Consider the following 57,671-nt stretch of genomic DNA (forward strand, 5'->3'; position numbering starts at 1 on the left):
TATGCGTGGAATTGTTCTGGCGGGCGGTACCGGGTCGCGTCTTCATCCGATCACGATGGGCATCAGCAAGCAGTTGGTGCCGGTGTACGACAAGCCGATGATCTACTACCCGCTCTCGACGCTGATCTTGGCCAATATCCGCGACATTCTGATCATCACCACCGAACAGGATTCGCAGCAGTTCCAACGTCTGCTCGGCGACGGCTCCCAGTTCGGCATCAACCTGACCTACAAGGTCCAGCACGAGCCGAACGGGCTCGCTCAAGCGTTCGTCCTCGGAGCGGAGCACATCGGCTCCGACAGTGCCGCTTTGGTGCTCGGCGACAACATCTTCTACGGCCCCGGACTGGGATCGCAACTCGGCCGATTCGGTGACATCGACGGCGCAGCAGTCTTCGCGTACGAGGTGAAAGATCCCAGCGCCTACGGCGTCATCGAATTCGACGCCGCAGGCAAAGCGATCTCGTTGGAAGAGAAGCCGAAGGTCCCGAAGTCGAACTTCTCCGTCCCCGGCCTGTACTTCTACGACAACGACGTGCTCGCCATCGCCCGCGATCTTCAGCCGTCGGCGCGCGGGGAATACGAGATCACCGACGTCAACCGGCACTACCTCGATGCCGGGCGTCTCGCCGTGGAAGTCCTGCCCCGAGGGACGGCATGGCTCGATACCGGCACCTTCGATTCGCTACTCGATGCTTCCAATTATGTGCGCACCATCGAGCAACGGCAGGGCCTGAAAATTGGTTCACCGGAAGAAGTATCGTGGCGTCGCGGATTCATCACCGACGATCAGCTGCGGGAACGGGCAACCAAGCTCGTCAAATCCGGGTACGGGCAATACCTGCTCGACCTCGTCGATCGCGGCAAGTAGAGGATCTGCAGATGAGCTTTCGTGAATTGAAAATCCCCGGTGCCTTCGAATTCACCCCACGCCAGTTCGGTGACGATCGCGGCGTGTTCTTCGAATGGTTCAAATCTTCGGACTTCGAACAGGCCGTCGGGCGGCCGTTGGAGTTGGCGCAGGCGAACTGCTCGGTCTCGGCCGCCGGGGTGCTGCGCGGTATCCACTTCACCGACACCCCTCCCGGCCAGGCGAAGTACGTCACCTGCACCAAGGGTGCGTTTCTGGATGTGATCGTCGATCTGCGGGTCGGGTCGCCGACATTCGGGACGTGGGACAGCGTGCTGATCGACGACGTCGACCGTCGTGCGGTGTATCTCCCGGAAGGCCTCGGGCATGCGATCTTGTCGCTCGAAGACGGTTCGACGGTGATGTACCTGTGCTCGATCGAGTACACCCCGGCTTTGGATCGCGACATGAATCCGCTCGATACCGATCTGGCGATCGACTGGCCCACCCTTGCTCGCGACGGTTCACCGCTCGAGTACCAGCTCTCCGACAAAGACAAAGCTGCACCCTCACTCGCGCAGGCCATCGACGCCGCATACCTGCCGACCTACACGAACTGAGCGCAGACGATCAGCGGATCTTGAAGATCACGGTGCGCTGAACGATGAAGTTGATGACCGTCGCGGTTCCCTGAGCGATGACGAACGCCGCGGCGCTGTACAAGATCGTCTCCGGCCAAATATGCCCGAAGACGGTGTACAGGGCGTTCTGCACCCCGAAGGTGGCGGCGTAGAGCGCGACCACCGCAATGAATCGAGCGCGAGAAGGTGCAGCGCGGAACGTCCAACGCCGATTGATCAGGTAAGCCACCGTCGTACCCACGATGAATCCGACGGCTTTGGCGATCGACAGTTGGAAGTCGAGGCCGTACTGCAAAGCGATGGTGATGGAGAAGTCGAAGATCGCCGACAGCACCCCCGTCGCCAAGAAGCGGATGACCTGGGTCTTCAGGTCCAGGGCCTCGTCGGCGATGTTCTCGGTCAGCGGCAGCTCGACGGGAAGAGGAACGTGATGCTGGAGTTCTTCGTCTTCGGCTGACCAGTCGTCGGGTGCGGGCACGATCATTGACACTAGCTGTCTCATTGACAAGAGCGCAGCCTGCGAAGCGACCCAGATGACCGAGTACCCTCTAGACCGATGTCCACGACAGCCGACGACGCACTCTTCCCCCTGGAGCCACAGGCCGGGAACACTGCGCCGCTACCCACGCAGACCCGCACACTTTCCGGATGGGGCCGCACGTCGCCGTCCACCGGTGAGGTGCTCTCGACTTCCGACCTGGAGCTCATCGCGAGCGCAGTAAAACAAGTCGCAGAGCAAAACGACAGCAAGCCCTCTCACCTGCGCCGCGGCGTCATTGCGCGTGGTTTGGGCCGCTCGTACGGCGACAATGCGCAGAACTCGGGCGGCCTCGTCATCGACATGACGGCGCTCAACGGCATCCACAGCATCGACGCTGGAACTCGCATCGTCGACGTGGACGGCGGCGTCAGTCTCGACCAGCTGATGCGCGCAGCACTGCCATTCGGCCTGTGGGTTCCGGTGTTGCCCGGGACGCGTCAGGTCACCATCGGTGGCGCCATCGGCACCGATATCCACGGTAAGAACCATCACAGTGCCGGTAGCTTCGGCAACCATGTGCGCTCGATGGAGCTCCTCACCGCTGACGGCGAGATCCGGCACCTGACCCCGTCCGGCAAGAACGCCAAGCTGTTCTGGGCCACTGTCGGCGGCAACGGCCTCACCGGAATCATCCTGCGTGCGACCATCGAGATGACGCCGACGGAGACGGCATACTTCATCGCCGACGGTGACGTCACCCGGAACCTCGACGAAACCATCGCCCTGCACAGCGATGGCAGTGAGAACAATTACGACTACTCGAGCGCATGGTTCGACGCCATCGCCGCCCCGCCGAAGCTCGGTCGTGCCGCCGTGTCGCGCGGGTCCTTGGCGAGGCTCGATCAGCTGCCCGAGAAATTGCAGAAGGATCCGCTTCGATTCAACGCGAAGCCGCTACTGACGTTCCCCGACGTGTTCCCCAACGGGCTGGCCAACAAGTTCACGCTCGGCGCGGTCGGCCAGGCCTGGTACCTCAAGGCAGGCAACTACCGGAACAAGGTTCAGAACCTCACGGCGTTCTACCACCCACTCGACATGTTCGGCGAGTGGAATCGTGCTTATGGTTCGAACGGGTTCCTGCAGTACCAGTTCGTGGTGCCGCCGGAGGCTGTCGATGAATTCAAGAAGATCATCGTCGACATCCAGAAGTCGGGGCACTACTCCTTCCTGAACGTCTTCAAGCTGTTCGGCCCGGGAAACAAAGCGCCACTGAGCTTCCCGATACCAGGCTGGAACATCTGCGTCGATTTCCCGATCAAGGCAGGCTTGGGCGAGTTCGTTCGAGAACTCGACAAGCGCGTCCTCGAATTCGGCGGACGCCTCTACACAGCGAAGGACTCACGCACTAGTGCCGAGACCTTCCATGCGATGTACCCCCGGATCGACGAGTGGATCAAGGTCCGCCGATCCGTCGACCCCACAGGCGTTTTCGCCTCCGATATGGCCAGAAGGTTGGAATTGTTGTGACGATCGACGCTGTGGGTAACCCGCAGACCATTCTCGTGCTCGGCGGAACAAGCGAGATCGGCCTCGCGATCACCGAGGAGTACCTGTCGAAGTCACCGGCGCGCGTCATTCTCGCCGCATTGCCGAACGACCCCCTTCGTGACAGTGCCGTAGCGCAGCTGACCGCCAAGGGCGCAAAGTCCGTGGACGTCATCGATTTCGATGCGCTCGACACTGCGTCACACCCGAAGGTCATCGACGAAGCCTGGTCCAAGGGCGATGTCGACGTCGCAATCGTCGCATTCGCGGTGGATTTCGACGCCGAGGAACTGTGGCAGGACCAGCGCAAGGCAGTGCTCGCCGCGAACATCAACTACACGGCATCGGTTTCGGTCGGTGTACTGCTGGGCGAGAAGATGAAAGCACAGGCGTACGGCCGCATCATCGTCATGTCCTCGGTGGCGGGTGAGCGGGTTCGCCGGTCCAACTTCGTCTACGGCTCCACCAAGGCCGGACTCGACGGCTTCTACCTCGGACTCGGAGAAGCGTTGCGCGAGTTCGGTCCTCGCGTCACGGTCGTTCGGCCGGGAATGGTGCGCACCAAGTTCAGCGCGCACGTCAAGGAAGCGCCGATGACCGTCGACAAGGAGGTCATCGCCAAGCTCGCGGTGAACGCTTCGCAGAAGGGCAAGGAAATCATCTGGACGCCGGCGCCGTGGCGTCTGGTGATGATGGTTCTGCGGCACGTCCCGCGGCCGATCTTCCGCAAGCTCCCCATCTAGATGAGACGAGCGCTCGGCACGGCCTTCGAAGGCGTACTGGCCGCTCTCGTTGCAGCAATTGTTGCAACGGTCGGGTTGTATGCCTTCTCACTCGTCGAGTGGCCGGCATTCAACTCGTCCAACGTCACTCGCGCCGTGACGACCCTCGGCCAGGTCGCCTGCGCCATCGCGTTCGCAGTGGCCATCGTGCTCTACCGTCGAGGAAAACTCGAATGGTTGGCGAAGTCGCTGACATGGGTCGGGCTGTCCGGATTCGTGACGATCACTCTCGGAATGCCGCTGGCCGCAACCAAGCTGTACTTGTTCGGCGTCTCCGTCGACCAGGAGTTCCGGACCGAATACCTGACGCGGCTCACCGACTCGGCCGCACTCCGCGACATGACGTACGCGGACATCCCGCCCTTCTACCCCGCGGGATGGTTCTGGCTGGGCGGACGCGTCGGAAACCTGCTCGGCATGGATGGCTGGGAAGTGTTCAAGCCGTTCGCAATCGGATTCCTCGCCGTCACTGCGGTGCTGGCATTCACGTTATGGAAAGCACTCGTGCGGGTCGACTGGGCCGTGGCCGTCAGCGCAGTGACAACTGCACTGGTCGTCGCCTATGCATCTCCCGAGGCATACAGCGCGGTCATCGCCCTGCTGATCGCGCCGGCACTCCTGTTGGCCTGGGGTGCGCTGAACAGACCGGTGGCTTCCGGTGTCAGCGGGCGCTTGAATGGCGCGCTCAAGCCATCTGATCGTATGAATGGACCATTGAAGCGGTCGGAGGGTGCGACCGAACCCCAGCGGTCGGAGGGTGCGACCGAGCCCCAGCGGTCGGAGGGTGCGACCGAGCCCCAGCGGTCGGAGGGTGCGACCGAACCCCAGCGGTCGGGGGGTACGGGCTCCTGGGGATGGGGAGCGGTCGTGGGCACGGGCCTGTTCCTCGGCCTGGCCGCCACTTTCTACACCCTCTATCTGGGTCTGGCTGCGTTCGCGGTCACGCTGATGGCCGTCGTATCGACGATCTTGGGTATCCGGGCCCAGAAGAGCTGGCGCGCGGCGATTCCTGTTGCCGTCCGGCTCTTCGCCATCGCGGCTATCTCCGGTCTCGTTGCGCTGACCGTGTGGCTCCCGTATTTGGTGGACGCTCTGACCGGGACTCCGTCGACGTCGGGAACCGCTTTGCACTACCTCCCGGAGGCCGGCGCGACCCTGCCGTTTCCGATGTTGCAGTTCTCGTTGGTCGGCGCACTGTGTCTCACGGGGACGGTGTGGCTCGCCGTGCGGGCGGCGTCTTCGCGTCGCGCCCAGGCGTTGGGCATCGGCGTCGTCGCGGTCTATCTGTGGACGCTTCTGTCGATGGCTGCCACTGTCGCGGGCACGACGCTACTGTCGTTCCGGCTCGAAGCCGTTCTGATCGTATTACTGGGCGCAGCAGGCGTTTTTGGCTTCCTCGAAGGAACCAAAGCGATCTACCAGGCGATCAACGAACCGTCACGGTTCAAGATTGCCGCTGTCGTGATCGCGGCCGTCGGGGCAATGGCATTCGCACAGAGCATTCCGCAGATCCTGCAGACCGAGATCACCGTCGCCTACTCCGATACCGACGGTGACGGCGTGCGCGCCGACAAGCGTCCGCCGAGCGCGGTGTCGTACTACAGCGACATCGACGCCGCCATCCGCGAGCAGATCGGCAGGCCCCGGGACGAGACCATCGTGTTGACCGCCGACACGTCGTTCCTGAGCTACTACTCGTACTTCGGGTTCCAAGGCCTGACCTCGCACTATGCGAATCCGCTCGCCCAGTTCGACGAGCGCGCTGCAGCTATCGCCGACTGGGCGACGCTCGAGACTCCGGACGAACTGCTCGCGGCCATGGACGGAAGTGCATGGGCCGCGCCGGATGCGTTCCTGTTCCGACGCGGGGCAGAGGGTTACACCCTGCGATTGGCCGAGGACGTGTACCCGAACGATCCGAACGTGCGCCGCTACACCGTCACTTTCGACGAATCGTTGTTCGAGGATCAACGATTCACCGTCACCGACATCGGTCCGTTTGCCCTGGTCACCCGCAACACCTAGAAGAATCACATAACGTTCACGTAACGTGCAGCGCGATGACAAACACCGATCGGACCGTGCTCGAGCAGCCGCAGACTGCCCCCGCGTCGAAACGCGGGTCGATCTCGACGCGTGTGCGCACTGTGCTGATCTCGCGCGTGGACCGCGCCGACGTGGCTTCTGCCTCGTTGTTCGCGGTCCTCGCACTGTTCGTCATGCAGGGGCAATGGCGCAACCTCAGCAATGGATACCTCTACAACAGTGGCCAGGATCAGGCCATGTGGGAGTGGTTCCTCTCCGTCGCCGCGCACTCGGTCGCCCATCTCGACAACCCGCTGTGGAGTGATCTGCAGAATTACCCCGCGGGCGTCAACATGATGGCGAACACCGCGATGTTCGGTTTGTCGATCCCATTGGCGCCGATCACTTTGTTGTTCGGCCCGACGGTGACCTGGACGATCGGGCTCACCGTCGGTCTCGCCGGTACGGCCTATGCCTGGTATTGGTTGTTTGCGCGCAGATTGGGCGCATCGCGCGGCGCATCCGCCTTGGGCGGTGCACTCTGCGGCTTCGCCCCTGCCATGGTCTCGCACGCCAACGGTCATCCGAACTTCGTCGTCCTGTTCCTGCTGCCGGTGATTGCCTCGATGGTCATCCGCATCGCGCACGACGGCCCGACGGCAAAGCGGACGATCGCCCTCGGACTCGTCGTTGCGCTGCAGATCTTGCTCGGCGAAGAACCATTGCTGATCTTCGCGATCTCGTTCGGAATCTTCGTCGCCGTTTTCTACCTCGGCAACCCTCGAAGCATCGTGTCGGCGGTCGCCAACGCGGCCAAGAGCCTGCCGGTCGCAGCCGTCATCGCCGTCGCACTCGTTGCTGTTCCGCTGTGGTGGCAGTTCTTCGGTCCGCAAAGTTACTCGTTCATCGAGCACGGCAACATGGGCAACGACGCCAAAGCCCTCTTCCAGTTCCCGACGCAGTCCATCGGCGGAAAGGTGACGCCAGGCCAGGACGTGCGCATCAATGCCACCGAGGAGAACGCCTATCTCGGTTGGCCGTTGCTCGTACTGTGTCTCGGCGCGACGGTGTGGATGTGGCGCGACGCCCGAGTGCGAGCAGCTGCCGCGACCACGATCGTCATGGGCGTCCTTTCACTCGGAACCTCGCTGTACATCGGCAAGAACGACACCGGAATCGAACTTCCGTGGAAGTGGTTCGCGGAGGCCCCGCTCGTCGAATCCGTGTTGGAAACTCGATTCGTCCTCGGCGCGGTGCCCGCACTCGCGCTGATCCTGGTATTGGCCACCGACAAGGCATTCGGACGCGGACTTCGCCCCCTACCGGGCCTGTGGTCGATCGCGTTGGCGCTCGCTCTCGTCCCGTTGTTCCCGATGCCGTTGCAGGCGGTGGAGAGAACCCCGACGCCGGCATTCTTCGCCGACGGCGAATGGCGGGACTACCTCGACGGCGGTTCGATCGTCACCGTCCCGCTACCTCGACCCGAGGACGCCCGTCCGCTGCTGTGGCAGATCGACGCCGGGATGGGCTTCCCGCTGGCCGCGGGCTACTTCGTCGGACCGAGCGAGCACGTGGACAAGAAGGCGAAATACGGTGCCGTCGACCGAAGGACCGCACTTCTGCTGGGTTCGGTACAGAACTCCGGCACGGTCCCTGACATCACCGCCGAGCAGAAGAAACAGGCCATCGAAGATCTGGACTACTGGAACGCCGACGTAGTCGTGCTTCCGCCGGGAAAGAACAACAGGGCATTGCGTGCGACCGTCGATACTCTCCTGAGCACCCAAGCCCAGTTCCACGGTGGGGTGTGGGTCTGGGACGTGCGTGCGCTCACACCCTGACCTGCACGAAACCAGTGGCGGTGTGATGGTGCAATAGCATGGGCAATCGTGTCCACCGCCGCAGCCACCGCACCGAACCCGACTTCTCGGAAATCGTCGCCACGCATCTCCGCCGGAGTCGTTGCCGTCGTCGCCGGCGTGATCGCCGTGCTCGCGGCGGTCCTGACACCGCTGTTGCCGGTCACCCAGGATTCGGCGTCGATCAGCTGGCCGCAGAACGGGACGCTGACCTCCGTCGAAGCACCGTTGATTTCCTACACACCGCTGTCTTTGGATGCGTCGATTCCATGCGCCGTGATCGAGAACGCACCGCCCGGCACACTCGTTCTCTCCACCACCGCGCCCAGCGCCCCAGACGCGCAAGGCGTCGGACTCGTCGTCACCCGCACCGAAGGCGGCATGCAGGCCGTGCTGCGCGAGCGCGTCCTGCTCACTCTCACCAACGCCCAGCTGGCGTCCTGCTCGTCGGTCGACATCAGCTCGACGAACACTGGGTCCACCGCGTCGGCACCGGGCACCGATGCAACAGGCGAGATCGACGGCGACGTGCGCCCGCAGACCGTCGGCGTCTTCACCGAATTGCAGGGGACTGCGCCTGCCGATTTGAGTGTCGATATCCAGATCGACTTGCGATTCTCCTCCACCCCAACGCTTCTCAAAAAACTCGCGATGGCCGCCGCAGTCGTCTTCACGATCATCTCGCTGATCGCGCTGCACCGACTGGACCTGCGGGACGGGCGCCGCGGACGCCGTTTCTTCCCCTCGCATTGGTTGCGCATCACGGTCGTCGACGGGGTGGTCGCCGGAGTGCTGCTGGTCTGGCATTTCATCGGCGCCAATACCTCGGACGACGGCTACCTGCTCACGATGGCGCGAGTGTCCGAACACGCCGGCTACATGGCCAACTACTATCGCTGGTTCGGTGTCCCAGAGGCTCCGTTCGGCATGCCGTACTACGACATGCTCGCTGCATTCGCCAAGGTGTCCACGGCCAGTCCGTGGATGCGACTGCCTGCGCTGATCGCCGGGCTGCTGTGTTGGGCAGTCATCAGCCGCGAGGTGATTCCGCGCCTCGGTCGCGCAGTGCGCTCCGACAAGGTCGCGATCTGGACCGCTGGTCTCGTTTTTCTGGCGTTCTGGCTCCCATACGACAACGGTCTTCGCCCCGAGCCCGTCATTGCCCTCGGCGCCCTGTTGACCTGGTGCTCGATCGAACGTGCCATCGCGACGGGCAGGTTGCTTCCCGCAGCCGTCGCCGTGCTCATCGCAGCGTTCTCGCTCGCTGCCGGACCCACTGGACTCATCTGCGTCGCGGCCCTGCTGGCCGGAGGCAGACCGCTCGTCCGCGTTCTCATCTCGCGTGCTCGTCAGGTCGGCTGGTTCCCGGTGCTGCTACCGATCCTCGCGTCGGGTGTAGTAATCGTCGCCGCGATCTTCGCCGACCAAACCCTCTCGACGGTCCTCGAAGCAACGCGGGCACGTGCCGCTGTGGGCCCGAACGTTCCGTGGTTCGAAGAGCGCACCCGCTGGGACTCGCTCATGGAGATCACACCGGACGGTTCACTCGCACGAAGATTCGCTGTCTTCGCGATGATCTTGTGCGTCATCACCACGATCGTGGTGATGCTGCGTCGAAACGGCCGCATTCCCGGTGTGGCACTAGGGCCCTCGCGTCGGATCGTCGGCATCGTGATCGGCGCGCTGGCTCTCATGATGTTCACCCCGACCAAGTGGACCCACCACTTCGGTGTGTACGCCGGTCTGGCCGCGTCACTCGCCGCCGTTGCAGCGATCGCCGTCGCATCGGCCACACGCGACAACCCACGAAACCGGACTCTGTTCACCGCAGCCGTGCTGTTTCTGACGGCCCTCGCGTTCACCGGTTCCAACGGCTGGTGGTACGTCTCGAGTTACGGCATCCCGTGGTTCGACAAGCCTCCGATGATCCTCGGAAAAGGCTTCTCGACCATTTTCCTCGGACTGACAGTTCTCGCACTGTTGTACGCCGGATGGCAGCATTTACGCGCGCCCTACCGTGCCACTGCCAGGTCCGCGCGCTTCGGAGTCTCCGCGCTGACGGTCATGTCCGCCTTCATCGTGCTGTTCGAACTCGCGTCGTTCGTCAAAGGTGCAGTCGCACAGTATCCGGCCTACTCGGTAGCGCGCTCGAACCTGAACGCACTGGCCGGAAATTCCTGCAGCCTGGCCAACGACGTACTGGTGGAACAGGATCCCAATGAGGCGATGCTGACGCCGATCGGATCCACCCTCGCAGATTCCCTCGCAGGTGAGGGCACCTCGGGCTTCGCACCCGACGGTGTCCCGACCGACCTCACCGCCGATGAAGAAGACGTATCGCAAGAGAGCACACGCGGGTTCAGCGACGACACGACAACCGATCAGCCGACGTCGAACTCCTCCGGATCGTCAGGCACCGAAGGCGGCACAACCGAGGGCACCGGCATCAACGGAAGCTCCGTCGCACTGCCTTTCGGTCTGGACCCCTCGCGCACTCCCATCCTCGGCAGCTACGGCGCGGACACATCGGAGCCCGCAACCCTCACCACCGAGTGGTTCTCACTCCCCGCGGTGCCCGACGGCGATTTCCTTGCCATCAGCGCAGCCGGCCGAATCAGATCCGTCGACTCCGACGGCATCGTCGCATCCGGCCAGCCTCTCGAAGTGGAGTATGCCGCCGGCGATCAGGTTCTCGGTCGAGTCACTCCGATCGACGTCGGACCGCAGCCGTCATGGCGCAATCTCCGCGTGCCCTTGTCCGAGATTCCCGAGAATGCCGATCGGGTCCGACTCGTCGCGACCGACTCCGACATCTCCTCCGACCAATGGCTCGCCGTGACACCCCCGCGCATACCGCGCACAGTCCCGCTCGTCGACGTCATCGGGTCCGAAACACCGGTGATGCTCGACTGGACCGTCGCACTCGGATTCCCGTGCCAACGCCCGTTCGACCACAAAGACGGCGTCGCAGAACTCCCCGAGTACCGGATACTGCCGGATCGCAGCGGTGCGGCCGCGCACAGTCCCGTCATGGACGCTTTCGGTGGAGGCCCGCTCGGCTGGCAACAACTCGTACTCTCCGCCGAAGTCGTCCCGACCTATCTGCGCGACGACCTCGACCGCGACTGGGGTTCACTCGAACGGTTCAACCCACTCGATCCGTCCGCCACGCCCGCAGAGCTGACTGTCGAGACCGTGACACGCAGCGGATGGGAGTCGGAGGGTCCGATCAGGGTCGAATGAAACGGGTATCTTCCCGGTTCTTTCACCATGCGAATGCGGTGAACCGATAGCGCTCGCATACCATCGTCAACCGTGCCCGACGCCGTGACAGATTCTTCCGCCGTGCCCTCCGCCTCACCGAGGAAGGGCTCTGCGGTCGATCTTCGATCCCAGGTGCGCACCACGCGCCTGGTTGCCATCATCACCGGGCTGCTCGGCGCATTTCTCGCGGTCCTGACCCCGTTTCTTCCGGTCGTGCAGACCACCTCGACGATCAACTGGCCCGAGGCCGGTTCTCTGCAGGACATCGACGCGCCGCTCGTGTCACAGGCTCCCATCGCCTTCACCGCGAGCATCCCGTGCAGCGCCGTCGCACAGCTACCGCCGTCGGGTGGCCTCCTGCTGGCTACCGCACCGCCGCAAGGTGAGGGGGCAGCGCTCAACAGCCTCTTCGTGCGTGTCAGCGAGACGTCCGTCGACGTCTTGGACCGCAACGTAGTCGTCGCCACAGCACCGCGTGCGGACGTCCAGGGCGCCGCATGTGGCTCCATCGAGATCACCTCGAACATCGACTCGACGACGGCCGAGTTCACCGGCCTGTCCGACAAGCAGGGCAATCCGCGCTCCGGACGTCTCGACGGCGACTTACGTCCCCAGGTCGTCGGAATCTTCACCGACCTCTCCGGCGCCGCCCCTGCAGGACTATCGGCGACAATCGACGTCGACTCGCGGTTCTCCTCCAGCCCGACGATTCTCAAACTGCTCGCGATGATCCTGGCGGTCGTCTGCACCATCCTCGCCGTGGGCGCGCTCGGGCGACTCGACGGCATCGACGGCCGCGGTCACCGCCGCTTCTTCCCGTCGAACTGGTGGAAGTTCACCGGCATCGACGTCACGGTCATCGGAGTCTTGATCGGCTGGCACTTCGTCGGAGCAAATACCTCCGACGACGGCTACCTGCTGACCATGGCCCGTGCGGCCGAGAAGTCCGGCTACATGGCCAACTACTTCCGGTGGTTCGGCGTCCCCGAGGCGCCGTTCGGCTGGTACTACGACGTCCTCGCACTGTTCGCCAAGGTGTCCACGGCCAGCCCCTGGATCCGCCTACCCGCATTGATCGCCGGAATCCTGTGCTGGATGGTCATCAGCCGCGAGGTCGTTCCGCGCCTGGGTCGCGCGGTACGCAAATCGAACGTCGCACTGTGGACCGGTGGTCTGGTGTTCCTCGCGTTCTGGTTGCCGTACAACAACGGACTGCGCCCGGAGCCGATCGTCGCCGTCGGTGCGCTGCTCACCTGGTGCTCGATCGAACGCTCCATCGCAACCGGACGACTGCTACCCGCGGCCGCCGCCTTCTTGATCGGCGCATTCACACTCGCTGCCGCACCTACCGGATTGATGTGTGTCGCTGCACTGTTGGCAGGCGCACGGCCCATGGCTCGCATCGTCGTTCGACGTCATCGCCAAGTCGGTACGTTGGCACTCGTCGCGCCACTTGCGGCAGCAGGATTCCTCGTTCTCGTCGTCGTCTTCGCCGACCAGACCTTCGCCACCGTCATCGAATCCACCCGAGTCCGCACAGCCATCGGCCCGAGCGAGGCGTGGTACCAGGACTTCCTGCGCTACTACTACCTGTTCGTTCAGACCGTGGACGGTTCCGTCGCACGCCGATTCGCGTTCCTGGTGATGCTGCTGTGCCTGTTCTCGACACTGTTCATCCTGCTGCGACGTCGACGCGTCCCCGGCATCGCCAATGGACCCGCATGGCGCCTCATCGGAGTCGTATTCGGAACCATCTTCTTCATGATGTTCAACCCGACCAAGTGGACACACCACTTCGGTTCCTACGCGGGCATCGCCGGTAGCCTCGCGGCGCTGACAGCCGTCGCAATCTCGGCAAGCGCACTCCGATCGCGAAGAAATCGCACGATCTTCCTCGCCGGGCTGATGTTCGTTCTCGCACTGGCATTCTCGGGCATCAACGGTTACTGGTACGTCTCGAGCTACGGCGTCCCATGGTTCGACAAGACCGTGTCCCTCGCCGGCAACGAATCCGGAACACTGTTCCTCGTCCTGTTCGCGCTCGCCTTGGCTCTCGCCGCCTGGCAGTACCTCAGGGAGGGATACGCGCCACCGCAACCACGAGCCACCAGCGAACGCGGCAGACGCATCAAGAAATTCGCCGCAGCGCCGCTCACCGTCGTCGCCGGACTCATGGTTCTCTTCGAAGTACTCTCCCTCGTCAAGGGAGCCGTATCGCAGTACCCCGCATACTCACTGGCGCGATCCAATATCGAATCACTGACCGGAAAAAGTTGCGGTTTGGCCACCGACGTTCTCGTCGAATCGGATCCCAACGCCGGAGTCCTCGACCCGATCCCCGCCGGCTTCGACCCCGAAACCGGCCCCCTCGGTGGCGAAGACCCCTCCAACTTCACTGCCAACGGCATTCCCACCGACCTCAGCGCCGACGCCGTGGAAGTCAAACCAGGACAAGGCAATACCGACCAGCAGAGCGTCGGACCGGCCTTCGAAGAGGGCCAGAGCTCCGGAACCGGAGGCGGCATCGGCGCCCGCGGCATCAACGGATCCACCGCCGCACTCCCCTTCGGACTCGACCCCGCCACCACCCCGGTCCTCGGCTCCTACCAACCCGGAATCCAGGAACCCGCGTCGGCGACGTCGAGCTGGTACGCACTCCCCGAAAGGTCCGACACCGCACCACTGATCGTCATCTCCGCCGCCGGACGCATCCTGTCGTTCGACGACACCGGCGCACTGACCTACGGGCAGTCCCTCCTCGTGGAGTACGGCGCGCGCCAACCCGACGGAACGATCGACGTCCAAGGCACCTACCTGCCCCGCGACATCGGACCCGCACCGTCGTGGCGCAACCTCCGCATCCCCATCGCGGACCTACCCGAAGGCGCCGACGCCGTACGCATCGTGGCCAACGACCCCAACCTCACCGGCGACCAATGGTTCGCGTTCACCCCGCCGCGAGTACCGCAGCTCGAAACGCTCAACAGCCTCATCGGCAGCGAACAACCCGTCCTCCTCGACTGGGCCGTCGGACTCCAATTCCCATGCCAGCGCCCCTTCGACCACCAATACGGCGTCGCCGAAGTACCGAACTACCGCATCCTCCCCGACCGCGCACTGGCCGTCAGCTCCACCGACACCTGGCAGTCCGGGGACAACGGCGGCCCCCTCGGCTGGGCCGAACTCCTCGCCAAGCCCGTCACCGTTCCCACCTACCTGGACCGCGACTGGGCCCGCGACTGGGGCTCCCTCGAACGCTACGACCAGTACTACCCACAGGCAGTCCCACCGACCATCGACACCTCCGAGGTCACCAGGTCGGGCCTCTGGACTCCCGGGAATCTGCGGGTGTTCGACAAGTAGGTTTCACCGTTGGGGTGGGTGGGGCTTCTCCCGCCCGCTTCAATGGTCCACTCATACGATCAGATAACTTCGGGGCACCATTCAAGCAATGCGCGACGGCTATTGGGCCGGTTCGAGTCGGGCCCCACCACCCGCTTCAATGGTCCACTCATACGATCAGATAGCTTCGGGGCGCCATTCAAGCAGTGCGCGACGGCTATTGCCCGAACATCAGGGCGGTGTCGCGCCGGCCCATATAGCGCATGGCACTGACATTCCGACGCCTAGCCTCGGCAATTTCGCAGAGTTGTCCACAGTCGAGCCCCGCGTCAACACGCTTCCGGCCTGCCCTGGTCGTAGGGCGTTCGACTGTCGCGAAGCCTGCAAGCTTCCCTCCATGAAACGCGGTAGCTGGGCAACGAACCGGTACATCCTGGACGGCGCATCACTCAATGGCGTCATCACCCGTCGGGCACTTCGACAATGCGGAGTGTCGGACGGGTCCATTACTCTGAGAACTTCCGACGGCGGCAAATGGCGTCGAATACTGCCGGGAATCATCCTGTTGCACAACGGCAGTCCCACGCTTCTACAACAACAATCTGCCGCCTTGCTGTACGGCGGCGAACAGAGCATGCTCACCGGCGGAACCGCCGTCATGCAGCACGGCTTCGACCGTGTCGGCGGCGACGTCCACATCCTCGTTCCGGCGACCATGCGTCGAGCATCGTCGTCGTTCGTACGTGTCGAGCGGACTCACCGACTACCGAAACCACTGCATCGTGGTCGCTTGGCCGTGGCGCCGCTACCGCGTGCGCTCGTCGACAGCGCGCGTGCACTGCGAAATACCGGCGCCTGCACTCGCCTGTTCGCGGAAGCTGTACAACGCGGTGCGGCCGATCTCGACGAGATAGTCCGCGAACTCAGGGAGGGCCCCCGACGTCACGGCGCTGTCGGTTGGGCAGCGGCGAGCGAGCTCGCCGACGATGCACATTCCGTTGCCGAGGTTCAGGCTCAGAGGCTCTACGTCACCTCTGGCCTTCCGAAAATGGTCCACAACCGCGACATCCTCGACGCCGACGGCAGATTCCTCGGACGACCCGACGGCTGGATAGATTCTGTCGGGTTCGGTTGGCAGATAGACTCGTTCGCCCATCATCTGAGCCCAGCCGACCATGCCAAGACTCTGAGACGTCGAGCGGACATGGAAAGAATCGGAATCATCGTGGTGGCGCACCTGCCGAAGCAGATCAGAGACGATCCGTCAGGGGTACTGGACGACCTTCGAGCCGGCTACGCCCGTGCACTTGCCCGCCCGCGCCCACCCGTGCACACCGCCCAAGCATGAATGGCGCACCCAAGCTAACTGATCGTATGAATGGACCATTCAAGCGAAAGTGCGGACACCACAACCGCACCCGCCCGCGCCCACCTGTGCACATCGCCCAAGTATGAATGGCGCACCCAAGCTAACTGATCGTATGAATGGACCATTCAAGCGAAAGTGCGGAGCGACCCAGCGAAAAAATTAGATAGGAAGCAGATGATGCTTCCGCGGATTCTTGAACACCTCTTTGTTCTCGAGCAACTTGAGTGCTTTGCGTAGTTCGAGGCGCGTCTGGGACGGTTCGATGACGGCATCGATGTAACCGCGTTCGGCTGCGACCCATGGCGTTGCGACGTGCTCGTTGTAGAAGTTGATGAGCTGCGCTCGCACTGCCGGGGCGTTGTCTCCTGCCGCGGCGAGTTGTTTGCGGCCGATGATGTTGACGGCACCCTCTGCGCCCATGACGGCGATACGGCCGGTGGGCCAGGCGAAGTTGATGTCCGCACCCAATTGCTTGCAGCCCATGACTGCGTAGCCACCACCGTAGGCTTTGCGAACCACGACGGTGACCTTGGGAACCGATGCTTCGATGTAGGAGAACAGGAATCGTCCGCCGCGCTTGATGACGCCGACTTTCTCCTGGTCGACGCCGGGCAGGAAGCCTGGGGTGTCGACGATGAAGACGAGCGGGATGTTGTATGCGTCGCAAATCCGGATGAAGCGTGCTGCTTTGTCCGAGCCGTCGGCGTCGAGTGCTCCGGACAGGAACATCGGCTGATTGGCGACGACGCCGACCGATTTGCCGTCGACGCGGGTGAGTCCGGTGATGACGTTCGGTGCGATGCCCGTGGACATCTCGTGGAATTCGCCGTCGTCGAACATGCGAAGGATGATGTCGTGCATGTCGTAGCCGGCGTTGTCGGCGTCGGGCATGACCTTGTCCAGTAACAGGTCCGACTCGGTGATCTCGGGCTCGATACCCGGATTGACTACGGGCGGGTCTTCCTGGCAGCTCGACGGCATGTAGCTCAGGTAGTTCCGTACCCAGGCGAAAGCTGCTTCTTCGTCCACGGCAACGTGGTGGACGTTGCCGTATTCGGCCTGCTTGCGTGCACTTCCGAGTTCGTCGAGGCTGACATCCTCTCCGGTGACGGACTTGATGACGTCCGGCCCGGTGACGAACATGTACGCCTCTTCGGTGGCGACGACGACATCGGTGTTGATGGGTGCGTAGACGGCGCCGCCTGCACACTTGCCGAGGATGATCGATACCTGCGGGCACATGCCGGACAACGGCTCGTGCCGACGGCCGAGCTCGGCGTACCACGCGAGAGAGGTGACGGCATCCTGCACGCGCGCGCCGCCGGAGTCGTTGATTCCGATGACCGGGCAACCGACCTTGATCGCGAAGTCCATGATGCCCGCAACCTTGCGGCCGAACATCTCGCCGACGGTGCCGCCGAAGACGGTCTGATCGTGGGAGAACACGGCAACCGGTCGCCCGTCGATGGTGCCGTGCCCGGTGACCACGCCGTCGCTGTACAGCGCGGTGGGATCGTTCGGAGCCTTGACCAGTGCACCGATCTCGATGAAGCTGCCCGGGTCCAGTAGCGAGTCCACGCGTTGTCGAGCGCTCGGGATGCCCTTCTTTGCCCGCTTGGCGATACCTATCTCACCTGCCGGCTCCTTGGCGAGTTCGAGGTTGGCACGCAGATCGGCCAACTTTTCGGCGGTGGTACCACTCAAGGCTTAGCTCCTGACTCGATTTCTTCGAGCTTCTTCGTCATGTGTGCCGCAATTCTGCCAATGTACGGCTCGTCGACGATCGCAAGGTGATCGCCTCCGATCTCGACGATCTCGAGGTTCTTCACAACCGTCGGCCCCCACCCACCGTGGGCTTCACGGGTGGCGTAGGCGGGCTCCAACGCAATGGCATCGTCGTGGTACTTGTCGGCCATGTACAGCGTCACGGGTCCGCTGTACGGCTTCAGTTCTGCTGTCTGGATGGCACGGTTGTCCAGCCAGGAAGTGCGTTGATGCTCGATGATGCCACCGGGGATCTTCGCACCGCTGAGCTTGACGAGATCGGTGATGATGCGGATCTGGCCTTCGTCGTCGGCCTCTACCAGCTTGTCGTACGGGATCGGGTAGTCGACGTCGTAGGTCTTCTTGGCGAATGCCGCGTACCGCTCCCAGCGCTTGCGCACCTCGGCGCGAGTGTCCGGAATTTCCGATCCTGGCATCACCGTGTCGAGCAGACCGACGTAGGCCACCTCGATGCCCTGTTCTTCCATTTGCCTGGCAACTTCGTACGCAAGGATGCCGCCGAGCGACCATCCGACGAATACGTAGGGACCTTCCGGCTGGATTGCACGGATGAGCGGCACATATTCTGCGGCACGCACGGAGATCGGGCCTTCGACGCGTTCGAGTCCGTACATCGGGGTACCCGCGGGAAGCTTCCGGAGCAGCGGCTCGTAGGCGACCGTGGAGCTGCCCGCCGAGTGGAATGCGAACACCGGTGTGGCCGTGGAACCTTCGGGGCGGGCGCGCAAATTGCGTACCACTCCGTCGATTTCGCCGCCCTCGAGGTGTGGGCGCACCTTCTCGGCCAGCTGCTCGATGGTCTCCGAGTCGAGGACGTCGTCGAAGGTGACTTCGCCGCCGGCCCGCTCGGTCAATCGGGCCGCCAGCTTTTCGGCCACCTCGTCGTCGAGGATCGGCAACGTGTTGAAGATGCCCTTGGCGGACTCCTTCGTCACCACTGCCCACGTCGCGAACGTCATCCGCTCGGCGTTGTCGCGGGGCGGAACGTCGGAGCCTGCAGCCTCGGCGAACCCTTCTTTGCCGCCCAGGTCCGACATCGAATCGGTCTGCGCTACAGCAGGGATCGTGTCGGGAGCAGATTCGACGGGCGCGGCCGGGGAGACCGAGTCACGAGCCTCGGCCTCCTTCTCCGCGGCCTGTTGCTCGGCGAGCGCCGCGACCTCTTCACGATTCTCCAGCGCGTAACGCAGGTACTTCTCGACCTCGAGCAGGTTGGCATCGCGCACAGCCTGCAATTGCACCGTGGGTATGTCGAATTCGTATTCGACGCGGTTCTTGATACGCACCGCACTCAGCGAGTCGAGCCCGAGTTCGATCAGCGGCACCTCCGGTGGAAGGTCCTCGGGGGCATAACCCATCGACTCGGCGACGATGATCGCCAACCGGTCTTCGAGCTTCTGGCTACCGTTCGCGTCCCAGCGATCACCGAACGTCTCGACGACCTCCGGCAACTCTTCCATCGGCGAGGTAGACGACTGCGCCACAGTCACAACGGGTTCCGGCAACGGATCCCCGGAAGTGACGACGGCCTCGTGCAGCAGAGTGAACGCAGATCCCTGATGGGCGTGCACCTGAACGGACGCGCCACCGAGGTGTGAGGTCACTGTCGTGACGACGGTTCCGGCTTTGGGGACTGCCGCGTGTGACACCGAGTATCCGAGTTCGACGCTCGAAAGAACTTGCGAGGCTGCTGCCTTCACCAGTTCGTCGAAACTTCCGAGAGCCGAGGCCTGCACCTCCCATACGTGCCGACCGTCCGGCAGCGCAACCCGGGAACCGGGAACATGGGAGTTGCCGCTCGAGTTGACACGCGAGTCGAGCCAGAACTCTTTACGCAGGTAGGACGTACGCGGGATGGCCGCGTAGTCGCCATCGTCGAACAGCGTTGTCAAGTCGAGGGCGTGACCGTGGACGTACAGTTGTGCGAGCGCTGCGAGCAACGTCTCCGACTCGTCTTCCTTGCGCTTGAGCGTCGGGATCAACGTCGAATCGGCAACTCCGGCAGCCCATGCCGTCGCCGCGATCGACATCAGCGCGACAGGATTGGGAGCCAACTCGACGAACGTGGTGTGACCGTCGCCGACAGCGACGTTGACTGCCTGCGTGAAGTAGACCGGGTTTCGCATGCCCTTGGTCCAGTACTCCACACCGTGAATCGGCTCGTGGCCGGCGCGATAGTGCGCCTGCTTGTCGACCGAGGAGTAGACACCGGCACGAAGTTTTCCGGGCTCGATGCCTGCCAACTCTGCGGCCAGTTCACCGAGGAGAGGGTCGACCGCAGCGGTGTGGCCTGCACCCTTCACATCGAGTATGCGGGCCATCTTGCCAGCGGCCTCGGCCATCTCGACGAGTGCCTCGACCTGTCCGCGTGGTCCGCCGACCGTCGTATGTGTCGGAGCCGCATAGACGCATGGCTCGACGTCGGGGAACTGGTCGGTGAGCGCAGTGACCTCTTCCGGCGTGTATTCCACGAGTGCCATTGCGCCCTGCGAGGCCGCACCGAGACCTTCCTGGCCTTCCGCGAGCAGTCGTGAGCGCGCGTAGATGATGCGAACCGCATCTTCGAGGTTCAGCCCGCCCACGACGTATGCCGCAGCGACCTCACCCATCGAATGTCCGATGACGGCAGAAGGTTCGGCGCCATGGGCACGCAGCGTTGCCGCCAAAGCAACCTGAATGACGAAGATGGCGACCTGCGAGTTCTCGAACTCGTAGTTCTGCGAATCGTCGAGAATGATCTCCTTGATGGAGTAACCGGCCTCGTCGAGCAGCAGTTCGTCGACCTCGTCGACCGCAGCGGCGAACGTGGTGTTGTTGCGGTACAGCGCATTTGCCATCTTGCGATGCTGTGAGCCGAACCCGGAGAACACCCAGACTGCCCCATTGGACGCAGGCGAATCCGCGGAGAACACGCCCTGCCCTGGCTTCCCGGACGCGATGGCACGCAATCCGGTGATGGCTTCTGCGTGCGTCGACGCGAGAACGACTGCACGAGAACGACCGTGGTTCCGCTTGGCGAGTGCCCGTCCGACATCGACGAGCGGGGTGGTGCTGCCGGCTTCGGTCTCGAGCCAGTCGGCCAGTTCCGAGGCTGCGCGCTTACGCCTGGAGGGCAGTGCGGCCGAGACTGCCAGCACGACAGTCTGCGGAACGGACTCCTCGAGAATCTGCTCGGCTTCGGCAACGGGATCCGTCGTCTCGACGTCCGATACCAGGAGGCGCGTATCAGCTTCTACCGGTACATCTTCCGTGCCGAGAGCTTCGGGAACGGCCTTGACGTATTCCGTCACCACGACGTGCGCGTTGGTGCCGCCGAAGCCGAAACCGGAGATACCGGCGACGGCCTTGCCGGTGTATCGCGGCCATTCGGCTCCCTCGGACACGACCTTCAGATGCGCCTTGTCGAAGTCGATGTAGGGGTTGGGGCCCGCGTAGTTCAGCGAGGCAGGCAACCGGTTGTGCTGTAGCGCGAGCACGACCTTGATCAAACCTGCTGCACCCGCAGCGGATTCGAGGTGTCCGAAGTTCGTCTTCGCCGAACCGAGCAGCGCAGGCTTGTCCTCGCTACGGCCCCGGCCGACGACGCGTCCGAGCGCATCCGCCTCGATGGGATCGCCGAGAATGGTGCCGGTGCCGTGCGCCTCGATGTAGTCGACACCGGACGGGTTGATGCCGGCATCACGATAGGCGAAGCGAAGAGCGTCCGCCTGAGCGTCGGGACTCGGAGCGAGAAGCCCGTTGGAGCGACCGTCCGAATTGATCGCCGAACCGGCGATGACCGCAAGAATGTCGTCTCCGTCGCGCTCGGCGTCCTCGACCCGCTTGAGCACGACGAGGCCGCCGCCCTCGGATCGAATCATGCCGTTGGCGTCGGAGGAGAAGGCCTTGATCTTGCCGTCCGGCGCCAGAACGCCCGTCTGGCCGAAGCCGACGGTGATCGGCGGTGCCAGCAACATGTTGACGCCACCGGCGACAGCAAGATCGGATTCGCCGTCGCGCAAACTGCGAACGGCCTGGTGTACAGCCACGAGCGCGGACGAGCACGCGGTGTCCACCGCGATGGACGGTCCGCGGAAGTCGTAGAAGTACGACAACCGGTTCGCGACGATGGCCGTCGAGGTACCGGTCAGTGCGTACGGGTGAACTGCCGGATCGCTGACGGCGAGCAACTGGTAGTCGTTGGACGAGCTACCGATGAAGACGCCGACCTGCGAGCCCTTGACGGAACTGGCCGGGATACGGGCATGCTCGAGGGCTTCCCAGGTGAGCTCCAGCGCCAGCCGCTGCTGTGGATCGACATTGACGACCTCGTTGGGCGACATCGCGAAGAACTCCGCGTCGAACGTCTTGACGTCATCGAGGTAGCCGCCTTTGGTGACGGTCGCGTCGACAGCTGCCTTGATGACCGGATCGGAGGTGAACTCCTGCCACCGCCCCTCGGGGAGGTCGGTGATGCCGTCGCGGCCCTCACTGAGCATCGTCCACATCTCTTCGGGCGTGTGCCCTGCACCCGGGAAACGCGTCGAGACGCCGACGATGGCGATGTCGTGCGAGGAACCGGGCCCGTTGCCCTGCAGGTAATACGCGTCGTCGGCGGCCTCGTCGGGAACATCGGGTTCACCCTCGATGATGCGGGTGGCCAGCGACGCGATCGTCGGATGCTGGTACGCGACCGTAGCGGTCAACGTGACACCCATGAGTTCCTCGATATCACCGCTGAGTGCGACGGCATCGCGAGAGGCGAGACCGAACTCTTCCATCGGCCGATCGTCGGAAATCTGAGCCACCGGCTGCCCCGTTGCGTCGGCGACCCAGTTGCGCAGCCACTCACGCAGCTGCGACACGGTCATATCCGCCCCAGAGCTGTCTGTCACTCGTTCGGCATCGATCTCATGGTTTGCCATCAACTCACCAAGCTACCTGTCCATTGGAAAAGGTGGTCTCTGTAGAACGTCCGGAAGACACTCAGTCCGGTTGTTCCACGTCGGGGAAAGCGTTCTGCTGGTAGCCGCCGCGCAAGGTGCCCTCGATGTAAGCGGCTTTGCATGCGCGTCGAGCAATCTTGCCGCTCGAGGTGCGCGGAATGGAACCGGCAGGCACCAGAAGTACGTCACGAACCGTCACGCCGTGGCGGGTGGAAATCGCGGTACGAACCTCGTCTGCGATCGGCGCCGGGTCTGCCTTACCGGAACCGGGTGCACGCTCGGCAACGATAACGAGCTGCTCCGAACTGTCGCCGGGGTCCTTGGTCAGGGCCGAGCCGCTGAACTCGAACACGACGTCGGGCAGCTGGTTCAGTGGGACCGAGAATGCCGCCACGAATCCTGGACGCAAGGCCTTACTGGCCTCCTGCGCGGAGAATTCGATGTCCTGTGGGTAATGATTTCTTCCGTCGACGATCACGAGGTCCTTGACGCGACCGGTGATGTAGAGCTCGCCGCCGTGGTAGACGCCGTAGTCGCCGGTACGCATCCACTTGGCGCCGTCGGCTGCGCCCTCGGCATGCGATCCCTCTGGGATGCGATTGACGAGCTTGTTGTGGAAAGTCTCGATGGTCTCCTGCTCACGGCCCCAATAGCCCACACCGATGTTCTCTCCGTGCAGCCAGATCTCACCGACGTGATCGTCGGCGACCTCGGTCGCGGTATCGGAGTTCACGATGGCTGCCCACTGGCTTCGGGCAACCTCACCGGTGGAAACCTGTGGAATGGCACCGACCGCATCCTGATCGACGACGACGAAGTTGCCCGCGTTGAGCTCGACCCGGTCGACGTACACGACCTTGGCCGCGTCGAGATTATTGGTGGTGGAGACGAACAGCGTCGCCTCCGCCATGCCGTACGACGGCTTGATTGCCGTCTTCGGGAGGCCGTACGGACCGAATGCTTCGTTGAACTTCTTCATCGACGAGGTGGTGACCGGCTCGCTGCCGTTGATGAGTCCGATGACATTGGAGAGATCGAGTGGCTCGCCGTTCTTCGGCAACCCACGCTGCGCGGCATGCTCGAAAGCGAAGTTGGGAGCGGCCGCAAACGTGCCTGCACCGTCGGAGACCGCGGCAAGTTCCTTGATCCAGCGCCATGGGCGCTGCACGAACGCACGCGGGCTCATGATGGTGATGTACCGGCCGCCGAGTGCGGGCAGGATGACCGTCAGCAAACCCATGTCGTGGAACATCGGCAGCCAGGTGACACCGCGTGAATCCACGGTGATCCCCATGCTGTCCACCATTTGCAGGGCGTTGACACCGACCGCGCGGTGGGTGATCTCGACGCCTGCCGGGGTACGGGTCGAACCCGAGGTGTACTGCAGATACGCGATGTCGTCGAGCTTGGCGTTCGGTTCCACCCAGGTCTCGCCGACGCTGTCGGGAATGGCGTCGACGGCGATGATGCGCGGACGCTGCGCAGCGGGCAGGCCTCGGAAGAACGCTCGAACCCCTGCTGCGGACTGGGTTGCCGTGAGGATGGCCGTCGGCTCACAGTCCCCGAGCACGGCATGCAGCCGGTCGGAGTGACCCGGTTCGTCCGGGTCGAAGAGCGGAACCGCGATGGTCCCCGCGTAGATGGCTGCGAAGAATGCGATGACGTAGTCGAGCCCCTGCGGCGCCAGAATTGCGACACGGTCACCGGGAGAGGTGACCTGCTGCAGACGAGCGGCCACGGCGCGTAGACGACGTCCGAACTGCGCCCAGGTGAGCTCGTGAGCTTCACCGTCGCGTTCGGTCGAATAGTCCATGAATCGATATGCCAGCGTGTCGGCATTCTTTGCGACGTTCACCTCGACATGTCGAACGAGAGTCTTACCCTCGCCGATGACGATGTGGCCGTTCTCATCGATGTATTCATCGAATGTATGGCTCATGTGTTCGCTTCTCCTCCGCGGAATCCGCTGCTTCTGCACGATCGGGCAACGGCCCGCGCCCCGACATTTCTTCTCGACTCACGCAAACGCAGTACAGCGTGAAATATTACTAGCTGGTAGTTCTCGGGAAGGCCGGGCCTGCCGGCCCCGCCATTCGAGTACCGAACGTCCGGTCATTCACCCTTCAGCAACTCGATGACCGGCGCGAACGCTTCCATCTGTGTGGGGAAAACCCCGACATAGGACATCGTTGTTTTCGCACGAACGTTACGGATCTGATCGGCAATTTCCTCGTACGTTCCGAACGCGAGGTACGGCGAGGTCAAAATATCCTCGATACTCAGTTTCACATCCACGTCGACGTTCGGCGGATAGCCGTTGTCGAGAGCAGCCAACGCCATCTCGGCCATCTGCTCACGATCGTCCGTGACCACGATGGTCGTGATCGCCCAGTTCAGTTCGATCTCCTCGAAGCGCTCTCCGGCTGCCTCACGGATGAGCTCGACTCGTTCGATCGTCTTCTCCAACGTCATACCGGACAGACGAAGCTTGCCGTCCTTCGTCGAACTCGGCACGACCGAGATGATGTCGGCATACTTTGCGGCCAGTGCCAACATACGAGGGCCACCGCCGCCGACACAGATCGGCGGTCTCGGTCCCTGACGTGGCCGTGGACTGCCCTTCAGGCCGGTGATCTTGAAGTGTTTGCCCTCGAAATTGCATTCTTTTCCGCGAAGCAAAGTATCGAGAATCTGAAGGCTCTCCTCGAGCTTCTCGATACGGACGCCCGGCCGGTCGTAGGTGATGCCGGCCTTGTCGTACTCGTCCCGCATCCAGCCCGCGCCCAACCCGAGCTCGAGGCGACCACCCGAGAGAACGTCGATGGTCGCGGCGTCCTTGGCCAGAATCGCCGGATGCCGGAACCCGTTCGCGAGAACTGCGGTGCCCAGACGGATCTTCTCCGTAGCCACCGCGAGCGCGCCGAGTGCCGCAATCGGGCCGACCTGATTGCCGAGGTGATCCGGGATCATGAAGCTGTCGTAGCCGAGCTCCTCGGCCAGCTGCGCCAGCTTGATGAACTTGCGCGCTCCACCCTCCTCGGCGTTGCCCTCACCGCCTGCTGCGAAGCGGAACGGACGAAGCGCCCTGATCTGCCCGTCAGCGGGTAGATCCGGGGCCTGGGCGGAACACATGTATAGGTCTCCTCGATGCGGGTACGCGTAGATTCCAGCGCCGATTGCGCCTACTCCAAGCGGCCACTCTATCTGCTCACTACCCGGGAATACACCTGCCGGGGTACACGAGGACCAGCTTTGTGCCTATTCCCCAGAGGGCGGAGTGGACCTTGTGACACCTCCGCTGGGCCCCGTCCCCTCCGCTCAGGAGTGCGGAATCGCCGGCGCCTGCTCGATCAGACCGGCCGCCCACCGCGCAGTCCACTGCGTCGACGTCGTGCCGCTGTCATCGACCACGAAGGTGTTGTATGACGCATGCACCGGGTTACCTGCAGCCCCCACGAGAATTCCGATGCTCTGCGGAATGTTGCGCAGCGACAAGCCTTCCGACGGAGCAGTACAGATGAGATCGCCCGGCGCACATATCTGATTGACCACCGAATCGAGTGAACCGAATCCGCCGGCGCGGGCCCCTGTCATCGTGACGCCGGGAAAGTCGAGACCACCGAGCGCAACCTCGGCGCCGACCCCGTCGACCGGCGGTCCGATGTCCTGCCCGGAGGTGCCGTCACGGCGCCCGTCCGCTATCAAAGTCACGCCCAGAACCTTGTCCGCTGCGACCGGGCCGTTGCCTGCACCGATCTCGGCTGCAATGTCGCCTGCGATGACAGCACCCTGCGAGAAACCGGCCAGGATGTAACTCGTCAGCGGGCAGTGCTCGCTGACGCGGGTCAGTTCGGCCTTCGCTGCCGCAGCACCCTCGGTACGAGAGTTGTTGTACGACTGCTGGCCGTCGGGCGGGAACGCGATCGGGTTGGAGAACTGCGCAACGTACGGGACCGTGTACACGCTGGCCCGCCCCGGCTCGAACTGCTCCTGCAGCGGCCGAGTCACGTTCAGCATCAAAGACAACGGATTGGCCGACGGGTTGTACGGATCGTCGGTCGCCGAAGATTCCCAGGTACCGGGAATGGCGATGACCGAGACATCGGCACAATCCGCCGGTTGCGACGTCTGTTCACCCGGGCCGGGCTCTGGCACCGGGGAAGGCACAGTGTCCGGCAGCCTTCCGGCAAGCAGATACCACGCGGCCACGATGATCAGGCCGAGAACGACTGCTACCGCAAGGAGCTTCGGTAGCAGACGCCTCTTTTTCTTCGTCGGGTTCGCCATCGAGACCGTCAGGCCTTACAAATCGTGTTCTGCGCGGCGGTGATGTAGAGCTGTGCGGTCTCGCCTGCCTGTTCGGCCGTGATCTGCGTGCCCGACGCGCTGGCCTCGACCCCCACGTTGGCTGTCACGAACGTCGAGATCTCGTCCGGTGCGACACCCTGCGACTGCGCCGAACAAATGTAGGTGGCCGTCGAGATGGCGATCTCACCGTTGCCCGCCGGGGTGACCCCACTCTTTTTCAACTCTTCGAGAAACGCTTGGCCTCGATCGTCCATCGGTGCCTGGGTTGCACCCGGGAAATCCTCGGGTACAGGCTGCGGCTGCTCCGGCGGTGCCGTCGCTGCCTCACCGGGACTCGTCACGGCGGCCGAGGTCGTCGACTCGCTCGCCGAGGTCGTCGCCGAGGTCGTCGAGGATTCGGCCGTAGTGGTGGCGGTGGTAGTGGTCGGTACCCCGGTGGCGGTGGAGTCGTCGCTTCCGCAGGCGACCAACATTCCACCTGCAGCTACGGCGAGAACGCCCATCGACAGGGTTCGGGCCAGAGACGTTCGCATGTTCAATCCAGTCCTCACAAGCGCATGATTCACGAGCGGCATCGTTCAACGCGTGAGGGTACAGAGTTCCACTGAGAGAAACCTGAAGCGGTACCCCGAACCTCTCGAGCTGCGATCACGGCGCGATTGTCACCTTGCCATCCTTCACAGTGATGATGCCGAACTGGAAGTTCTGTTGCACGCCGCCACCGTCGATATCGAACTGATCGCTGGTGATATATCCCAAGCGGCCACCTTCGTAGCCGACGCTCTTCCAAGCGTCGAAGATCTCACCGTTGCGAATTGCCCACGCACCGGTCAGCGGACTCCAGTAGACGTTGCCACCCTCGAACTCGTTGAACCGGCCGCCATCCTTGATCGGACCGAGCTCGCTGGTCTTCGGGAAGCCCAGTGGGCCGTTCTCCCATCCGAGTTGGCCGTACTTGCCGAGGATCATGCCCTGCACCGAGTGGGTACCGAGTTCGGGACTGAAGTACATCGCGCCGATCTCGAAGCCCTGGACCGCGCCCGGCTTCGATGGCGTCGCCACCTCGTCGAGTACCGGGTATCCCAACGGGCCACCCTCGTAGCCCTGGCGTGCCCACTCGTCGAGGATCGCGCCACGCACGGCGTGCGCGCCGGTCTGCGGCGTGAAGTAGACCATTCCGTTCTGGAATGCGTTTCCGCGTCCGCGTCCGTCGGGAGTTCCGAACTCACCGGTCTTCGGGAAGCCCAGTGGGCCCGAAGGACCGCCGGAGCCCTGGTAGTTGCCGCCGATGGCACCTGCGACTACCTGAGCGCCGGTGTCGGGCGAGAAGAAGACGCGTCCGAACCTGAAGTCCTGTGCGCGACCGCCCGCGACGTTGTACTCCGGGGTCAGGCAGTCGCCTAGCCAGGAATTCGCACCCGACGCGTTGCCGATCGCTCCGGCTGCGTTGCATGCGGGCTTGTCGACATCGACGTCGAGGGCGCCGGCGAGCTGCGGCCAGAGCTGATGCAGCTCGAACTGCCAGTACTCCCACGTATGTGTTCCCGACGGCCGGTAATTGACCTGGGCGGGGATTCCGAGCTTGTTCAGTTTGGTCGCAAATGTCTGTGAGGTCAGGCGCGAGAGGATTTCCAGACCCATACCGGCGTAGTTCGAGCTGACGCCGGGGATGCCCGACGGCGGATCGTACGGGCCGGCTGCGCCGTTTCCGCTCGATACGTAGAGACTCACGCCTTCGAGCTGATCGGCCAACAGGTATGGGTCGTGCTGAGCCCACAGATCATTGGTGGGCGCGCCCCACATCGCCTTGGAGCTGTACCCGCCCGCGTCGGTCATCGCGTACTGAATCGCCTGTGGCATGCCGAGAGACGTCGTCGTCAGAATGCCCGAGAGCGACGCTGCGAACGTGAAGAAGCCCTTGTTGCGTGCGGCGAGGAACATCGCGGCCGTGCCACCCATGGACAGGCCGACGACACCACGAGTTTGGTTGGTGCGCCACTCGTTCTCGAGGATCGGCGGGAGTTCCTTGGTCAGGAACGTCTCCCACTGATAGTTCTTCCCCTGGTCCTGGTCGATCCAGTCGGAATAGAAGCTGGACTGTCCACCGACCGGCAGTACGACGTTGACGTTCTTGTCGGCGAAGTAGGACTCGATGTCCGTCTCGAGCGTCCATCCGTTCTCGGTGTCCGTTGCTCGGAGACCATCGAGCATGTACACCGACGGGAACACGGCCTGCGGGTTGATGTTCCAGTCGCGCGCGAGCAGGAGCTGGACCTGAATCGGAGTGCCCATCGACGGAGATGTGATCCAGAGCGCCACGCGACGGTCCGAAAGCCAATCGACATCGGTGACGGTAGCTCCGGAGGTTGCCTGCGTCTGCGCAGGCAGAGACGCGGGTACCGGAGTCGCTTGCGCAATGCCGGCAGCGCCGAACGGCGATGCCAGGGCGACGGCCAGTGCCGCTGCTACTCCGAACCGAGCAAGCCCACTGCGCATGATGATGACTCTCCTTCGTTCTTGCTGACGATGTCTTTCTACACGCGAACTACGCCGAAGCACACGAGGCTCGCTGTGACTGGTGGTGCAATTGTTGATCGGTTCCCCCGGCAGCTCGCCCCCGCACACGCAGAAATGCCGCCCTGCAACTGGTGCAGGACGGCATTTGTGCGAATCTACGAACTCGATCTCGTCTTCGAGATCAGGCGTTCAGAGCCTCGAGGATCTGGCCACGGGCCTTGAACAGCTCGGAGGACCAGTACGGCCACGCGTGGATACCGCTAGCCGGGAAGTCGAACGTCGCCGGGATACCGAGCGTCGCCAGGCGGACCTGGAATGCGCGGCTGTTGGCGAGCGCCAGGGCTTCGAGAGCCATGCCGTTTGCCGTGTTGTAGAAGTCGATCGGAGCACGCGGCTTGTCGAACTCGCCGGGCAGACCACTGGCAGCCGAAACGTACAGCGACAAGCCCTTCAGCTTCGGAGCGAAGACGAACGGGTCGTTGCGAAGCCACGCCGGGCTCCAGGGCGGTCCCCACATGGAGTCGACGTTGAACCACGACTGCGAGAGCATCGCCACGCGGATTGCTTCACGCATTCCGGGCGCCGAGATGTTCAGGTATCCGGAGAACGAACCGGCGAACTTGAACTGGTCGCGGTGGTAAGCGGCGAGCGTCAGTGCAGCCGAGCCACCCATCGAGATTCCGACGACAGCGTTGTTGTTACGCGAAACGCCGTAGTTCTCCAGGTAGGCCGGAAGATCCTCGGTCAGGAAGGTCTCCCACTTGTAAGTGACTTCCTGGCCGTTGAGGTTGGACGCGGCGTACCAGTCACTGTAGAAGCTGGCCTGCCCACCGACGGGCATGACGAGCGTGACGTTGTCGCCGGCGAACTGATCCTGCGCATTGGTCTCGAAGGACCATGCATTGCGGTCGTCGCGGGCGCGGAGTCCGTCGAGCAGGTAGAGAGCGGCATCGCCGCCACGCGCTGCCCACTGGACCTGAACCTTGATCGGACCCATCTCGGATGGGACGAACAGGTCTTCGCGTCCACCGGACGGGGCCTTGTGAACCACTGCGCTCGGTGCTGCGAGAGCGGTTGCGCCACCCACGACACCGACGGTGAGTGGGAGGACCAGGGCTGCCGCGCCGACGCCGATGAGGCGCTTACCCCACCTAGCTTTACTGCTGAGGCCAGCAAATCGCATGAATCGTGCTCTCTCTCGTCTACTGCAGGTCTCCGCGATGTTGCGGCGCCCGGCGTGCCAACAGGGCATCTTCGGCCCTGCCGGGCCGTAAGCAAAGGGGTATTCGGTGGTGAAGCAAAACTGGAGGGTATTCCACCCATCAGCCCCAGAGCAAAACTGTGGCGTTTAGGCCGCAGATCCGCCTGGGGCTGATATCAGAAACTGAGACTAGCCTGTGAAAGCCCCGCTGACCAGCCCGTAAACGTCGTGAACTTTCACAACGGGCCGGAAAACGGGGACTTCGCCGGGGACCTTACCCGATATTTGCACTCAGATCAGGCGCCATGATGTGAGCCTGTTCCTGCCAGTAGCCCCACTGATGGGTTCCCACTGCCGGGAATGCGTACGTCACGTTGTTCGCACCGAGGCTCGCCATACGGATCTGGAACGCACGACTGTTGGCCAGCGCGATAGCTTCGAGTCCCATGGCGTTACCTGTGTTGAAGTAGTCGATCGGAGAACGCGGCTGATCGAGTCCGCCCGGCAGACCGCTTCCTGCGAAGACCCACACGCGGGTGCCGTTGTCGCGAAGTCGCGGTGCGAACACGAACGGATCGTTACGCAACCACGCCGGATCCCACGGCGGTCCCCACATTGCGTCGATGTTGAAGCGACCCGAATCGAGGAGTGCAAGACGCATTGCCTCGCGCATTCCGGGCGCCGAGATGTTCAGGTAGCCGGACAACGAGCCCGCGTAGCTGAACTGGTCGGGGTGGTAGGCGGCGAGCGTCAGCGCAGCGCTGCCGCCCATCGAGATGCCAACGACGCCGTTGCGATTCGGATTGAAGCCGAGGCGGCTGGAGAGGTTGTTGCGCAGATTCTGCGTCAGGAACGTCTCCCACTTGTACGTGGTCTGCTGTCCGTTGAAGTTGGACGGTGCGTACCAGTCGCTGTAGAAGCTCGACTGTCCGCCGACAGGCTGGACGACGTTGATGTTCCACGAAGCCAAGTACGCTCCGACGTCGGTCTCGTGCTCCCAGCCGGAAATGTCGTTGGTGGCGCGCAGGCCGTCGAGTAGGTAGACCACACGATTGGTGTTGCCGTCAGCAGCGCGCCAGATGCGGCTCTTGATCGGGCCCATGCTGGAGTCGGTGACGAAGTCGAACGCTCGCGAATCGAACGCTGCGTTGGCGGTCGCCCCTGTCCCGGCCACGGCCAGACCGGCGGGCAGGATCACGGCGAGCATCAGCGCTGTGAGCACCCGACGCACCCGTCCCGCGCCGCTCTTCTTGGTTCTTCCCAGCATGCAGTCTTACCTCTCAGCGGTGTGGTGATCCGTACCAGTGGGCTATTCGCCCGTTTCAGCGGTATGAAATTTGGTCCTTGCGGGACCAGCATTCACACACATCTTTCGCATACATCGGCCGAAGCGCGATACCCGTTACTAAAATGAGATATCCCATCTTGGCCTCGAATGGATATCGAAGCAACCGACGGCCGCTTAATTGTCCCCCTGCAGGATAGGGGGCTCTAAACCACATCTCTGTATTTCGTACTCCGGAACTCGATCGAATCGGTAGCCGGCATAGAACAGCGAACGTTTGATGTTCCTGACGAACAACTCTTTCGTCAGCGGGGCGCGATACGAATCGATGAGTTCACGGGTGTCCTCACAAGAGAGAGCTACACGCGCCTGGGCGACCCAGTCCTCGTCCATGTACCAGGGCAGGAAGGGATGTTTGTCGACGAGACCCAGATCGGCTACGACCCAGTCCGGGTACAGGTTCTTGTCGTGCCCGATGCGGCCGTTCTCCAGCCGCTCGGTGTGCGAAGCCAGCGGGTAGGCAAGGCCCATTTGATCGATTACCCGCACATCGAGGCCGACGTTCATGCTCGTCATGCCCAGGTTCAAGAAGTAGACCGTGTGACCAGCGCCACCTGGGGGTATCGGCAGCGGCGGTGGCACGACATCCCAGTAGGTGAACTGGGCCGAGGGCAACAAGAGTCCGCCGTCCGGGGTGTTCGCGATGGTTTCGACCATCGGTCGCATCCGCGGGTAGTCGAGGTAGTCCGACGCGAGAATCGGGTGCGCATGCCCGGTATTGAGGGAGTAGAAGGCACGCTCGTCGACGATTCCACTGCGACCGACGATGGAGCCCTCCGGCATTCCCGTCGTGTTGGCGGCAAAGAATGCCCACACGATCGTCACCAGCCACAGAACGCCGCCGCCTGCCGCTGTCAAGACCTGCCGTGTATCGGAACTTTTGTTCGGAATTGTCACGGGCAACACCGAAATAGGGAGAAGCAGAGTGAACAATGCCGGCAGGAGTGTGCGACCGTGCATGAAATCGCCGCCGACTCGAACTGCATAAACCGCCGAGAGAAGTCCACCGATCAGGACGAATGCGACGACCGCGGTCCGGCTGCGTAAAAGGCCTTGCGCATCTCGGCGCGATCTCGGAATTCGTAGGCCGGCGCGCCCTGACATAGCAGCTGTCACCACCCCTGCGACGAGCATCAGTAGCAGCGGCAACCAGAGCATGTACGGTCCGAGCAAATTCCACAGATAATCGAATCCCTGTGCCCACTTTGCGCCGCCCGCATCCTTGGACACCGCAGTGTTCGGGTAGGGCAACCCGTAGTAACCCATCCGCCAAATCTGATATCCGACCGGCACGATGCCTGCGACGACGAAGACTGCGAGACGACTCTTCCAGGATTGACGCGCAAGAAACAGCATGATGAGCGCGAGCCCCGACAGGATGAGGAGTTCCGGGCGCACCAGCGGACCGAGGCCGGCCCAGAAGGCAAGGAACAGCCACGCGGGGCCACTGATGGTTCTGGTGCTCCAGCGGACCATCAGCAACCACAGCGCTGCAATCCAGAAAATGACCAGACATGTCTCGAGACCCGAAGTGGCGAAGTCTCGGGCAGGAGGAACCGCGATGTAGACGAGCACCCCAGCGGGAAGGTAGGCCACCACGCCGGCCGACCGCGTCCGAAGCGCGTAGGTACCGAACATCGCCAGCACGATCGCAGCGGTCGACAAGACCAACGCTATGGTCAGGACCACGTACTCGAGACGTATCTCGCTGAGCCAGCTGACCGCATAGACCAGGTAGGTCCAGATGGTGCTGGTGTTGGTCTCCACACGCTCGCCGGCGTTGAAGACCGGGCCGTTGCCGGCCAGAAGATTGCGGACCGTACGGAGAACGATCAGACCGTCGTCGGCGATCCACCGCCGTTCCCAGGCACCGACAAGGAACAACAGTGCGGACACGGCAACACCGATGCCGAAGATCGTCCTCGACGTGCGTGTAGGGGCGGGCAGCACCTCACGCGAGGTAGACGGCGACAACCACTACTCCGATCCACGCAAGCGCGAGTACCTGCAACACCCGATCGCCCAACGCGATCTCCTCGGGTTCGCCTGCCTCGCCTCCATCGACATCCACTGCGTAACGCAGGATAGCGATAGTGAACGGAATCATCGAGATTGCGAACCAGTTGGTGGTGGTTGCGGCGTCCTGTTCGAAAGCCCACAGGCCGTAGCAGAGCACGACAGCGGTAGCCGAAAGCGTCCACACGAATCGCAGATAGGTGGTCGTGTAGTTCTCCAGCGACTTACGGATCTTCGCGCCCGTACGCTCGGCGAACTGCAACTCCGCGTACCGCTTACCGGCGGCCATGAACAGCGACCCGAACGCCATGATCAGCAGGAACCACTGCGAGAGCTGAATGGACGCGGCCACACCACCCGCGATGGCCCGGAGCAGGAATCCCGAGGACACGATGCAGATGTCCAGCACGGCCTGATGCTTGAGTCCGAAGCAGTACGCCAGCTGGACGACGATGTACACCCCGATGACCAGGGCAAGCTTCCAGTTCGCGAAGAAAGACAGTCCGACGGCAAGGCTCAGGGACACCACGGCCATCGCGAACGCGAGGTTGACCGGCAGCACACCTGCAGCGATGGGACGGAAACGCTTGGTCGGGTGCGCGCGGTCGGCCTCGACATCGAGGGCGTCGTTGACCAGGTAGATGCCCGATGCCGCGAAACAGAACACGACGAAGGCCAGTGCGACGGGAAGAAGCACATCACCTTCGGTGACAGATCCCGCAGCCAGCGGCGCGGCGAGTACCAAGACGTTCTTGACCCACTGCCGGGGTCGAAGCGCCTTGATCACGCCTTCGGCAAGATTCTTCGGTGGTGCTCCGACGACGGAGGCTTCCTCGCTCATTTGTCTCCTTCGAACTTCAGGATGGCGGCTGCCGATATCGCGCCGAGCGCAGATCCTGCAAGTACATCAGTCGGGTAATGGACACCGAGAACGAGCCGCGAGAGCAGCATCGGTGGTACTAAGACAGCGGGCACCAGGACCGCTGTCAACGGTAGTCCGGTCAACCGGCCGAGCAACACCGCGGCTGCAGTAGTCGAGGTCGCGTGCGAAGACGGAAAGCTCAATTTGCTGGGAGTGGAGACATTGATGAGCACCGACGGATCGTTGGGGCGCGGACGCCGCACAACTCTCTTGATCACGATCGACGCGGCATGCGAACCCACTGCGCCGACGGCGACGCCCGCCCACTGCCGCCTTCGCGGAGCATCGAGCAGAGCGCCGACGCCCGCGATGGCGACCCAACCCAGAGCATGCTCGCCGAAGTGCGACATGCCCCGGGCAACTGCAACGGCGCCTGGTTGCGCGCCGACCGTCGACTGAATCTTCGACAGAATGCGAACCTCGGCAGGCGAGCCGTTCACGCCCTTAACCCTCGTAAAGAAAGACACGTTCCCAGGTTTCCTTACTGGTGAGGTGAGGGACGGCATCGCGGTAGCGACCCTTGAGTTCAGGGAACCGGCGTGAGAGCTCGGTTCGGAGTGCCATTGCTTCCTTGAACAGCGCGGCCGCCTTCTCGCGGTCACGCTGACGGTAGACGACGCCGCGGCCGTCGGCAGTGGTGACGGTGACGCCATCGACCTGCGAGAGCAGGAACCACCGCGCATCGAGCGTCGGCACGTTGAGCTGTGGGCGCTCGTGGTGGCGGTCGTGCGCAGGCTTCAAGTTGTGCACGAGCCCCTTGGCCAGTCGCGAAATCTTCGACAGCGGATTCGTCGGCAGTCCGACGGCTCCTACTTCCTCACCCGAGGCGAGGGGCAGTTCGGTCGACGAGCCGACGACGACGGAGTCGGGGAAGGTCTTGCGCAGCGCGTGCACCTCACCGAGCGACGTCGGGAGGATCTCGAGGATGTGCTCGGGCCCTTCGAGGAAATCGCGGATCGCCTTGTTCTGAATGGCAACCGTGGAGTACTCGAGGCACAGCAGATGCTTGACGGTGGCCTTGATCGTGTCGAGCACCAGGCCGCGACCGTTGCCGGGCATGTGCAGTGCAGCGACGACGAGTCGGTTACGTAGGTGGAAGTACGCCTGCCAGTCGATGGCGTCGTCCTTGTCGCTCCACGCCATGTGCCAGATCGCCGCACCGGGGAGAGTGACCGTCGGGTATCCGGCTTCCCTTGCGCGCAAACCGTATTCGGCGTCGTCCCACTTGATGAACAGCGGCAACGGCTGACCGAGCTCTTCGGCGACGACGCGCGGGATCATGCACATCCACCAGCCGTTGTAGTCGACGTCGATGCGTCGGTGCAGCAGCTTGCTCGAGCGCAGTGGGTATTCGCTGAAGTCGTGGTCGTACTCGACGTTCTGCGCACCGGTCCACATGAAGTTGCTGCGATTGACGACCTCGCCCATCACATGCAGGTGGCTACGGGCTTGAAGGTTGAGCATCTGGCCGCCGACGAGCGTGGGAACCTTCGCGAATCGCGACATTGCCAGCGCACGAAGAATCGAGTCCGGCTCGATCTCGATGTCGTCGTCCATGAACAGAATGTGTTGGCAGTCGGTGTTGTTCAGCGCCTCGTACATGATGCGGCTGTACCCGCCGGAACCACCGAGGTTCGCCTGGTCATGGATGGCAAGACGGCCACCCAGTCCTGCTTCGGCCTCGTCGAATCCGGGCTCGTCCCTGGCCTTCCTCGTACCCTGATCGGGCATGATGACGGCCTTGATCACATCGAGCACCAGCGGGTCCGAACCCAGTGCCACAAGCGCTTTCACCGCATCGGTGGGTCGGTTGAACGTCGGGATCCCGACGGCCACCGTCGCCTCACCCGGTGCCTCGATCGGCGCGAACCACCCGGCACTCTCCAGTACGACCTCGGAGTCGGAGGTGATGTCGAACCAGATCCAACCGCCATCCTCGAACGGACCGAGATCGATCACGAACTCTTGTGCCGCATCACCGTCGACGGCTTCACGGCCCTCGACGTGGATGCGCGAGCTATCGGCCTTGGAGCGGTAGACATCGATCCGGCAATGACCGGAGACCTCCACACGCAGTACAACGGACTTCAGGATGCTGTAGCGGCGCCAATAACTCGCCGGGAACGCATTGAAGTAGGTGCAGAACGACACCTCGGATTCGGCGCCGACCGTCAACGAGGTGCGTGACAGCGAATGTGCCCGTCGGGCATTGGTCGTCGCCTCCTCGAGGTACAGAGTGCGCACGTCGAGCGGCTCACCCGGACGAGGCAACAGGACCCGCTGCAGAAGCGACTTACCGAAGTAGGGGACGAAGTCGAGGACACCGTCCTCGAGCAGATGCTTGGCCGTCATTTGTCTCCTGCCAGGGCAGCGCCCGACTCGAAATGTGGTGCGAGCGTGTTGTCGTACAAGTTCAGCGCACTGGCAATGGCCATGTGCATGTCGAGGTACTGATAGGTGCCGAGCCGTCCGCCGAAGAGAACCCCGTTCTCGGCGGCTTCCTTCTTCGCGCGGCCGCGGTACGCCTCCAGTTTCTGGCGGTCTTCAGGAGTGTTGATCGGGTAGTACGGCTCGTCGCCGCTCTCGGCGAATCGCGAGAACTCTCGCATGATGACGGTCTTGTCGCCCGGGTACGCCCGCTCGGGATGGAAGTGGCGGAACTCGTGAATACGAATGAACGGGACGTCGGCGTCGTTGTAGTTCATCACGGGCGTGCCTTGGAAATCACCGGTCGCCAGCACTTCTGTCTCGAAATCGATTGTACGCCAGCCCAATTCGCCTTCGGAGTAATCGAAGTAGCGGTCCAGTGGGCCGGTGTAGACAATCGGGGCATCCGGGTTCTCGGCGATCAACTTCTCACGCACGTCGAACCAATCGGTGTTCAGCCGGACCTCGATCAAGTCACTGGCCGTCATGTTCTCCAACCACGCGGTGTAACCGTCGACCGGCAACCCCTCGTACGTGTCGTTGAAGTAGCGATTGTCGAACGTGTAACGCACCGGCAGCCGCGTGATGTTTCCCGCCGGCAGATTCTTCGGGTCCGTCTGCCACTGCTTGGCGGTGTAATCGCGGATGAACGCCTCGTACAGCGGGCGCCCGATCAGCGAGATCGCCTTCTCCTCGAAGTTCTGCGCAACCTTCGAATCGAACTCACTGGACTGCTCCTCGATGAGCGCGCGCGCCTCGGCAGGAGAGTAATACTTACCGAAGAACTGCGAGATCAGACCGAGGCCCATCGGGAACTGGTACGACTGGCCCTTGTGCAACGCGAACACGCGATGCTGGTAACTCGTGAAATCCGTGAACTGATTCACGTAATCCCACACCCGCTTGTTCGAGGTGTGAAAAAGGTGAGCACCGTACTTATGGACCTCGATGCCCGTCTCGGGCTCGGCCTCCGAGTACGCATTACCTCCAAGGTGGTGGCGGCGGTCCAGAACAAGGACACGCTTGCCCAGCTGAGACGCCGAGCGCTCCGCCACAGTCAGTCCGAAGAACCCGGATCCGACGACAATAAGGTCGTATCGGCCGGTCACGGAGGCGTCGGAATCAACAGGCACAGGGTTTACGGCAGTCACGGGCAATCAGGGTATCCGACAACCCGCACACCCTCCGCTCCTGACCGCCAAAGTCACTCCGCAGGCTCCGCTCCTGACCCCTCCGAGTCACTCCGCAGGCTCCGCTCCTGACCGCCGAAGTCACTCCGCAGGCTCCGCTCCTGCCCGCAAGAGGTAGGTATCCATAACCCATCCGTGCTGGCTCTTGAGCTCTGCGCGCACCTGGTCGATCTCGTCGATGCAGTCGTCCAACCTGCCGGACACCAACTTTTCATCCACTGTTCCCAGATTGGCGCCCCAGTGAATGCCCCAGCGGTCCTCCCCGACCAGCGCTCGGCAGGCCAGGTGTCCGTCGAGCATGACCACGATATTGTCCGCTCCGGCCGTTACGTCGGCCTCGAGGGCCCGGCCGGTGGTGATGGTGATCGGACCACCGATTCGGTTGAGCACCAAACGGTGGGCGGCGGCGAGCATCGACACACTGCTGATGCCTGGCGTGACGTCATAGTCGATATCGAGGGTCCCGAAGTCACGGACCCGCTCGATCACTCTGATGGTGCTGTCGTAGAGCGCAGGGTCACCCCAGACGAGGAATCCCACGGTCGCCGAAGGGTCCAGCCCGAGCAGCACGTCCTCGTAGGCGCGGGCGCGGGCGTCGTGCCAGTCCAGTACTGCGGTCCCGTAGTCGCTGGGCTTCCGATCACGCTTCGGGTCGGGGACCGCGACGACGCGGTACTTCCCCGGCACATGACGTCGCAGAATCTCAGCGCGCGCCTCACCTAGATCACCCACCGATGCTCCCTTGTCCGCGACGAGGAACACATCGACCTCGCGAAGCTTCCCGACAGCCTGGACGGTGATCTGGTCCGGATGCCCGCCCCCGATTCCGACGAGATGGATTTTCATCGTGACCCGCCTGGTCGTTCCGCAGGCTCCACTCCTGCCCGATCTCGGCAAGCGTCGTAGAGATGCGATTCCGCGCCGGGCGTGCGGCCCACCGCAGGTCCGACGAGAATGACCGCGGCCTGGCGGAGCCCTGCGGCCTCGACCTGGTCGGCGATGTCGGCGAGAGTTCCGTTCAGGACGAGCTGATCGGGCTTGCTCGCATGAAAGACGACAGCGGCCGGGCAACCGGCGCCGTACTCACCGACGATCTCCTCGACCAACGCCCGAATCCGAGTGATGGCCAGATGCAGCACCAGCGTCGACCGCGTTTCGGCGAACCGCGACAGCGCCTCGGTGTCCGGCATAACCGTCGAGCGCGCTTGCGTCCGTGTCAGCACCACGGACTGTGTGACCTCGGGGACTGTCAGCTCGATGCGCAGTGTGGCAGCGGCCGCGGCGTACGCGGGAACCCCGGGAGTGACATCCCAGGGCACTCCCGCGGCGTCCAGGCGGGCCGACTGCTCCGCGAGTGCGGAGTACAGCGACGGATCTCCCGAGCACAGCCGTGCGACGTCGTCACCACGTCGATGAGCGTCGACGAGTTCTTGCGTGATCGTGTCCAGGTCGAGCCGAGCTGTGTCGACGAGTCGAGCGCCCGGTGGACAGTGCGCGAGAATCGCGTCGTCGATATACGTACCAGCGTAAACACACACTGGACTGGCGTTGAGCAGCTCGACTGCGCGCAGCGTCAGCAGGTCGGGTGCACCGGGACCGGCGCCGATGAAGTGGACTGTCACAAGGCAAAAGCGTAGGCGGTGAGATTCGACGCGCCGCACGTACTGGCAATCCGCGCGGTGGCTAACTCTCAAGCTAAGGTTTAGCCTTGTGTCGGATGGGGTGGATGTGATCCGTGTTGCTGTAGCGATTACCGCAGCGTGGGAACGCACCACCTCATAATCAGTTCGCCTACAACCAGGAGTACCGCCTTGCACCGTCGAACGAAGCCGTCGATCGTTCTCGGCGCTGTCGCCCTACTGGCCGTCGCGAGCCCTTTCGCGGCGTACAGCATCTCCGGCGACTCTGCGTCCACCGATGTTCGATCGGCCAACGAGACCACCCCTGTGACAGTGCCCACGAAGATCGTCGAAACGGCTCTGGCGGCAGCACCGGACATCGTCATCCCACTCAGGGAACTGACGGGTCTTCCGCTGCCCGACCTGCGCCTGTCCGATCTGAAGTACCTGCCACTTCCCGACGACATCGCGCTTCCGCCGTTCCAGATACCGGAGATCCCCGGTCTGACGGTCCCCGGTTCGTCGGCACCGTCGGCCCAGGCACCGACTCCGCTGGCACCGAACGACGTGTCGGCTCCGGTAACCCCTCCTGCCGGTGACGATCCCGGCGCGCCACTCGGCGCTGTCGTCAAGGAACTGAAGCAGGACACCCCGTTCAGCATGGTGGCTCTGACGTCGACAGGTCTCGACAACGCGTCGGCGCAGATTCGTCGCCAGCTCGACGACGGATCCTGGGGCCCTTGGCTCGCAACCGAACCCGTCGACACCGGCGTCGACGACGCGGCCGCCGCACCCGAGAAGCAGGGCACCGAGCCGATTTTCGTGGGAGCAACCAAGGCGGTTCAGCTGCTGATGACTCCGCGACCGCAGGCGCCCGCCCCGGCACCAGCACCCGCTCCAGCGCTGGCGCCCGCCCCCGAGCAGCCGCTCGGTTACACGCCCGCGTCCATCTCGAAGCCGTTGCGTCAGCAGGACACTCCGCTTGCATCGGCGATCGACGGCATCAGTGCCGTCCTGATTCAGCCAGGTACGTCCCCCGCGGACGCCACACTCAGTGATCTCGCGACACCCGTTGCGGGAAGTACGGGCCCGAAGGTGATCTCGCGATCACAGTGGGGCGCAGACGAATCCATCCGTTGCGCCACCCCGGATTACGACGACTTCCTCGGCGGCGCGACAGTGCATCACACCGCGGGCAGCAACGAGTACTCGAAGTCGGAGTCGGTCGAGATCGTCCGGGCCATCTACGCCTACCACGCCCAGACACTCGGCTGGTGCGACGTCGGCTACAACGTGTTGGTCGACAAGTACGGCCAGATATTCGAAGGCCGCGCAGGCGGTTTGGACAAGCCGGTGCAGGGTGCGCATGCCGGTGGGTTCAACGAAAACACCATGGGCATCGCAATGATGGGCGACTACTCCACCGAGGCGCCACCACAGGCAACCATCGATTCGGTCGGCTCGTTCCTCGGCTGGCGTCTGGGACTCGCCGGACTCGACCCCAAGGGCAACACGACGATGACGTCCGAGGGCACCGAGTTCACGTTCGTCGGCCAAGGCCAGAGCGTCGACCTGCCGGTCATCTTCGCACACCGTGACGTCGGGAACACCGCATGCCCCGGTGACGGTGCCTACGCAAAGCTGGACGCGATTCGCGATATCGCCGAAGCATCGCTCGGCGGTGCCGAGGTGAGTTCTGCTCCTGCAGAGACAGATCCAGCGGAACAGGTCGCAGCAACACCAGAGGAACAGACCCCGAACTCGGCGGGAACGGACGTCAGCAGCACGCTCGGCGCTGGAGTTCCGGCGCTCGTCGACGAACTGCTCCGTCTTGCCGATCAGAATCCGATCGCACAGAAGTGGTTGGCCTCGGGCGGCGAAACCGGAATTCTCGGAACCCCGGTCAGCGGCCTCGTCCAGGTCAAGGGTGGACAATCCGCCGGATTCGCCAACGGCTCGATTTTCACGACAATCGCCGGCCAAGCAGTCGCGGTGATCGGCAAGATTTTCGAGCAATTCCTCGCGCTGGGTGGGGAGAACGGTGACCTCGGACTTCCGAGTACGGATGAATACCGCGTCCCCGAGGGTCTGCGCACCGATTTCGAGAACGGTTCGCTGATCTTCAACGAAGCAACCGGAATCGTCACCACTGTCATCAAGACCTACAACGACACCTACCAGCAGAAGATGGACGAAGGTGCCGTGTCGGCTCCGATCGAACCGGCACCTGCCGCACCCGAGGTAGCACCGGCGCCGTAGGTTTCGGCCCCGCTGCGGCCGACGCCGCAGCGGGGTGTGATCTGTTTACCGGGCTACGGGGCGACACGCGCAGCTTCCTCACCTCGGATGAACCTCCGGATCGGTAAGACATCACCTCGAACAGAAGAGGTGATGTGCAGGTGTTCAACGATGTGGAGCGGGATATCAGATCGATCAGGTTGCCACGATGTGGCCGCTTCGATCGGGCGGAGGGCCTGATGCCCTGGCTTGTGCTCGATGAGAGCGGGATCCCGGTGGAGCCGATTCGGCGATAGCCTCACCGACTTTGTCGCACAGGACAACAGCGACGAATGCGTACGAAGTTACGCGCACGGCCTGTTGCGTTGGTGGCGCTTGCTGCACGCAATCGGTGTGGAATGGGACAAAGCCACCCCGGCCGAGGGACGCGACCTGGTGCTGTGGCTTACCCATGCCACCAAAACCAGGCTCTCGCCGCGCACGAAATCGACTACGACGGCCGGCACAGTCAATCCCATCACTCGCAAGCGGTACCCCGGTGATCGCTACGCGGCGTGCACCATCCGACACTCGAATGCGGGCGAGCCGTGCTGCGTTCGAACCGCGACCGCTCTGCTGTCCCTGGCCATCGGCAACGGGGCCCGAGCATCAGCGGAAGATTCCACTCCTCCACGTACTCGTAGATTGGCCAGTACATAGTCATGAGGCAAAACTGTCCCGCGAAAACGTCTTTGTGCACTTGGGCCGAGGTACGTGCGTCTCAGCCGCACCACCAGCAGTCACGTCCACACATACCCGAACCGCCCGGACTCCTTTTCGCGTAGACGCTCGAGACCGCCCGCCTCCATGATGTCGAGGTTGATCCACTCCATCAGCGTCGGCGCGCCCTGCCACAACCGCGGCCGACCGTCACGATCGAAGACGGACACCGACCGCGCACAGACGCCGTTCATCCCTCGAATGCGGAACGTCAGAATCAACGTCGTGGTGGGGAACCAGCCGTCGACCTCGATGTCGAGCAGGCCCGCGGCTTTGTTCTCCGCCAGCAATCGGATGCGTTGACGCTCGGTCCACTCGTCCGGATCGCCCAGTTCGAGCGGCGCGGTGACGGGAAGGTCAGGGAGTGAATCGAATTCGACTTCTGCCATCGACACCGGGCCCGACCCGGTCGCACCGACGAACGTGCCGGTCATCGTCGAGATCCACAATTCGCCGAGCTCCGGCACTACCGCCAGGCCGATCGGAAACCCAGGAGCACCAGCCCACCGCTCGGGACGCGTCAGGCCGCGGTCGAGGCAGAAGTAGGTGAAATGAGGCTGCGCCATGTCGGACTGCGTCGCAAACGCCGAATCACCCAGTCTATGAATCAGTCTGGACGATCGCATCACCATCCAGACACCAGAGGCCGTCGCCCAGGGCGGAAACTCCGACGTCAGCGGCAGCGAAAACGCCGGCGTCAGTTCCGTGTCGAGCACCTGCCCGAACGAGGCACCCTTGCCGACGGCGATCTGTGTTCCCACGTCGACCACGGTGTCCAACCCTCGCCAGGGACGAATCTCCCATGCCGTGCCGAGCGCAAGGGTTCCGTCGAGTCCGACGTGTGCGCACCAGGATCCGCGTTGCACTCCCGGCTCGTAGCGTCCGGTGCGCATCAGTATCACGAACCCGTGGCCTGACGGGTAGATCGTCCGCACCTCGGCCGGAAGTCCGACAGTCGCAAACACACCGCCCACCGTGCGCAGGGTGAGCTCGTCGACACCGGTTACCGACGTCGCCAATACGCCGTTCACCAGAGCTGATCCGGATATCCGGGTGGACTGGACCGTGGTGACGATGCCCGCGTGGTCGCAGTGGACGATGCCGTCGGCGCCGACGATCCAGCAGCCCAAACCGTCGGCATGCAACCACCGCGGGGTGTGGCCGACGATGTCGGAACCATAGGAGCCACCGGGGATGACATGCGTCGCGGTGGATCCGTCTCGGTTGCGGTGCAGTAGGACGGGCTTTCCGACGTCGAGAAGCCAGAGATCAGGGCCGTGGCCGGCTAAAGGACCGGGCCGGAATACGCGCGAGCCGGTCATGCGCCTTTCGGCGAGTCGGATGCCATGGCTCATTCCTACCAGACCTGAACCTGCGAAGCCCCCGTAGCACTTCGAAGTCCGGTGGGTATTCGATTGCGAGCAGCACGGCATCGACCTCGGCTACCGACCACTCGCTCGACCGCATTGGTGCGGGATCGTCGAACGCATCCTCGGCACCGTCATGACCTAGGTTCACGAACTCCACGGCACCACGTTCTCGAACCCAACGGAACGGGGCAGCTACGACTCGAAGGGCACGGCTGGACTGACGTTACGAGAATTGGAACGCTGGCTGACCCTGGCGATCGCGGCCTATCACCCGGACGTGCACACCGGAATCCGCCGGAGCATAGCTGCGCAGTGGACCAGCAGCGACGACGCCGACAATGCTCTGTCGACGTCGACAGTGGTGGACGAGACCGCATTCCTGGTGGATTTCCTTCCCGTCATACGGCGCCGCCTGACTCGGGCGGGGTTCGTCATCGACCACATCCAGTACTTCTCGAACGCTCTGAGATCGCGTATCACTCGACGAGAGAAGCTGGGCCAGTTCGTGATCCGACGCGATCCACGAGATCCGAGCAAGGTGTGGGTCCTGGACCCCGACAGCGGCAGCGGATATGTCGAGGCGCCGTACCGTTCTGTGTTAGATCTCTCCGGTAGCTGGCGTGTTCGACCCGTGCGAGCGTGGCGTTGTCGTACAGAGCCGATCGCTTCAATCCCGTTTTCTTGCATAGGGTTTCAATCTTGAACTGCCACGTCTCATATATGGAACGAGACTCTCTGGCGATCGCGAGAAGTGAGTGAAGTCATCAACTTCCGACGGGATGTGGGTGTCTTCTAAACTGACATGACTGGTCCAGGAGATAGACATGATGTGGCATCGTTGATTGCATGGAGCTGAAGACCGACCGGTTGACTCTCAGGTCATACCGTTCGACCGATGCGGGTGCTTTACTGCGGTACTACAGCGACCCGGAGGTCTGCGAGTACTTGTTTCATGGTCCGTGGGATGAGACGCAGGCTCGAAACATGGTCGAACAACGTTGCAGAAGAACGAGTCTCGATGATGGCGGTGTGAATCTCGTCGTCGAGGCGAATAGGGTTGTAATCGGCAACGTCGCAGCCTGGTTTGCTGCCGGCAAAGAGCAGACGTTGGAATTGGGGTGGGTGTTTGCTGCTGATGCGCGCGGCCGCGGGTACGCCACCGAGGCGGTGCAGACACTGCTCGACGACGTCGTGTTTGCCGTGCCGGAGGTGCATCGGGTGATCGCCGAAATGGATGGCCGAAATACCGCCTCCGCTGCGCTTGCCGAACGGCTCGGCATGCGCCGGGAGGCTCACTTCGTTGCAGACAGGCGCTGCGAGGATCAGTGGACGAACACAGTGGGGTACGCCATGTTGAGGCAGGACCGTTCGATGTGACTTGCTTCAGAATGCGAACGCGACGCGCAGTGACAGCCCCGCCCTCGGATGGGTTTCGGCGTCGGCGGCTGTGTGTTCTCTAGTCGATGTACCAGGGTTGCGGACGGCTGGGATCGTCTTCGGTGACATCAATGATGGTGTTGTCGAGAAGTTCTCCGATTGCATTTGAGCTCGCGCCAATGGTGGCGAAGTGGGAGTCGACGTCGTTGGCGATACACCAAGCCTGGTCGGCGGGCCAGAGGAATGCTGGAATCGGCAAGTTGTCGGGGCTGGTGTGATCGCGCGAGTCGACCCATGTCGAGAGATCGTCGGCGGCACCGTTGAACAAGACTGCTTCACGATTGATGAACGGGACTTGCACCGGTCCGACGAGTTCGAGTCCGCCCCATCCTTCCCAGATGGCGAAGTAGCAGTTGTCGGGTGTGGTGGTGTGGTTGGCGAGGTGCGAAACTGCGATGGAGAGTTGTGTGATCTCTGCCAGGCAGCGCCGGCTCGTGTCAGATTCCTGTGCGCGCTGGCTTGAGTGGGTCGGGTCGGGGATGAAGCGCAGGCGTGCGTACGCCTCAAATCCGAGGGGCCCGCGGACAGCTAGGTCCGACCAGTCGCGGTCCGCGGTGAGTAGCCACTGAGCCGGCGAAGCATCGGTGCACGGTCGAACTGTCATTCGGCCATGGTTTCACAACGCGGGAGCAGTGTTGAAAAGTGAACCTGCGTGCCCATCTGCACTCATTTGCGGCTATCGCAGAGGAGCCGAAGATTTCGTCGAGCCTGCGACCGAATATGGCTGTGCCTAATTAGTCCGGAGAAGTCACCACCAGCGTTCGAGGACCACCGCAACCCCGTCGTCCACGTTGCTCACCGTCACTTCGTCGGCTGCAGCGAGGACGGCGGGGTGCGCGTTTGCCATGGCTACGCCTCGGCCTGCCATCTTCAGCATCGGGATGTCGTTGGGCATGTCGCCGAACGCAGCAATGTCTTTCGCCGCCACCGACAGTCGCTCGGCGACCAGGGCGACCCCGGATGCCTTGGTGACACCGGGCGCCGACAATTCGATCAGCCCGTTGTCGGTGGAGAACGTGATATCTGCCCGGCCGTCGATCAGCGGTTCGAGAGCGGCAACCATGTCCCCGCTCGACGCACTGGACAATCTGATGAGCAGTTTCACGGCCGGCACTTCCAACACCTCGGTGTCGGAGGTTTCCGTGTTGTCGGGATTGAGCCACGCGTGCTCGTAACCGGGTGAACTGACGAACTGCGGTGTCGCGGCGTCGTGTGCCGATTTACCGGTACGCTCGGCCGCCAGCCCGCAACCGGGCAACACCGAGTATGCGACGTCGGCAAGCCACTGCAACGTCTCGGCCGACAGCGTCTGTGTGTCGAGAATCCGGTCGGTGCCACTGTCGTAGATCACCGCGCCGTTGGCACAGACACACATCGGTGCATAGCCGAGTTGCTCGACGACGGGTGAGATCCAACGCGGCGGTCGCCCGGTCGAGAGGATGAAGGGGGTCCCCTCCCCGACCATGGTCAGAACCGCTCGTCGAGTGCGCTCGCTGACCCGCTCGTGGGCGTCGAGAAGGGTGCCGTCGACGTCGCTGGCGACGAGGCGGGGCTGGGTCCGAGAGGTATCAGGCATCGCCGCCATTGTGCCCTAGTAGCCGTCGAGGGCGCCCGGCACGCTCACCAGGGTGTCCGCAGCAGCACGCCCGGTCGGCCGAGGTGAGGACTCGGTCACACTACTGTTCGGAGTCACCTCGGCACCGAGCAGGTTTTCCGTACACTCGGTGGGATGCTCATGACCCAGGCCGACGCGAAGGCATCTCGCCGACGCGGATTCCACGCGTACCTCGATGTTGCGGTCGTCGTTCTGGTGCTCGTCGGTACCAACCTGATCGCCCACTTCACCACGGTGTGGGCCAGCATCGCGACGGTACCCATCGCGGCCGTCATCCTCGTTGCACTGACCCGACGCCGCGGCCTCGGCTGGGCCGAACTGGGCCTGTCACCGAAGCAATGGAAAACCGGTTCGATCTACGCGCTCGGCGCTGTCGGACTCGTCGTCACCGTCGTTGCAATCGGAGCTCTACTGCCGATGACCAGGCCTTTCTTCATGGCCGATCGGTATGCCACCATCTCGGCCGCGCTCGTCGCGTCGATGATCGTCATCCCGTTGCAAACGGTCATCCCCGAGGAACTGGCCTTCCGCGGTGTACTGCACGGCACACTGGGACGCATCTACGGTGCCCGTGGCGTCTTCGCCGCCGGATCACTGCTCTTCGGCCTATGGCATATCGCGTCGTCACTCGGATTGACCGCGGGCAATGCGGGGCTGAGCAATTTCCTCGGCGGCGGGGTATTCGGTCAGATCGCAGGCATCGTGGCCGCGGTCATCGCGACAGCCGCAGCCGGCCTCGTCTTCACCTGGCTGCGACGCCGCAGCGGCAGCCTGATCGCCCCGATCGCGTTGCACTGGTCACTCAACGGCATCGGTGCACTCGCCGCCGCATTGGTGTGGCACGCCTCGATGTCCTGAAATCGTCGATGTCCTGAGATCAGCGAACTGCAGCCCCTCCGGTCGCATGTATCCCATCCAGCGGAAAATCCACTCGACCACACCCCAGAGCCTGGCAACGTGGACAGATATGACGATCAACGCGAGCGAAGCACTCGACAAACTACTGGCGATCGAGGAAATCAAGCAGCTCTTCGCCGCCCGCCTGCGGTGCATGGACAACAAGGAATGGGACCGCTACGCGAGCTTCCACACCGATGACGTGGTCAGCGATTCTTGGGCCAGTCCCGACGCTGCCCCGCAGACCGACGCCTCCGAAACCGGCAAACAGGTGACCGGTTCGCAGGCGTTGGCCGCGGCTATTCGGAGCACACTCGACGGCGCGGTGACGGTCACCAGCGTGCACCACGGCCACACCCCGGAGATCACGATGACGTCGCCGACCACCGCCACGGGAATCTGGGCGATGGAAGACAAGTTGTGGTGGACCAACACGGCCACCGGCACGACCGAGCACCTTCATGGATACGGCCACTACCACGAGGAATACCGACTGGAGGACGGTCGGTGGCTGATCAGCTACCGGAATCTGACCCGCCTGCGCGTCGACTCGACCCCAGGATTCCACGACCGCTAGCAACCAGAGACAGCATCTGACGGCGTGTGCGCGGGTCAGCGCACACGCCGCAGGTCGCGTGCTTAGGCTCTACTTGGACTTCTTCGCTTCCCGCGCAGCATTTCTCGCTGCAAGATCCTCGGCATCGAGCTTGTCTGCCTGCTCCAACGTGGGCGCACCACCGCCGAGACGGGCGGGAACCCAATAAGCGCCCGGCTCGTGGTCGTAATCCTCCTGCAGAGCCAACAGCATCTCCTGCATCACCGAATGCAGCTTCTCGGTGAGCTCACTCGGTGGACCGACCGGCTCGATCGGCTTGCCGACCGCAATGGAGATGGGAGTGTTGGTGCGTCCCAATCGCTTCGGAAAGCCCTTGGTCCAGACGCGCTGCGCACCCCAGATGACCGTCGGAATGATCGGCACGCCGGCCTCGATAGCCATTCTCGCCGCCCCGGACTTGAATTCCTTGATCTCGAAGCTGCGACTGATGGTGGCCTCCGGGTAGACCCCGACCAGCTCGCCCTTGCGCAGATCCGCGACGGCAGCCTGGTAGGAATCCGCACCGGCCCCACGATCCACCGGAATGTGCTTCAGCGATCGCATGATCGGACCCGAAATCTTGTTGTCGAACACTTCCTTCTTGGCCATGAAGCGGATGTACCGCTTCACCCTGCGCGGCGGTATCCCGGCGTAGGTGAAGTCCAGATATCCGGTGTGGTTGACCGCGATGACCGCGCCACCGGTGGCAGGGATGTTCTCCTCACCCACAACCTTGAATTTCAGGCCCTCCAGCGCGAAGACCACACGAGCAATGCCGATGACAGATCGATAGACGGGTTCCACAATCGGCTAGCGTAGTCGCTGCAAGACCCAGGGGAGAAGACGCAGTCGGAAGGTCAGCTGTAGATGAGTTCGCGTAGAGGCATCGTTTTCGCAAGTGTGGGACTGTTCGGGGCAGTTCTCACGCTCACCGCATGTGGGGGTGACGGCCAACAGGGCATTCCCACCGAGACACGCTCGGCAACGGCTACGACAACGCCGCCCGCCACCACACCACCCTCGACCACACCACCGCCCTCCACCACACCTTCACCGGTGGGCCCGGCCGTCGGCGAAGTTCCCACGAACCCCGAGGCCACCAGAGCCTTACGGGCATTCCTCACCGACCTCGATGCAGGCGGCGTCCCTGCGGTAACGGCGAAGTGCTGGACTGTCCCGCCGTCAGAGGTCCCAGCCCGCTACAGCGACGTCGCATCGATCCTCGACGCCGCCGCAGTCCCCGGCGGCGACGGGCAATACGCGGTCACCTGGAGTAGCCCAGCCATCACACTCAGCGTCAAACGCAGCGAGATCGCCTCCGGGTATGCGTGTCCGGCGGTACTTCCGGGGGGCTCGTCCGGCGCTTACACGGACACCGAAGCCGAATACACCGTCGAGCGGTATCTCGGCCGCTTCACGGGCACCCCGGTGAACCCCGCCGACCTAGAAGGCGACTACCCGCTCGTATGCGACACCCGGGCCATCTGGGACCCGCAGCGCACGGGCGCGGCGACCACGGCGCCATTGGCAAACAATCCCGGCCGGCTGACCGGATCGGCGTCGTACAAACCGGACAGCGTCTATGTTGCCGCCAACGACGGCGAGTACACCACGGTCTACGCCGACGTCACCGACGTGTCCGGTGTCGAACAGAACCGGATCTTCACCCTGACGATCGGGTCCAACGGTTACTGCATCGGTGACGTCGTGTGAGGGTGCCGGCGCCCGCTCGCCCGTGTCCCCGCCCGCCCGTGTCCCCGCTCGCCCGCTCGCCCGTGTCCCCGCCCGCCCGCTTGAATGGTCCATTCATACGATCAGTTAGCTTCAGGGCGCCGTTCATGCGGTCGGGTGCACACATATCTGCGCGACGGGGAGGAAATCTGTGACAACTCTGGGCATCGACACCAAGGTTCTATTGCTGCTTTCGGGACTGATTCTGCTCTGGGCGTTGGCGCTGGGGGTATGGAAATTCCGACAGATGGCAACATCGCCGACGGCTCTGGCGCACCCGTACGTCGACATCGCGCACCGTGCGGCGCTGATGTACTCGTTCGCGACACTCGTCCTCGCCGCACTCACCGAATTCAGCTCGTTCCCGACGGCGGTGAACCTCACGGCCGGTCTGGTCGCCGTCTTCTTCTTCGTCGCCGCCATCGGAAGCTACATGGTGCACGGATTTTTGAAGGACACCGACAATCAATTCGAGCATCCGGTCCGCGGGACCCACGCTTTCATGTGGGCGCTGATCGTTGGCGAAATCGGCGGGACGGCCGTTCTGGTCGCCGGTTTCGTTGTGGGACAGTTCTTCTGACCGCTTCAATGGTCCATTCATACGATCAGATATCTTGAAGCGGCCATTCAAGCGCCCGACCCAACTACTCTCTAACCCATGACACACGTGGTGGTCGCTGGTGCGGGCCTGGGCGGAATTGCCTGCGCACACGAATTGGCGCGCAAAGGTGTTTCCGTCACCATCGTCGACCGCAACGATTACCACCAGTTCCAACCGTTGCTCTATCAGGTTGCGACGGCGCAGTTGCCTGCCGCCGACGTCGCACGACCGCTCGCAACGATCTTCGAGAGCTTCGAGAATGTCCGAGTGGTTCAGGCAGAGATCAGCACCCTGGATTTCGCCTCGCTGTCACTCACCGCCGCGGGCGAGAAGATCTCGGGCGACTATCTCGTCGTCGCGGCTGGAGCGCGCGCCAACTTCTTCGGAACGCCCGGCGCAGAGGAATTTTCGTTCCCGCTGTACTCCGTCGCCGACGCCGAGAAGCTTCGTCACCACGTCAGCGAGGTGCTGCGCGGTGAACACGATCCACTCGACGTCGTCATCGTCGGAGGCGGACCGACCGGCGTCGAGACCGCGGGCGCCTTCGCCGAGCTGTTCACCGCTCTGCGCAAGATGAATCACCCAGGCGGTCGCGGGGAGGCCTGGCTCATCAACCACGGGCCGTCATTGCTGGCGCCGTTCAGCGAACGCTCGCATGTCTACGCACACGACAAGCTGGTCGAACACGGCGCGAAAGTTCGCCTCGGGGTCGGCGTAACCGCAGTCGATGCCGGTGGCGTCGTGCTCAGTGACTCCACCCGAATCGACTCGCGGACCGTCATCTGGGCCGGCGGCGAATCGGCGGCACCGTTGGCCGCGACCGGCGACGCGAAGCCCGGGCCCGGCGGACGACTCGACGTACTGGCCGATCTCACGGTCCCCAGGTTCGACAATGTCTACGCCGTCGGCGACGTGGCGAACATTACCGACGTGGACGGAAAGACGTTGCCCCAGTTGGGTTCGGTCGCTCAGCAAGCAGGGACCTGGGCCGCCCACAACATTATGCTGACCATCGCGGGAAAACATCGGAAGGTCTTCCAGTACAAGGACAAGGGCATCATGGCGATGATCGGCCGCGGGGCCGCCGTCGCAGAGGTCGGCGCGCACCGACATCAGGTGGAGGGACCGCTCGCGTTCGCGGCGTGGCTCGGCGTCCATGCCGCACTACTGAGCGGCGCGCACAGCAAAGTCGACGCGTTCCTGTCCTGGGCATGGGACTACTTCGACAGCGATCACGCCGCGATCGTCGAGTGCCACGGCAATCCGAAGCGAATCGCCTGGGCCGACGACGTGAAGCCGACCATCTGACACGGTTCTAGCGCAGAACATCCGTTCCGACGAACGGCACCAAAGCTTCCGGCACCCGAACGGTCCCGTCGGCCTGCTGGTGATTCTCCAGGATCGCCACGATCCACCGCGTCGTGGCCAACGTTCCGTTCAGAGTCGCAGCAATCTGCGGCTTGCCGTTGTCATCGCGGTACCGAACATTGAGGCGCCGGGCCTGGAAGGTCGTGCAGTTCGACGTCGAGGTCAGCTCGCGGTAGGCATTCTGCGTCGGCACCCAAGCCTCGCAGTCGAACTTGCGCGCCGCCGAGGACCCGAGATCGCCACCGGCGACATCGATGATTCGGTACGGAAGTTCCACTGCCGCAAGCATTTCGCGTTCGAACTCAAGGAACTTGCGATGCTCGGCCGCTGCGTCCTCGGGCTTGATGTAGGAAAACATCTCGATCTTGTCGAACTGGTGGACGCGGATGATCCCGCGAGTGTCCTTGCCGTACGAACCCGCTTCGCGACGAAAGCACGTCGACCAGCCCGCGTAGCGCTTCGGGCCGTCGGACAGGTCGAGGATCTCGCCTGCGTGGTACCCGGCCAGCGCAACTTCCGACGTGCCGACGAGATATAGATCGTCGGCTTCGAGTCGGTAGATCTCATCGGCGTGCGCGCCCAGGAATCCGGTTCCCGCCATGATCTCCGGCCGCACCACCACCGGCGGGATCATCATAGTGAACCCGTTCTTGACGGCCTTCTGCGCTGCCAACTGCAACATGCCCTGCTGCAGCAACGCGCCGTAACCGGTCATGAAGTAGAACCGCGAACCCGACACCTTCGCGCCGCGTTCCATGTCGATCAGCTTCAGCGACTCACCGAGCTCGAGGTGGTCCTTCGGCTCGAAGTCGAACGTCGGGATCTCACCGACGGTTTCCATCAACACGAAGTCGTCTTCGCCGCCGGCGGGAGCTCCCTCTTCGACGACGTTCGACAAGGCGCGTTGCGCGCTGTCCACCGCGGCATCTGCCTCGTTCTGGCGCGCCTCCGCAGCCTTGACCTTCGCCGCCAGTTCGGACGACCCTGCCAGCAACGCAGGACGCTCCTCCGCCGACGCCTTCCCGACGCGTTTGCCGAGGGCCTTCTGCTCGGCGCGGAGCTGATCGCCGGCAAGCACTGCGGCTCGTCGGGACGCATCGGCGTCGAGCAGCACGTCGACGAGCGCGGGATCTTCTCCACGGGTGCGCTGTGAGGCACGGACGACATCGGGATTCTCACGAAGAAACTTCAGGTCGATCACGAGGAAAACCTTACTTGCCGAGCAAGCCCAGGTAGTCCTCGCGTCCGAACATGCGCGCCGCGTCGATCGCCGACGGATGGCCGCCGTGCGGATCCGCTCCACCCTCGACCAGCTCTCGCACCACCTCGTCCTCTCCCTTGAAGACCGCGCCTGCGAGCGGCGTCTGGCCCTTTTCGTTCGGCCGATTCACATCCGCACCCTTGCCGACCAGCATGCGCACAGTGTGCGGGTGACCGTGATAGGCCGCCAGCATGACCAGGGTGTCCCCCGCCTCGTTGTTGAGGTCGACCGGCACTCCGGCGTCCAGATATGTCTTCAACGACTCGGCATCACCGTCGCGGGCCATCGTGAACAGTCGGCCCGCAAGCTCGGCGATGTCAGCACTGGTCTCATCGGGGTCTGTCATAGGAACCGAAGATACTCGGGCATGATGGAGTTGATGTCCACCAGCGATCCGGCCCGGCCGGGGAAACCCACAACGACACGCAACCCGCGCACAGTGTCGGCGCACGTTGCGCGCCGGGGACTCGCCTTTATCGCGGTGGGGGCCGTCGCGGCTGCTGCGATCACGCTCTCGGTGTCCGGTGGCTTCTCGCAACCGGAGAAGATCGCCACCCACTCGGCCAGCGGGCCTGCGACGTCAGGTCCCGTCACGGCCAAGACGTTCGGCTCGGCCGATCCAGGCACGTGCCTGCAGTGGACGCCGACCGAAGACCCCGAGACCGACCGACAGGACCTCGCCGAAGTCTCCTGCGCCGATCCACATCGATTCGAAGTAGCAGCCGACGTCGATCTGAGTGCCTATCCCGGGCTCGAATTCGCTCCGAACTCGGTGTATCCGGGCGCGCAACGGTTCGGGCAGCTTCGTGACGAGCATTGCGTCGGTGCCGTCGACGACTATTTGGGTGCCAAGTTCGATCCGAGTGGCAAGTTCAGTGTCGGCCTGATGTTCCCCAGCCAAGCAGGATGGGCCTCGGGCGAACGGACGTTGCGGTGTGGAATCCAGAAGTCCACGAACACGGGAATTCCGCAGGAGATGACCGGCTCGGTGCTCGACCTGGATCAGTCGAACGTATGGGAGCCCGGCACCTGCATCGGCATCCTGCAGAACGTGCCCGCCGATCCGGTCGACTGCAGCGCGCCCCACGCCTTCGAGGTCGTCTCCGTCGCAGACCTGAGCCAACAGTTTCCGAACGGAATTCCCAACGAGGCCGACCAGGACGCCTACCTCACGACGGTCTGCACCGACGCCGTGAACGCATACCTCGGCTCCCCTACCGCGCTGCGAGACAAGACGCTGACGCTGTTCTGGGACAACATCGACGTCACCAGTTGGCTGGCTGGTAGCCGTCAGGTCAGCTGTTCGATAGGCAGTGAGCTCGACACGGGCGGATTCGCGACGATCGTCGGATCCGCACAGGGCGACATCCTCATCAACGGTCAACCGCCGGTACCGCCGCCTTCGGCCCCGGACGGTCGGGCGCTTCCGAAGCCGCTGCCCGGTGCGGCCCCGATCACATCGGGGGGATGACATTCCCACCGACATGAGCCGCGCCGACTTCGAAAACGCCGTCGGCGACGCCCTCGACACGCTTCCACCGGACATCACCGACCGCATGGACAACGTCGTCATTCTCGTCGAGGAAGAGCACCCCACCGAGAACATCCTCGGCCTGTACGAGGGGGTCGCGCTCACCGACCGCTACGAGTACAGCGGGCACCTACCGGACGTCATCACCATCTACCGTCGTCCGATTCTGGATATGGTCGACGACGCCGAGACCGCCCGACGAGAGATCGCGATCACCGTCGCCCACGAGGTGGGGCACCATTTCGGCATCGACGACGAGCGCTTGCACGAGCTGGGTTTCGGGTAGTTTGCCCACCGCTTGAATGGTCGATTTCAAGACATCTGATCGTATGAATGGACCATTCAAGCGGGGGCGGGGTGGGCCCGAACCAACTGGGGTGGGCCCGAACCAACTGGGGTGGGCCCCAACCAACTGAGGTGGGCCCGACACCCGACAGCTACGTCGCGGCCGACTCCCGAGCCTTCCCGACGGCCCGATCGGTGAGGAACGCGAATGCCAAGCCGAGCGCGATCCACAGCGTCGCCTGCGTCGCCAGTGAGGACAGTCGGAACTCCCACAGCAGTGTTGCCGGGAAGTCCGCGCCGACCTCGTTGATCGTGGGCAGCAGTGCGTATCCCAGGCCTACGACGACGAGGAACGCCGCCAGCGGAGCAGCGATCCGAACGGCCAACGAACTGTGCGACGCCACTGTTTTGGCGACATAGAGTCCGATTGCTACCGCCAACAATCCGAGAACGACCGAGGCAAGCCACAGCCAGGTGCGCTGGTTGATGGTGTCGGGGTCGCCCACGGCAGGTGGATTGGCCGGATATTTGAAGAACGGCACAGCTTCGATTGCCAGCCAACCGAGCGCGCCTGCAGCGATGGCGAGCGTCGACCCGGACAGCGAGGTGAACCGTCGCGCGTAATGGAGCACCGTCGCGAAGATCGCACCGAGCGCGAGTCCGGCCAGACCGGTTGCGAGGAACAGCCCTGCACGCTGACCGTCACGGCTGACGAGCGCATCTTCTTCGTCGTGCGAATGTGCGCCCGGGGTGGCTTCGACATGCTCGGCTGCGCCTGCAGCCTCTTCGATGGCGATGGCCGAATCCACGTGCGGCTCACCGATGACGAACGCGATGGTGCCCGCGAGCAGACCAGCGATGAGGCCCGCGAGGAGTCCGCGGACGAGCAACTGGAGATAGGTCCCCTGCAAGGTGGTCACACGCGGGGACGACGTGGTCAGTGACACGGGAGACCCAGCAGGTGGCGTCCGTCGTGCATCAGTTCGTGCATGTACATTCCACTACGTGAAATGGCGCCCTGGTCGAAACCGACCAGGTAGAGCACGACGAATGCGAGGAGCACCACCGCCGCGACGACGACTGCGAGGGCAGCCGACTCCGTGGCGTTGCTGGGATTGTGAACGATGGCCATGATGGAATGCCTCCTGGGATTATGCGTCCCTTTCGAACCGAAGCGATGTGTCAGTTTTCTGGCTCTCGGAACCGCTGAGGTCCGATCACAGTGGCGCAACCGCTCCGGATTCACACCGGAATTGCCTGTACACATCGCGCTTACCCGCGAACTCTGGCACCGATCTCGGCCCGGTGTCAATCGGAACCAGGGTGCGATGAGCCCCTGGGTGGAGAGGAGTGCTCGATGCCGTCGACAGTGACGCGGCTCTCGCTGGTCAGCCATGGCACGACCGAGGCGATGCGTCGCGCCAGGTTTCATTCGGACGAACCGGTCGATTCGGGCGGGCTGAAGCGGCTGGAGGAACTCACGTTCGACTCGGACGCCGAGATGACGATGATCGCCCCGGAGCGGCGAACTCGACAGACTGCGGCGGTCCTCGGCGTGCAGGGAGCCATC

Annotated in this window: 46 protein-coding genes and 1 riboswitch (1 of these 47 running past the window's edge); of the genes, 21 read left to right on the forward strand and 25 right to left on the reverse strand. The window is 63.3% G+C overall.

Annotation, left to right across the window (positions count from 1 at the left end; all coding sequences use genetic code 11):
* Position 1 precedes the first annotated feature (1 nt).
* Positions 2 to 871, forward strand: coding sequence for a glucose-1-phosphate thymidylyltransferase RfbA (gene rfbA / locus BJD99_RS15805; protein ID WP_084345248.1), 870 nt, complete (start codon positions 2 to 4; stop codon positions 869 to 871).
* An 11-nt stretch (positions 872 to 882) separates the two neighbouring features.
* Positions 883 to 1,470, forward strand: a complete 588-nt coding sequence (locus BJD99_RS15810; protein WP_084348127.1) for a dTDP-4-dehydrorhamnose 3,5-epimerase family protein — start codon at positions 883 to 885, stop codon at positions 1,468 to 1,470.
* Positions 1,471 to 1,480: 10 nt separating this feature from the next.
* Here BJD99_RS15810 and BJD99_RS15815 read toward each other — a convergent pair whose 3' ends face one another.
* A complete protein-coding gene (locus tag BJD99_RS15815) occupies positions 1,481 to 1,975 on the reverse strand; it encodes a GtrA family protein (protein WP_084348128.1) in 495 nt (164 codons plus the stop codon).
* 72 nt (positions 1,976 to 2,047) lie between these two features.
* Here BJD99_RS15815 and BJD99_RS15820 point away from each other — a divergent pair, with 72 nt between their 5' ends.
* The 7 genes from BJD99_RS15820 to BJD99_RS15850 all read left to right on the forward strand — a co-directional run bounded on the left by BJD99_RS15820 (position 2,048) and on the right by BJD99_RS15850 (position 16,137).
* The gene (locus tag BJD99_RS15820) at positions 2,048 to 3,499 is read left to right on the forward strand and encodes an FAD-binding oxidoreductase (RefSeq protein WP_084348129.1); all 1,452 of its coding nucleotides are present in this window, start codon (positions 2,048 to 2,050) and stop codon (positions 3,497 to 3,499) included.
* The gene (locus BJD99_RS15825; RefSeq protein WP_084348130.1) at positions 3,496 to 4,260 is read left to right on the forward strand and encodes a decaprenylphospho-beta-D-erythro-pentofuranosid-2-ulose 2-reductase; all 765 of its coding nucleotides are present in this window, start codon (positions 3,496 to 3,498) and stop codon (positions 4,258 to 4,260) included. Before BJD99_RS15820 ends, BJD99_RS15825 begins: the two co-directional genes overlap by 4 nt.
* A complete protein-coding gene (locus tag BJD99_RS15830) occupies positions 4,261 to 6,324 on the forward strand; it encodes a galactan 5-O-arabinofuranosyltransferase (RefSeq protein WP_084348131.1) in 2,064 nt (687 codons plus the stop codon).
* Positions 6,325 to 6,359: 35 nt separating this feature from the next.
* Positions 6,360 to 8,165: a glycosyl transferase gene (locus tag BJD99_RS15835; RefSeq protein ID WP_084348132.1), complete on the forward strand. Its 1,806-nt coding sequence runs from the start codon at positions 6,360 to 6,362 to the stop codon at positions 8,163 to 8,165.
* A 48-nt stretch (positions 8,166 to 8,213) separates the two neighbouring features.
* Entirely contained in the window at positions 8,214 to 11,426 is a 3,213-nt protein-coding gene (locus BJD99_RS15840) for an arabinosyltransferase domain-containing protein (protein ID WP_084348133.1), read from the forward strand.
* Between the two features lie 72 nt (positions 11,427 to 11,498).
* Positions 11,499 to 14,810 carry an arabinosyltransferase domain-containing protein gene (locus tag BJD99_RS15845; RefSeq protein WP_084348134.1) on the forward strand — a complete coding sequence of 1,104 codons (3,312 nt, stop codon included), beginning with the start codon at positions 11,499 to 11,501 and terminating at the stop codon, positions 14,808 to 14,810.
* Positions 14,811 to 15,186: 376 nt separating this feature from the next.
* Positions 15,187 to 16,137: a hypothetical protein gene (locus BJD99_RS15850; RefSeq protein ID WP_143542194.1), complete on the forward strand. Its 951-nt coding sequence runs from the start codon at positions 15,187 to 15,189 to the stop codon at positions 16,135 to 16,137.
* A gap of 180 nt (positions 16,138 to 16,317) precedes the next feature.
* Here the strand turns inward: BJD99_RS15850 and BJD99_RS15855 are convergent, their stop codons facing one another.
* The 16 genes from BJD99_RS15855 to cobM all read right to left on the reverse strand — a co-directional run bounded on the left by BJD99_RS15855 (position 16,318) and on the right by cobM (position 40,416).
* A complete protein-coding gene (locus tag BJD99_RS15855) occupies positions 16,318 to 17,862 on the reverse strand; it encodes an acyl-CoA carboxylase subunit beta (RefSeq protein WP_084348135.1) in 1,545 nt (514 codons plus the stop codon).
* Positions 17,859 to 22,793 (reverse strand): polyketide synthase Pks13, encoded by a 4,935-nt coding sequence (pks13, locus tag BJD99_RS15860; RefSeq protein ID WP_143542203.1) that lies wholly within the window; start codon positions 22,791 to 22,793, stop codon positions 17,859 to 17,861. Before pks13 ends, BJD99_RS15855 begins: the two co-directional genes overlap by 4 nt.
* A gap of 115 nt (positions 22,794 to 22,908) precedes the next feature.
* Complete coding sequence (fadD32, locus tag BJD99_RS15865; RefSeq protein ID WP_084348137.1) at positions 22,909 to 24,807, reverse strand: long-chain-fatty-acid--AMP ligase FadD32; 1,899 nt, start codon at positions 24,805 to 24,807, stop codon at positions 22,909 to 22,911.
* Positions 24,808 to 24,980: 173 nt separating this feature from the next.
* On the reverse strand, positions 24,981 to 26,000 hold the full coding sequence (locus BJD99_RS15870; RefSeq protein ID WP_084348138.1) for an LLM class F420-dependent oxidoreductase: 1,020 nt from the start codon (positions 25,998 to 26,000) through the stop codon (positions 24,981 to 24,983).
* A 186-nt stretch (positions 26,001 to 26,186) separates the two neighbouring features.
* A complete protein-coding gene (locus tag BJD99_RS15875) occupies positions 26,187 to 27,155 on the reverse strand; it encodes a cutinase family protein (RefSeq protein ID WP_084348139.1) in 969 nt (322 codons plus the stop codon).
* A gap of 8 nt (positions 27,156 to 27,163) precedes the next feature.
* A complete protein-coding gene (locus tag BJD99_RS15880; RefSeq protein WP_084348140.1) occupies positions 27,164 to 27,709 on the reverse strand; it encodes a DUF732 domain-containing protein in 546 nt (181 codons plus the stop codon).
* 115 nt (positions 27,710 to 27,824) lie between these two features.
* Positions 27,825 to 29,672 carry an alpha/beta hydrolase-fold protein gene (locus BJD99_RS15885; protein ID WP_084348141.1) on the reverse strand — a complete coding sequence of 616 codons (1,848 nt, stop codon included), beginning with the start codon at positions 29,670 to 29,672 and terminating at the stop codon, positions 27,825 to 27,827.
* Between the two features lie 202 nt (positions 29,673 to 29,874).
* Positions 29,875 to 30,876: an alpha/beta hydrolase family protein gene (locus BJD99_RS15890; protein ID WP_084348142.1), complete on the reverse strand. Its 1,002-nt coding sequence runs from the start codon at positions 30,874 to 30,876 to the stop codon at positions 29,875 to 29,877.
* A gap of 292 nt (positions 30,877 to 31,168) precedes the next feature.
* Positions 31,169 to 32,161 (reverse strand): alpha/beta hydrolase family protein, encoded by a 993-nt coding sequence (locus BJD99_RS15895; protein WP_179142367.1) that lies wholly within the window; start codon positions 32,159 to 32,161, stop codon positions 31,169 to 31,171.
* Positions 32,162 to 32,356: 195 nt separating this feature from the next.
* The gene (gene zomB, locus BJD99_RS15900) at positions 32,357 to 34,213 is read right to left on the reverse strand and encodes a flagellar motor control protein ZomB (RefSeq protein WP_084348143.1); all 1,857 of its coding nucleotides are present in this window, start codon (positions 34,211 to 34,213) and stop codon (positions 32,357 to 32,359) included.
* Entirely contained in the window at positions 34,191 to 35,096 is a 906-nt protein-coding gene (locus BJD99_RS15905; protein ID WP_084348144.1) for a decaprenyl-phosphate phosphoribosyltransferase, read from the reverse strand. The genes zomB and BJD99_RS15905 overlap by 23 nt, the downstream gene beginning before the upstream one ends.
* Positions 35,093 to 35,644 carry a phosphatase PAP2 family protein gene (locus tag BJD99_RS15910; RefSeq protein WP_373270551.1) on the reverse strand — a complete coding sequence of 184 codons (552 nt, stop codon included), beginning with the start codon at positions 35,642 to 35,644 and terminating at the stop codon, positions 35,093 to 35,095. Before BJD99_RS15910 ends, BJD99_RS15905 begins: the two co-directional genes overlap by 4 nt.
* On the reverse strand, positions 35,622 to 37,529 hold the full coding sequence (locus BJD99_RS15915; protein WP_084348146.1) for a glycosyltransferase: 1,908 nt from the start codon (positions 37,527 to 37,529) through the stop codon (positions 35,622 to 35,624). The genes BJD99_RS15910 and BJD99_RS15915 overlap by 23 nt, the downstream gene beginning before the upstream one ends.
* A complete protein-coding gene (gene glf, locus BJD99_RS15920; RefSeq protein ID WP_256895792.1) occupies positions 37,526 to 38,755 on the reverse strand; it encodes a UDP-galactopyranose mutase in 1,230 nt (409 codons plus the stop codon). Before glf ends, BJD99_RS15915 begins: the two co-directional genes overlap by 4 nt.
* A gap of 120 nt (positions 38,756 to 38,875) precedes the next feature.
* Positions 38,876 to 39,640, reverse strand: a complete 765-nt coding sequence (gene cobF, locus BJD99_RS15925) for a precorrin-6A synthase (deacetylating) (protein WP_084348147.1) — start codon at positions 39,638 to 39,640, stop codon at positions 38,876 to 38,878.
* The gene (gene cobM / locus BJD99_RS15930) at positions 39,637 to 40,416 is read right to left on the reverse strand and encodes a precorrin-4 C(11)-methyltransferase (RefSeq protein WP_084348148.1); all 780 of its coding nucleotides are present in this window, start codon (positions 40,414 to 40,416) and stop codon (positions 39,637 to 39,639) included. The genes cobF and cobM overlap by 4 nt, the downstream gene beginning before the upstream one ends.
* Before the next feature lie 189 nt (positions 40,417 to 40,605).
* Between cobM and BJD99_RS15935 the strand changes: the two genes are divergently transcribed.
* Both BJD99_RS15935 and BJD99_RS15940 read left to right on the forward strand, forming a co-directional pair.
* Complete coding sequence (locus tag BJD99_RS15935) at positions 40,606 to 42,672, forward strand: N-acetylmuramoyl-L-alanine amidase (protein ID WP_084348149.1); 2,067 nt, start codon at positions 40,606 to 40,608, stop codon at positions 42,670 to 42,672.
* A 237-nt stretch (positions 42,673 to 42,909) separates the two neighbouring features.
* Positions 42,910 to 43,350 carry a hypothetical protein gene (locus tag BJD99_RS15940; protein ID WP_084348150.1) on the forward strand — a complete coding sequence of 147 codons (441 nt, stop codon included), beginning with the start codon at positions 42,910 to 42,912 and terminating at the stop codon, positions 43,348 to 43,350.
* 80 nt (positions 43,351 to 43,430) lie between these two features.
* Here the strand turns inward: BJD99_RS15940 and BJD99_RS15945 are convergent, their stop codons facing one another.
* A complete protein-coding gene (locus tag BJD99_RS15945; RefSeq protein WP_084348151.1) occupies positions 43,431 to 44,732 on the reverse strand; it encodes a hypothetical protein in 1,302 nt (433 codons plus the stop codon).
* A gap of 430 nt (positions 44,733 to 45,162) precedes the next feature.
* Here BJD99_RS15945 and BJD99_RS21025 point away from each other — a divergent pair, with 430 nt between their 5' ends.
* On the forward strand, positions 45,163 to 45,483 hold the full coding sequence (locus tag BJD99_RS21025; protein WP_256895875.1) for a Mu transposase C-terminal domain-containing protein: 321 nt from the start codon (positions 45,163 to 45,165) through the stop codon (positions 45,481 to 45,483).
* Positions 45,484 to 45,626: 143 nt separating this feature from the next.
* Entirely contained in the window at positions 45,627 to 46,157 is a 531-nt protein-coding gene (locus BJD99_RS15955; RefSeq protein WP_084348153.1) for a GNAT family N-acetyltransferase, read from the forward strand.
* A gap of 79 nt (positions 46,158 to 46,236) precedes the next feature.
* On the opposite strand, the gene BJD99_RS15960 is transcribed toward BJD99_RS15955, so the two are convergent.
* Positions 46,237 to 46,821: a hypothetical protein gene (locus BJD99_RS15960; protein WP_084348154.1), complete on the reverse strand. Its 585-nt coding sequence runs from the start codon at positions 46,819 to 46,821 to the stop codon at positions 46,237 to 46,239.
* Between the two features lie 144 nt (positions 46,822 to 46,965).
* Positions 46,966 to 47,802, reverse strand: coding sequence for a Cof-type HAD-IIB family hydrolase (locus tag BJD99_RS15965; protein WP_084348155.1), 837 nt, complete (start codon positions 47,800 to 47,802; stop codon positions 46,966 to 46,968).
* A 144-nt stretch (positions 47,803 to 47,946) separates the two neighbouring features.
* On the opposite strand from BJD99_RS15965, the gene BJD99_RS15970 reads away from it, so the two are divergent.
* Complete coding sequence (locus BJD99_RS15970) at positions 47,947 to 48,690, forward strand: CPBP family intramembrane glutamic endopeptidase (RefSeq protein WP_084348156.1); 744 nt, start codon at positions 47,947 to 47,949, stop codon at positions 48,688 to 48,690.
* A gap of 109 nt (positions 48,691 to 48,799) precedes the next feature.
* A complete protein-coding gene (locus BJD99_RS15975; RefSeq protein ID WP_084348157.1) occupies positions 48,800 to 49,306 on the forward strand; it encodes a nuclear transport factor 2 family protein in 507 nt (168 codons plus the stop codon).
* Between the two features lie 69 nt (positions 49,307 to 49,375).
* On the opposite strand, the gene BJD99_RS15980 is transcribed toward BJD99_RS15975, so the two are convergent.
* Complete coding sequence (locus BJD99_RS15980; RefSeq protein WP_084348158.1) at positions 49,376 to 50,128, reverse strand: 1-acyl-sn-glycerol-3-phosphate acyltransferase; 753 nt, start codon at positions 50,126 to 50,128, stop codon at positions 49,376 to 49,378.
* Between the two features lie 63 nt (positions 50,129 to 50,191).
* On the opposite strand from BJD99_RS15980, the gene BJD99_RS15985 reads away from it, so the two are divergent.
* From BJD99_RS15985 to BJD99_RS15995, 3 genes are all read left to right on the forward strand, one after another.
* Entirely contained in the window at positions 50,192 to 51,037 is an 846-nt protein-coding gene (locus BJD99_RS15985; protein WP_084348159.1) for a hypothetical protein, read from the forward strand.
* 169 nt (positions 51,038 to 51,206) lie between these two features.
* Positions 51,207 to 51,635, forward strand: a complete 429-nt coding sequence (locus BJD99_RS15990) for a hypothetical protein (RefSeq protein ID WP_084348160.1) — start codon at positions 51,207 to 51,209, stop codon at positions 51,633 to 51,635.
* A 78-nt stretch (positions 51,636 to 51,713) separates the two neighbouring features.
* The gene (locus BJD99_RS15995; RefSeq protein ID WP_084348161.1) at positions 51,714 to 52,964 is read left to right on the forward strand and encodes an NAD(P)/FAD-dependent oxidoreductase; all 1,251 of its coding nucleotides are present in this window, start codon (positions 51,714 to 51,716) and stop codon (positions 52,962 to 52,964) included.
* Positions 52,965 to 52,971: 7 nt separating this feature from the next.
* Here BJD99_RS15995 and serS read toward each other — a convergent pair whose 3' ends face one another.
* Together serS and BJD99_RS16005 are read right to left on the reverse strand one after the other, a co-directional pair.
* A complete protein-coding gene (gene serS / locus BJD99_RS16000; RefSeq protein WP_084348162.1) occupies positions 52,972 to 54,225 on the reverse strand; it encodes a serine--tRNA ligase in 1,254 nt (417 codons plus the stop codon).
* 10 nt (positions 54,226 to 54,235) lie between these two features.
* On the reverse strand, positions 54,236 to 54,631 hold the full coding sequence (locus tag BJD99_RS16005; protein WP_084348163.1) for an ankyrin repeat domain-containing protein: 396 nt from the start codon (positions 54,629 to 54,631) through the stop codon (positions 54,236 to 54,238).
* 33 nt (positions 54,632 to 54,664) lie between these two features.
* Between BJD99_RS16005 and BJD99_RS16010 the strand changes: the two genes are divergently transcribed.
* Positions 54,665 to 55,756, forward strand: coding sequence for a septum formation family protein (locus BJD99_RS16010; protein ID WP_143542195.1), 1,092 nt, complete (start codon positions 54,665 to 54,667; stop codon positions 55,754 to 55,756).
* A gap of 13 nt (positions 55,757 to 55,769) precedes the next feature.
* Positions 55,770 to 56,102, forward strand: coding sequence for a metallopeptidase family protein (locus tag BJD99_RS16015; protein ID WP_084348165.1), 333 nt, complete (start codon positions 55,770 to 55,772; stop codon positions 56,100 to 56,102).
* 151 nt (positions 56,103 to 56,253) lie between these two features.
* Here BJD99_RS16015 and BJD99_RS16020 read toward each other — a convergent pair whose 3' ends face one another.
* Together BJD99_RS16020 and BJD99_RS16025 are read right to left on the reverse strand one after the other, a co-directional pair.
* On the reverse strand, positions 56,254 to 57,021 hold the full coding sequence (locus tag BJD99_RS16020; RefSeq protein WP_373270552.1) for a CbtA family protein: 768 nt from the start codon (positions 57,019 to 57,021) through the stop codon (positions 56,254 to 56,256).
* Positions 57,022 to 57,038: 17 nt separating this feature from the next.
* On the reverse strand, positions 57,039 to 57,233 hold the full coding sequence (locus tag BJD99_RS16025) for a CbtB-domain containing protein (protein ID WP_084348167.1): 195 nt from the start codon (positions 57,231 to 57,233) through the stop codon (positions 57,039 to 57,041).
* A 31-nt stretch (positions 57,234 to 57,264) separates the two neighbouring features.
* A riboswitch (cobalamin riboswitch) is annotated at positions 57,265 to 57,403 on the reverse strand.
* A gap of 55 nt (positions 57,404 to 57,458) precedes the next feature.
* On the opposite strand from BJD99_RS16025, the gene BJD99_RS16030 reads away from it, so the two are divergent.
* Positions 57,459 to 57,671: the 5' portion of a histidine phosphatase family protein gene (locus BJD99_RS16030; protein ID WP_084348168.1), read on the forward strand. 354 nt of this gene lie beyond the right edge of the window; only the first 213 of its 567 coding nucleotides appear in the window; its start codon is at positions 57,459 to 57,461; its stop codon lies off the right edge, out of view.

The sequence above is a fragment of the Rhodococcus sp. 1163 genome, assembly GCF_002091985.1.
Classification (GTDB): domain Bacteria; phylum Actinomycetota; class Actinomycetes; order Mycobacteriales; family Mycobacteriaceae; genus Rhodococcoides.

Coding starts and splice junctions, on each gene's coding strand:
- rfbA (WP_084345248.1), top strand. CDS start 2: ATGCGTGGAATTGTTCTGGCGGGCGGTACCGGGTCGCGTCTTCATCCG.
- BJD99_RS15810 (WP_084348127.1), top strand. CDS start 883: ATGAGCTTTCGTGAATTGAAAATCCCCGGTGCCTTCGAATTCACCCCA.
- BJD99_RS15815 (WP_084348128.1), bottom strand. CDS start 1,975: ATGATCGTGCCCGCACCCGACGACTGGTCAGCCGAAGACGAAGAACTC.
- BJD99_RS15820 (WP_084348129.1), top strand. CDS start 2,048: ATGTCCACGACAGCCGACGACGCACTCTTCCCCCTGGAGCCACAGGCC.
- BJD99_RS15830 (WP_084348131.1), top strand. CDS start 4,261: ATGAGACGAGCGCTCGGCACGGCCTTCGAAGGCGTACTGGCCGCTCTC.
- BJD99_RS15835 (WP_084348132.1), top strand. CDS start 6,360: ATGACAAACACCGATCGGACCGTGCTCGAGCAGCCGCAGACTGCCCCC.
- BJD99_RS15850 (WP_143542194.1), top strand. CDS start 15,187: ATGAAACGCGGTAGCTGGGCAACGAACCGGTACATCCTGGACGGCGCA.
- pks13 (WP_143542203.1), bottom strand. CDS start 22,793: ATGACCGTGTCGCAGCTGCGTGAGTGGCTGCGCAACTGGGTCGCCGAC.
- fadD32 (WP_084348137.1), bottom strand. CDS start 24,807: ATGAGCCATACATTCGATGAATACATCGATGAGAACGGCCACATCGTC.
- BJD99_RS15870 (WP_084348138.1), bottom strand. CDS start 26,000: ATGTGTTCCGCCCAGGCCCCGGATCTACCCGCTGACGGGCAGATCAGG.
- BJD99_RS15875 (WP_084348139.1), bottom strand. CDS start 27,155: ATGGCGAACCCGACGAAGAAAAAGAGGCGTCTGCTACCGAAGCTCCTT.
- BJD99_RS15880 (WP_084348140.1), bottom strand. CDS start 27,709: ATGCGAACGTCTCTGGCCCGAACCCTGTCGATGGGCGTTCTCGCCGTA.
- BJD99_RS15885 (WP_084348141.1), bottom strand. CDS start 29,672: ATGCGCAGTGGGCTTGCTCGGTTCGGAGTAGCAGCGGCACTGGCCGTC.
- BJD99_RS15890 (WP_084348142.1), bottom strand. CDS start 30,876: ATGCGATTTGCTGGCCTCAGCAGTAAAGCTAGGTGGGGTAAGCGCCTC.
- BJD99_RS15895 (WP_179142367.1), bottom strand. CDS start 32,161: ATGCTGGGAAGAACCAAGAAGAGCGGCGCGGGACGGGTGCGTCGGGTG.
- BJD99_RS15905 (WP_084348144.1), bottom strand. CDS start 35,096: ATGAGCGAGGAAGCCTCCGTCGTCGGAGCACCACCGAAGAATCTTGCC.
- BJD99_RS15915 (WP_084348146.1), bottom strand. CDS start 37,529: ATGACGGCCAAGCATCTGCTCGAGGACGGTGTCCTCGACTTCGTCCCC.
- cobF (WP_084348147.1), bottom strand. CDS start 39,640: ATGAAAATCCATCTCGTCGGAATCGGGGGCGGGCATCCGGACCAGATC.
- BJD99_RS15940 (WP_084348150.1), top strand. CDS start 42,910: ATGAGAGCGGGATCCCGGTGGAGCCGATTCGGCGATAGCCTCACCGAC.
- BJD99_RS15945 (WP_084348151.1), bottom strand. CDS start 44,732: ATGACCGGCTCGCGCGTATTCCGGCCCGGTCCTTTAGCCGGCCACGGC.
- BJD99_RS15955 (WP_084348153.1), top strand. CDS start 45,627: ATGGAGCTGAAGACCGACCGGTTGACTCTCAGGTCATACCGTTCGACC.
- BJD99_RS15960 (WP_084348154.1), bottom strand. CDS start 46,821: ATGACAGTTCGACCGTGCACCGATGCTTCGCCGGCTCAGTGGCTACTC.
- BJD99_RS15965 (WP_084348155.1), bottom strand. CDS start 47,802: ATGGCGGCGATGCCTGATACCTCTCGGACCCAGCCCCGCCTCGTCGCC.
- BJD99_RS15970 (WP_084348156.1), top strand. CDS start 47,947: ATGCTCATGACCCAGGCCGACGCGAAGGCATCTCGCCGACGCGGATTC.
- BJD99_RS15975 (WP_084348157.1), top strand. CDS start 48,800: ATGACGATCAACGCGAGCGAAGCACTCGACAAACTACTGGCGATCGAG.
- BJD99_RS15985 (WP_084348159.1), top strand. CDS start 50,192: ATGAGTTCGCGTAGAGGCATCGTTTTCGCAAGTGTGGGACTGTTCGGG.
- BJD99_RS15995 (WP_084348161.1), top strand. CDS start 51,714: ATGACACACGTGGTGGTCGCTGGTGCGGGCCTGGGCGGAATTGCCTGC.
- BJD99_RS16005 (WP_084348163.1), bottom strand. CDS start 54,631: ATGACAGACCCCGATGAGACCAGTGCTGACATCGCCGAGCTTGCGGGC.
- BJD99_RS16010 (WP_143542195.1), top strand. CDS start 54,665: ATGTCCACCAGCGATCCGGCCCGGCCGGGGAAACCCACAACGACACGC.
- BJD99_RS16015 (WP_084348165.1), top strand. CDS start 55,770: ATGAGCCGCGCCGACTTCGAAAACGCCGTCGGCGACGCCCTCGACACG.
- BJD99_RS16025 (WP_084348167.1), bottom strand. CDS start 57,233: ATGGCCATCGTTCACAATCCCAGCAACGCCACGGAGTCGGCTGCCCTC.